This window comes from Streptantibioticus silvisoli (assembly GCF_027947535.2).
In the GTDB taxonomy this organism is placed as follows: Bacteria; Actinomycetota; Actinomycetes; order Streptomycetales; family Streptomycetaceae; genus Streptantibioticus_C; species Streptantibioticus_C silvisoli.
Map to the genome: position 1 here is coordinate 228,410 of NZ_JAAGKO020000003.1, position 54,876 is coordinate 283,285.

Annotated in this window: 51 protein-coding genes and 1 pseudogene (1 of these 52 running past the window's edge); 29 read left to right on the forward strand and 23 right to left on the reverse strand. The window is 72.1% G+C overall.

What is annotated here, in order from left to right; genetic code table 11:
• From POF43_RS03820 to POF43_RS03840, 5 genes are all read left to right on the forward strand, one after another.
• On the forward strand, positions 1-555 hold the 3' portion of the coding sequence (locus POF43_RS03820) for a hemolysin family protein (RefSeq protein ID WP_271324850.1). It extends 483 nt beyond the left edge of the window; 555 of the gene's 1,038 nt are visible here — the last part of the coding sequence; the start codon falls outside the window, past its left edge; the stop codon is at positions 553-555.
• 812 nt (positions 556-1,367) lie between these two features.
• Positions 1,368-2,147: an SGNH/GDSL hydrolase family protein gene (locus tag POF43_RS03825; RefSeq protein ID WP_271315167.1), complete on the forward strand. Its 780-nt coding sequence runs from the start codon at positions 1,368-1,370 to the stop codon at positions 2,145-2,147.
• A gap of 72 nt (positions 2,148-2,219) precedes the next feature.
• Positions 2,220-3,653 (forward strand): adenylosuccinate lyase, encoded by a 1,434-nt coding sequence (gene purB / locus POF43_RS03830; RefSeq protein WP_271315168.1) that lies wholly within the window; start codon positions 2,220-2,222, stop codon positions 3,651-3,653.
• A complete protein-coding gene (gene mug / locus POF43_RS03835; RefSeq protein WP_271315169.1) occupies positions 3,650-4,216 on the forward strand; it encodes a G/U mismatch-specific DNA glycosylase in 567 nt (188 codons plus the stop codon). Before purB ends, mug begins: the two co-directional genes overlap by 4 nt.
• 159 nt (positions 4,217-4,375) lie before the next feature.
• On the forward strand, positions 4,376-5,536 hold the full coding sequence (locus POF43_RS03840; protein ID WP_282704406.1) for an ROK family transcriptional regulator: 1,161 nt from the start codon (positions 4,376-4,378) through the stop codon (positions 5,534-5,536).
• Positions 5,537-6,052: 516 nt separating this feature from the next.
• Here the strand turns inward: POF43_RS03840 and POF43_RS03845 are convergent.
• Complete coding sequence (locus tag POF43_RS03845; protein ID WP_271323956.1) at positions 6,053-6,811, reverse strand: GntR family transcriptional regulator; 759 nt, start codon at positions 6,809-6,811, stop codon at positions 6,053-6,055.
• A gap of 257 nt (positions 6,812-7,068) precedes the next feature.
• Here POF43_RS03845 and POF43_RS03850 point away from each other — a divergent pair, with 257 nt between their 5' ends.
• From POF43_RS03850 to POF43_RS03880, 7 genes and pseudogenes are all read left to right on the forward strand, one after another.
• On the forward strand, positions 7,069-7,815 hold the full coding sequence (locus POF43_RS03850; protein ID WP_271315458.1) for an SDR family oxidoreductase: 747 nt from the start codon (positions 7,069-7,071) through the stop codon (positions 7,813-7,815).
• A 604-nt stretch (positions 7,816-8,419) separates the two neighbouring features.
• Positions 8,420-9,261, forward strand: a pseudogene (locus POF43_RS03855) (alpha/beta fold hydrolase).
• Between the two features lie 4 nt (positions 9,262-9,265).
• Complete coding sequence (locus POF43_RS03860; protein ID WP_271323957.1) at positions 9,266-9,817, forward strand: DUF1990 domain-containing protein; 552 nt, start codon at positions 9,266-9,268, stop codon at positions 9,815-9,817.
• 383 nt (positions 9,818-10,200) lie between these two features.
• Entirely contained in the window at positions 10,201-10,770 is a 570-nt protein-coding gene (locus POF43_RS03865; RefSeq protein ID WP_372515811.1) for a GNAT family N-acetyltransferase, read from the forward strand.
• Between the two features lie 36 nt (positions 10,771-10,806).
• A complete protein-coding gene (locus tag POF43_RS03870) occupies positions 10,807-12,501 on the forward strand; it encodes a DUF885 domain-containing protein (protein WP_271323958.1) in 1,695 nt (564 codons plus the stop codon).
• Positions 12,502-12,595: 94 nt separating this feature from the next.
• Positions 12,596-13,441 (forward strand): ATP-grasp domain-containing protein, encoded by an 846-nt coding sequence (locus tag POF43_RS03875; protein ID WP_271323959.1) that lies wholly within the window; start codon positions 12,596-12,598, stop codon positions 13,439-13,441.
• A 70-nt stretch (positions 13,442-13,511) separates the two neighbouring features.
• Positions 13,512-14,033 (forward strand): GNAT family N-acetyltransferase, encoded by a 522-nt coding sequence (locus tag POF43_RS03880; protein WP_271323960.1) that lies wholly within the window; start codon positions 13,512-13,514, stop codon positions 14,031-14,033.
• A gap of 213 nt (positions 14,034-14,246) precedes the next feature.
• On the opposite strand, the gene POF43_RS03885 is transcribed toward POF43_RS03880, so the two are convergent.
• The 3 genes from POF43_RS03885 to POF43_RS03895 form a co-directional block, all read right to left on the reverse strand.
• A complete protein-coding gene (locus POF43_RS03885; protein WP_282704399.1) occupies positions 14,247-17,291 on the reverse strand; it encodes an AAA family ATPase in 3,045 nt (1,014 codons plus the stop codon).
• Positions 17,288-18,448, reverse strand: a complete 1,161-nt coding sequence (locus POF43_RS03890) for an exonuclease SbcCD subunit D (protein ID WP_271325224.1) — start codon at positions 18,446-18,448, stop codon at positions 17,288-17,290. Before POF43_RS03890 ends, POF43_RS03885 begins: the two co-directional genes overlap by 4 nt.
• Positions 18,449-18,594: 146 nt before the next feature.
• Entirely contained in the window at positions 18,595-19,221 is a 627-nt protein-coding gene (locus tag POF43_RS03895; RefSeq protein ID WP_271325223.1) for a YigZ family protein, read from the reverse strand.
• Between the two features lie 205 nt (positions 19,222-19,426).
• On the opposite strand from POF43_RS03895, the gene POF43_RS03900 reads away from it, so the two are divergent.
• The gene (locus POF43_RS03900) at positions 19,427-19,834 is read left to right on the forward strand and encodes a CoA-binding protein (RefSeq protein WP_271317773.1); all 408 of its coding nucleotides are present in this window, start codon (positions 19,427-19,429) and stop codon (positions 19,832-19,834) included.
• A gap of 71 nt (positions 19,835-19,905) precedes the next feature.
• Positions 19,906-20,523 (forward strand): GNAT family N-acetyltransferase, encoded by a 618-nt coding sequence (locus POF43_RS03905; protein ID WP_282704400.1) that lies wholly within the window; start codon positions 19,906-19,908, stop codon positions 20,521-20,523.
• A gap of 144 nt (positions 20,524-20,667) precedes the next feature.
• On the opposite strand, the gene POF43_RS03910 is transcribed toward POF43_RS03905, so the two are convergent.
• The 3 genes from POF43_RS03910 to POF43_RS03920 all read right to left on the reverse strand — a co-directional run bounded on the left by POF43_RS03910 (position 20,668) and on the right by POF43_RS03920 (position 23,068).
• On the reverse strand, positions 20,668-21,219 hold the full coding sequence (locus tag POF43_RS03910; RefSeq protein WP_271318895.1) for a YbaK/EbsC family protein: 552 nt from the start codon (positions 21,217-21,219) through the stop codon (positions 20,668-20,670).
• A gap of 294 nt (positions 21,220-21,513) precedes the next feature.
• Positions 21,514-22,200 carry an acyltransferase gene (locus POF43_RS03915; protein WP_271317168.1) on the reverse strand — a complete coding sequence of 229 codons (687 nt, stop codon included), beginning with the start codon at positions 22,198-22,200 and terminating at the stop codon, positions 21,514-21,516.
• 310 nt (positions 22,201-22,510) lie between these two features.
• Entirely contained in the window at positions 22,511-23,068 is a 558-nt protein-coding gene (locus tag POF43_RS03920) for a YceI family protein (RefSeq protein ID WP_271317167.1), read from the reverse strand.
• A gap of 94 nt (positions 23,069-23,162) precedes the next feature.
• On the opposite strand from POF43_RS03920, the gene POF43_RS03925 reads away from it, so the two are divergent.
• Positions 23,163-23,624, forward strand: coding sequence for a MarR family winged helix-turn-helix transcriptional regulator (locus POF43_RS03925; RefSeq protein ID WP_271317166.1), 462 nt, complete (start codon positions 23,163-23,165; stop codon positions 23,622-23,624).
• A 211-nt stretch (positions 23,625-23,835) separates the two neighbouring features.
• Here POF43_RS03925 and POF43_RS03930 read toward each other — a convergent pair whose 3' ends face one another.
• Positions 23,836-24,429 carry a DUF1697 domain-containing protein gene (locus POF43_RS03930; RefSeq protein ID WP_271324982.1) on the reverse strand — a complete coding sequence of 198 codons (594 nt, stop codon included), beginning with the start codon at positions 24,427-24,429 and terminating at the stop codon, positions 23,836-23,838.
• 197 nt (positions 24,430-24,626) lie between these two features.
• Here POF43_RS03930 and POF43_RS03935 point away from each other — a divergent pair, with 197 nt between their 5' ends.
• Positions 24,627-25,238, forward strand: a complete 612-nt coding sequence (locus tag POF43_RS03935; RefSeq protein ID WP_271324981.1) for a YdeI/OmpD-associated family protein — start codon at positions 24,627-24,629, stop codon at positions 25,236-25,238.
• A gap of 184 nt (positions 25,239-25,422) precedes the next feature.
• Here the strand turns inward: POF43_RS03935 and POF43_RS03940 are convergent, their stop codons facing one another.
• Together POF43_RS03940 and POF43_RS03945 are read right to left on the reverse strand one after the other, a co-directional pair.
• A complete protein-coding gene (locus tag POF43_RS03940; RefSeq protein ID WP_271317163.1) occupies positions 25,423-26,088 on the reverse strand; it encodes a DedA family protein in 666 nt (221 codons plus the stop codon).
• 202 nt (positions 26,089-26,290) lie between these two features.
• A complete protein-coding gene (locus tag POF43_RS03945) occupies positions 26,291-26,743 on the reverse strand; it encodes a DUF4442 domain-containing protein (protein WP_271317162.1) in 453 nt (150 codons plus the stop codon).
• 274 nt (positions 26,744-27,017) lie between these two features.
• On the opposite strand from POF43_RS03945, the gene POF43_RS03950 reads away from it, so the two are divergent.
• From POF43_RS03950 to POF43_RS03965, 4 genes are all read left to right on the forward strand, one after another.
• The gene (locus POF43_RS03950; protein ID WP_282704401.1) at positions 27,018-28,046 is read left to right on the forward strand and encodes a DUF8017 domain-containing protein; all 1,029 of its coding nucleotides are present in this window, start codon (positions 27,018-27,020) and stop codon (positions 28,044-28,046) included.
• Positions 28,047-28,172: 126 nt separating this feature from the next.
• Positions 28,173-29,621, forward strand: a complete 1,449-nt coding sequence (locus POF43_RS03955) for a purine-cytosine permease family protein (protein WP_271317763.1) — start codon at positions 28,173-28,175, stop codon at positions 29,619-29,621.
• A gap of 107 nt (positions 29,622-29,728) precedes the next feature.
• A complete protein-coding gene (locus tag POF43_RS03960) occupies positions 29,729-30,412 on the forward strand; it encodes an ArsR/SmtB family transcription factor (RefSeq protein ID WP_271325296.1) in 684 nt (227 codons plus the stop codon).
• A gap of 1 nt (position 30,413) precedes the next feature.
• Entirely contained in the window at positions 30,414-31,196 is a 783-nt protein-coding gene (locus POF43_RS03965; protein WP_282704402.1) for an SRPBCC family protein, read from the forward strand.
• 155 nt (positions 31,197-31,351) lie between these two features.
• Here POF43_RS03965 and POF43_RS03970 read toward each other — a convergent pair whose 3' ends face one another.
• The 10 genes from POF43_RS03970 to POF43_RS04015 form a co-directional block, all read right to left on the reverse strand.
• Positions 31,352-32,146 (reverse strand): spermidine synthase, encoded by a 795-nt coding sequence (locus POF43_RS03970; RefSeq protein WP_271325575.1) that lies wholly within the window; start codon positions 32,144-32,146, stop codon positions 31,352-31,354.
• A gap of 367 nt (positions 32,147-32,513) precedes the next feature.
• A complete protein-coding gene (tuf, locus tag POF43_RS03975; protein WP_271325574.1) occupies positions 32,514-33,689 on the reverse strand; it encodes an elongation factor Tu in 1,176 nt (391 codons plus the stop codon).
• A gap of 643 nt (positions 33,690-34,332) precedes the next feature.
• A complete protein-coding gene (locus POF43_RS03980; protein ID WP_271322717.1) occupies positions 34,333-34,935 on the reverse strand; it encodes a flavin reductase family protein in 603 nt (200 codons plus the stop codon).
• A gap of 709 nt (positions 34,936-35,644) precedes the next feature.
• Entirely contained in the window at positions 35,645-36,100 is a 456-nt protein-coding gene (locus POF43_RS03985; protein WP_282704403.1) for a TIR domain-containing protein, read from the reverse strand.
• Positions 36,097-36,909: a Scr1 family TA system antitoxin-like transcriptional regulator gene (locus tag POF43_RS03990; protein WP_271322715.1), complete on the reverse strand. Its 813-nt coding sequence runs from the start codon at positions 36,907-36,909 to the stop codon at positions 36,097-36,099. The genes POF43_RS03985 and POF43_RS03990 overlap by 4 nt, the downstream gene beginning before the upstream one ends.
• Positions 36,910-36,964: 55 nt before the next feature.
• The gene (locus POF43_RS03995; protein ID WP_271322714.1) at positions 36,965-37,723 is read right to left on the reverse strand and encodes a hypothetical protein; all 759 of its coding nucleotides are present in this window, start codon (positions 37,721-37,723) and stop codon (positions 36,965-36,967) included.
• Positions 37,720-38,304, reverse strand: a complete 585-nt coding sequence (locus POF43_RS04000; protein WP_271322713.1) for a DUF6624 domain-containing protein — start codon at positions 38,302-38,304, stop codon at positions 37,720-37,722. Before POF43_RS04000 ends, POF43_RS03995 begins: the two co-directional genes overlap by 4 nt.
• A gap of 117 nt (positions 38,305-38,421) precedes the next feature.
• Positions 38,422-38,799, reverse strand: coding sequence for an ATP-binding protein (locus POF43_RS04005; RefSeq protein ID WP_271322712.1), 378 nt, complete (start codon positions 38,797-38,799; stop codon positions 38,422-38,424).
• Positions 38,800-38,888: 89 nt separating this feature from the next.
• Complete coding sequence (locus POF43_RS04010; protein WP_271313472.1) at positions 38,889-39,278, reverse strand: hypothetical protein; 390 nt, start codon at positions 39,276-39,278, stop codon at positions 38,889-38,891.
• A gap of 94 nt (positions 39,279-39,372) precedes the next feature.
• Positions 39,373-40,572 (reverse strand): helix-turn-helix domain-containing protein, encoded by a 1,200-nt coding sequence (locus POF43_RS04015; protein ID WP_271322711.1) that lies wholly within the window; start codon positions 40,570-40,572, stop codon positions 39,373-39,375.
• A 92-nt stretch (positions 40,573-40,664) separates the two neighbouring features.
• Here POF43_RS04015 and POF43_RS04020 point away from each other — a divergent pair, with 92 nt between their 5' ends.
• From POF43_RS04020 to POF43_RS34760, 7 genes are all read left to right on the forward strand, one after another.
• Positions 40,665-41,387: an HAD family hydrolase gene (locus tag POF43_RS04020; RefSeq protein WP_271322710.1), complete on the forward strand. Its 723-nt coding sequence runs from the start codon at positions 40,665-40,667 to the stop codon at positions 41,385-41,387.
• A gap of 269 nt (positions 41,388-41,656) precedes the next feature.
• Complete coding sequence (locus tag POF43_RS04025) at positions 41,657-41,962, forward strand: MazG nucleotide pyrophosphohydrolase domain-containing protein (protein WP_271322709.1); 306 nt, start codon at positions 41,657-41,659, stop codon at positions 41,960-41,962.
• A gap of 366 nt (positions 41,963-42,328) precedes the next feature.
• The gene (locus tag POF43_RS04030; protein WP_282704404.1) at positions 42,329-43,021 is read left to right on the forward strand and encodes a WXG100-like domain-containing protein; all 693 of its coding nucleotides are present in this window, start codon (positions 42,329-42,331) and stop codon (positions 43,019-43,021) included.
• Between the two features lie 7 nt (positions 43,022-43,028).
• A complete protein-coding gene (locus tag POF43_RS04035) occupies positions 43,029-43,922 on the forward strand; it encodes a DUF8616 domain-containing protein (protein WP_271322708.1) in 894 nt (297 codons plus the stop codon).
• A 67-nt stretch (positions 43,923-43,989) separates the two neighbouring features.
• Positions 43,990-44,373: a hypothetical protein gene (locus POF43_RS04040; RefSeq protein WP_271313478.1), complete on the forward strand. Its 384-nt coding sequence runs from the start codon at positions 43,990-43,992 to the stop codon at positions 44,371-44,373.
• A 1,217-nt stretch (positions 44,374-45,590) separates the two neighbouring features.
• Positions 45,591-46,514: an alpha/beta fold hydrolase gene (locus tag POF43_RS04045; RefSeq protein ID WP_282704405.1), complete on the forward strand. Its 924-nt coding sequence runs from the start codon at positions 45,591-45,593 to the stop codon at positions 46,512-46,514.
• Between the two features lie 455 nt (positions 46,515-46,969).
• Positions 46,970-47,200 carry a hypothetical protein gene (locus POF43_RS34760; protein WP_308217719.1) on the forward strand — a complete coding sequence of 77 codons (231 nt, stop codon included), beginning with the start codon at positions 46,970-46,972 and terminating at the stop codon, positions 47,198-47,200.
• Positions 47,201-47,459: 259 nt separating this feature from the next.
• Here POF43_RS34760 and POF43_RS04055 read toward each other — a convergent pair whose 3' ends face one another.
• The 3 genes from POF43_RS04055 to POF43_RS04065 form a co-directional block, all read right to left on the reverse strand.
• Positions 47,460-47,768 carry an SCO5918 family protein gene (locus POF43_RS04055; RefSeq protein WP_271313480.1) on the reverse strand — a complete coding sequence of 103 codons (309 nt, stop codon included), beginning with the start codon at positions 47,766-47,768 and terminating at the stop codon, positions 47,460-47,462.
• A gap of 67 nt (positions 47,769-47,835) precedes the next feature.
• A complete protein-coding gene (locus POF43_RS04060) occupies positions 47,836-49,359 on the reverse strand; it encodes a DEAD/DEAH box helicase (protein WP_271322706.1) in 1,524 nt (507 codons plus the stop codon).
• A 341-nt stretch (positions 49,360-49,700) separates the two neighbouring features.
• Positions 49,701-49,904, reverse strand: coding sequence for a cold-shock protein (locus tag POF43_RS04065; protein ID WP_069775160.1), 204 nt, complete (start codon positions 49,902-49,904; stop codon positions 49,701-49,703).
• Positions 49,905-50,759: 855 nt separating this feature from the next.
• Here POF43_RS04065 and POF43_RS04070 point away from each other — a divergent pair.
• Both POF43_RS04070 and glgX read left to right on the forward strand, forming a co-directional pair.
• Positions 50,760-51,587, forward strand: coding sequence for a lipase family protein (locus POF43_RS04070; protein ID WP_271313482.1), 828 nt, complete (start codon positions 50,760-50,762; stop codon positions 51,585-51,587).
• A 989-nt stretch (positions 51,588-52,576) separates the two neighbouring features.
• The gene (gene glgX, locus POF43_RS04075; RefSeq protein ID WP_271322705.1) at positions 52,577-54,691 is read left to right on the forward strand and encodes a glycogen debranching protein GlgX; all 2,115 of its coding nucleotides are present in this window, start codon (positions 52,577-52,579) and stop codon (positions 54,689-54,691) included.
• Positions 54,692-54,876: the final 185 nt, after the last annotated feature.

The window sequence follows — 54,876 nt, forward strand, 5'->3', positions numbered from 1 at the left end:
GCGGGTCTGCGGCTCCTGCGGGTGGAACTGCGCGACGAGGTCGCCTCCGCGTTCTCCGACGCGGAACTGGCCCGGATGGTGACCGATTCGCAACGGGCCGGCATGCTCGACGCCCGGGCCACGACCCGGGTCCGCGAAGCCCTGGAACTCGGCCGCCGACCGGTCGGCCAGGTGGCGATCCCCGCGGAACGGGTGGTCAGCGCCCGGCTCGGCATCACCCCCGACGGACTCGAACACCTCGCCGCCGACTCCGGCTTCTCCCGCTTCCCCGTGACCGACGACGCCGACCGCACCCTGGGCTACCTCCACGTCAAGGACGCGCTGGAGGCCGAGTCCGCCGACCGCCCCTACGACGTGGCCGCCCTGCGCCCGATCACCCGGGTCGGCGCCGGCCTTCCGCTGGACGACGCCCTCACCGCGATGCGCGCCCGCCGCGCCCACCTCGCCGAGGTCGTCGACTCCGCCGGCCGCCCGGTGGGGCTGGTGACCATGGAGGACGTCCTGCGGGAGCTGGTGGGCAGACCGACCGGCGAGTCTCCGGACCCGGTGGGCTGATCGACGGATGACCGGGTGATCCGATGATCCGTCCACCTGGAGGCACGGTGGTCCGGTGGTCCGGTGGTCCGGTGGTCCGGTGGTCCGGTGGTCCGGTGGTCCGGTGGTCCGGTGGTCCGGTGGTCCGGTGGTCCGGTGGTCCGGTGGTCCGGTGGTCCGGTGGTCCGGTGGTCCGGAAAGATGATCACGGACGGACGGACGGGCGCCAGCATCATCTCCGAACGGTCGGCTGCGGCGGCCAGCGGCCAAGCCTGAAAGCGATCCGCCGTCCCCGCGCCCATCGACATTCCATTTCATATTCATGCGCCTCCACCCGTCTCCACCCACGTTCTCCACCTGACGCCGAGTAATCTCCACCCGGCTCTCCACCCCTGGGTGGAGCCATTTGGGACGATTTGCTGCCATCGTCTTCACATGGCGTCACGGAGGTGGGCGTCAAGGAGAGCTGCACCGGGCGGAGCGGCGGACGAGGGGAGGGTGGTCATGGGATACGTGCTGGGCGTGGTGATCACGCTGACGTTGTGGGTACAGCTGGGGGCATGGGGAATCGCGGAGGCAGGTCCGCAGCTCCGGGGGTTCCTGCTCCGGAAGTCCCCGCTCCAGGAGCTCCTGCCAAGGGAGTTGCAGCTAAAGGAATTCCCACTACGGGAGTTGCGGCGGCGAAGGTTCCCGCTGGGGAAGACGACCGCACGCACCGAGACAGCCCGCGCAGCCCATGCAGCCCATGCAGCCCCCAGGACCCCCGCACCGCGGACCCGGCTCCCGATACCGCGGGCGCGGTGACACCCGCACCGGATAGGATCCCCAACGCCATGGGGACAAACACACCTTTCAGCGGGTTCACCAGCTTCGTCGCGGTGGGCGACTCGTTCACCGAGGGCATGTCGGACCGGACGCCGAGCGGCGACTACCGGGGATGGGCCGATCTGCTCGCCCTGCGGTTGGCGGCCCGATCCCCCGGATTCCGGTACGCCAATCTCGCGGTGCGGGGCAAGCTCATCACGCAGATCGTGGCCGAGCAGACCGCACCGGCGGCGGCGATGCGCGCGGACCTGGTGACGATCGTCGGCGGGCTGAACGACGTCCTGCGGCCCAAGTGCGACGTCGACGAGGTGTGCGCGCGGTTGGAGGAGGCCGTGACGCGGCTGGCGCCCACCTGCCGTCAACTGGTGCTGATGCGCAGTCCGGTGCGGCGCGGACCGGTGGCGGCGCGGGTCATGCCCCGCATGCTGCGGCTGTTCGACTTCCTGGACGAGCTGGCGGGACGGCACGGGGCGCTGGTGGTGGACCTGTTCGGCGCCGAGGTGCTGGGCGACGGGCGGATGTGGGCGGACGACCGGCTGCACCTGAACGCCGAGGGGCACCGCAGGGTCGCGGAGGGGATCTGGCAGGGGCTGGGGCTGCCGGCCGAGGAGGACTGGCGGGAGCCGTTGCCGCCGTTCGTCGCCCCGGCCTGGGTGGCGCGGCGGACGTCGGACCTGCGCTTCACGCGGGAGCACCTGGTGCCGTGGATAGGGCGGCGGCTGACCGGGCGGTCCTCCGGGGACGGACGCCCCCCGAAGCGGCCGGAGCTCGTACCGCTGGAGCCGTGATCCGGTGCGGCCCCGGTGCCAAGCCGCTGGCCTGGGCGGACGTGGAGCGCGGGGCCAGTAGACTTCGGTCACGTGACCTCCAAGCCGCGTATTCCGAACGTCCTGGCCGGGCGCTACGCCTCGGTCGAACTGGCCTCCATCTGGTCCCCGGAGCAGAAGGTGGTGCTCGAACGCCGTCTGTGGCTCGCCGTGCTGCGGGCGCAGAAGGACCTGGGCATCGAGGTGCCCGACCAGGCCCTCGCCGACTACGAGCGGGTGCTGGAGCAGGTCGACCTGGCCTCCATCGCCGAGCGCGAGAAGGTCACCCGGCACGACGTGAAGGCGCGCATCGAGGAGTTCAACGCGCTGGCCGGGCACGAGCAGGTCCACAAGGGCATGACGTCCCGGGACCTGACGGAGAACGTCGAGCAGCTGCAGATCCGGCTGTCGCTGGAGCTGGTGCGGGACCGCACGGTGGCGGTGCTGGTGCGGCTGGGCCGGCTGGCGGCGGAGCACGCGGAGCTGGTCATGGCGGGCCGCTCGCACAACGTGGCGGCGCAGTCCACCACGCTCGGCAAGCGGTTCGCGACGACGGCCGATGAGCTGCTGGTGGCGTTCGAGCGGGTGGAGGACCTGATCGGGCGCTATCCGCTGCGGGGCATCAAGGGCCCGGTGGGCACCGCGCAGGACATGCTGGACCTGCTGGGCGGCGACGCGGAGAAGCTGGCCGAGCTGGAGTCGCGGATCGCCGGGCACCTGGGCTTCGCGCGGGCGTTCACCTCCGTGGGCCAGGTCTACCCGCGGTCGCTGGACTACGACGTGGTGAGCTGCCTGGTGCAGCTGGCGGCGGCGCCGTCGTCGCTGGCGAAGACGGTGCGGCTGATGGCCGGGCTCGAGCTGGTGACCGAGGGGTTCAAGGCGGGGCAGGTCGGCTCGTCGGCGATGCCGCACAAGATGAACACCCGCTCGTGCGAACGGGTCAACGGACTGGCGGTCATCCTGCGCGGGTACGCGTCGATGACCGGGGAGCTGGCCGGGGACCAGTGGAACGAGGGCGACGTGTCGTGTTCCGTGGTGCGCCGGGTGGCGTTGCCGGACGCGTTCTTCGCGTTCGACGGGCTGCTGGAGACGTTCCTGACCGTGCTGGAGGAGTTCGGGGCGTTCCCGGCGGTGGTGGCGCGGGAGCTGGACCGTTACCTGCCGTTCCTGGCGACGACGAAGGTGCTGATGGCGGCGGTGCGCGCCGGGGTGGGCCGTGAGGTGGCGCACGAGGCGATCAAGGAGCACGCGGTGGCCTCGGCGCTGGCGATGCGGGAGAAGGGCGCCGAGCGCAACGAGCTGCTGGACCGGCTAGCGGAGGACGAGCGGATTCCGCTGGACCGGGCGGGGCTGGACGCGCTGATGGCGGACCGGTTGTCGTTCACCGGGGCGGCGGCCGCGCAGGTCGGCGCGGTCGTGGCGAAGGTGGACGAGGTGGCGGCCCGGTACCCGCGGGCGGCCGCGTACACGCCGGGGGCGATCCTCTGACACCGCAGGAGCTGGCCGCGGCCCGGGACAAGACGGTTCCCGACGTGATCGACAGCGGGTTGAAGGTGCTGTTCTGCGGCATTAATCCCGGGCTGCTGTCGGCGGCGACCGGCCACCACTTCGCCCGGCCGGGCAACCGGTTCTGGCCGGCGCTGCACGCCTCGGGGTTCACCCCGCGCAGGCTGACGCCGGCCGAGCAGGCGACGCTGCCGCGGTACGGGCTGGGGATCACCAATGTGGCGGCCCGGGCGTCGGCGCGGGCGGACGAGTTGTCGCAGGCCGAACTGCGGGACGGCGGCGAGGAGTTGAGGCAGCGCGTGCTGCGGTACGCGCCGCAGTGGCTGGCGGTGGCCGGGGTCACCGCATACCGGACCGCGTTCGGTGAGAAGGGGGCGCGGATCGGCCGGCAGGAGCGGATGATCGGCGACACGCGGATCTGGGTGCTGCCCAATCCGAGCGGGCTGAACGCGCACTGGACGCCGGTGACGATCGCGGAGGAGTTCGGGCGGCTGCGTACGGCGGCCGGGCTGCCGTCGCTGGAGGGGGCCGGCGAGGAGTCCTGAGGCGAGGTGGCGGGCGGCCCCGGCGGACGGCGGGGGTCATTCCGGTTCGGGCACGGAGCTGTTTCGTCCGTCACCACACTCGCAGCGCGGGTCGTCCGACGGGTACCATCCGGCGACGGGCGCGCGGTGACCAGGCGGCCCGGGTTGGGAGGCGTCACGTTGGTGCGGCTCACCGGTGGGGACCCCTCGCTGCTGCGCAGGATCAATTCGGCGGTCGTGCTGCACGCACTGCGCGGATCGGGACCACTCACGCTGACCGAACTGACCCGGTCGACCGGGTTGTCCCGGCCGACGGTCGAGGGCGTCGTCGAGGGGCTCATGGAGTCCGGCCTGGTGGTGGAGGCGGCCGCCGGGTCTGCGGACGCGCGCAAGCAGGGACGCCCGGCGCGGCGATTCCGCTTCCACGCGGAGTCGGGCCATCTGCTGGGGGTGGAGATCGGCGTTCACCAGGTACGGGTGCTGCTGGCGGACCTGGGCGGCCGGATGCTGGGTTCCTACTGTTATCCGGTCGACGAGCTGCTCGACGTCGACACCCGTCTGGAGCGGGTACGGGCGGGGGTCGCCGAATCGCTGCGCCGCGCCGAGGTGGCGCGCAGCACGCTGTGGGCGGTGGGCGTGGGCAGCCCGGGGATCGTGGAGGCGAACGGCCGGGTCGGCCTGAGCACCGCGATGCCGGGCTGGACCGGGCTGGCACTGGGGGAACGGCTGGGGCGGTCGTTCAAGTGCCCGGTCCTGGTGGAGAACGACGCGAACGCGGCGGCGCTGGGCGAGCACTGGCTGGGCGCGGCGCGCGGCAACGACGACGTGGTCTTCGTGATGGCGGGGCTGAGCCCGGGGGCCGGTTCGCTGATCGGCGGCCGGCTGCACCGGGGGTTCGGCGGCGCGGCGGGCGAGATCGGCGCGCTGCACCTGCTGGGCCGCGAGGCGACCCCGGAACGGCTGCTGTCCACCACGGACCGGCCGCTGGACCCGCTGGACGAGGTCGCGGTCACCAGGGTGTTCTCGCTGGCGCGGGAGGGTGACGCGAGGGCCACCGAGGCGGTACGCCGGTTCCTGCGCCGACTGGTGCACGACGTGGCGGCGCTGGCCCTGGCGCTCGATCCGGAGCTGGTGGTGCTGGGCGGCTGGGCCACCGGGCTGGACGACGTGGTGGAGCCGTTGCGGGACGCGCTGGCCCGGTACTGCCTGCGCCCTCCGCGGGTGGCGCTGTCGGCGCTCGGCGAGGAGGCGGTGGCCACCGGGGCGTTGCGGCTGGCACTGGACCACGTGGAGGAGCAGCTGTTCGCGGTGGACCGGACGGCGGCCGCGGTCCTGCGCTGACGGTGGCCGCGGTCCTGCGCTGACGGTGGCCGCGGCGCTGCGCTGCCGGTGACCGGCGAGGTGGCGGGCCGGTGGTCCTGTGGTTGCGGTGACCGGCGAGTCGGCGCTGAGACGGCCGGCGGGCCAGCGGTGACCGCGGCGCCGCGCCGCCGGTGACCGGCGGGGTGGCGGGCAGGGGCTGACGGGGTCGACGCTGGCGGGGCTGACGCTGGCGGTGACCGGGCCCGCGCGTCCCTCAGCGGCCGGCGGCGGACCCACCGCGGACGGCCCCACCGCGGACGGCGCCGTCGGCGAACGCGCCGCGGGCGAACGCGGCACCCGCGCATCCCGCCCCCCGGCCCCGGCCCCCAGGCAGCACGCCAGCGCGCCCCCTGCCCGGGCAACCCCGTTCGGGCAGCCCCACTCGGGCACCCCACCCCAGCGGCGCCGCGTGCCCGCATGACGACGGCGCCACCCCGGAGCGGGAGGGAACGCTCCGGGGCGGCGCCGGTGGACGGGTGGCCGGGACGGCGTGGGTCAGGACGCCTGGCGGGTCTGATCGGTGTCGATCTCGACCGCGCCGCTGTCGCCGAAGGTGAGGCGGCAGGTGTCGGCGCGGTAGGTGGCCGCGGAGACGGCGGTGACCCGGCCGGCCGAGACGTAGCGCGTGGTGACGATCAGCACGGGGGCGCCGGGGAGGCGTTCGAGCTGCTTGGCGTCCTCGGCGCGGGCCGAGCCCAGCTCGACGGTGCGGTCCTCGCCCTCCAGGTCCAGCCTGTGCAGCTCGGCGAGGACGGCGTGCGGGTGCTCGGCCGGGGACAGCGCGTCGGACAGGCCGGGCACCGAGGAGCGCGGTACGTAGAGGATGTCGGTGGCGACCGGCTGGCGCTCGGAGGTGCGCACCCGGTGGATGGTGTGGACCAGGTCGTCGCCGGCCTCGTCACCGAGCAGCCGGGCGACGGCGGCGGGCGCGGCGGCCTCGACGCAGCCGATCGCGCGCCAGTCGTCGGGGCCCTGACCCGGCCAGTGCCGTTCGGCGGGGCCCACGTGGATGCCGCGGCGCGGCGGCGCGACGGTGGTGCCGACCCCGCGGCGGCGCTGCAGGCGGCCTTCGAGTTCCAGTTGCTCCAGCGCCTGGCGGAGCGTGGCGCGGGCCACGCCGAAGCGGGCGGCCAGGTCGCGTTCGTTCGGCAGCACCTCGCCGACGGCGAACTCCGAGTCCAGCGCCTCCCCCAGCACGGTCTTCAGATGCCAGTACTTCGGCTCCTGCACGGCTTCAAGCTGCGTGGTCCCCACCCTGTCCTCCACGGTCGGCCCGTACCGGGTTTTTCACCCTTGTTTATTAAGGGTTGTTTCACTACCCCTGACGATAGGTCGCTCCGGTGGGTTGGTCAAGACCAATCCGGTGTCCGGTCCATACCAACGCCCGTTGCGGTCACGCGGTGTTCGTAGGATGGGTTGATCGTCGCTGGCCGCGACTGCCTGACGTGGGCGTCCGGGCGGCGGACGGCGTAACGGGCGGACAACGGACGGCGAACGGGCGGGAGACGCGCATGGGTGCGGTCACGGTGGTCACCGGCGGCAGTCGCGGGATCGGTGCGGCCGTCGCGGTACGGCTGGCGCGGGCGGGCCACAGCGTCGCCATCGGCTACGAGCGGGCCGCCGACGCCGCCGAGACGGTGGCCGGCGAGGTGCGGGCGCTGGGCGCGCAGTGCGTGACGGTGCGGTTGGACATCTGCGTCGAGGAGCAGGTCGACGCGCTGTTCACGACCGCGGCCGAGCGCCTGGGTCCGGTGACCGGACTGGTCAACAACGCCGGGATCACCGGGCCGTTGGGCCGTTTCACCGAGACGCCGACCGCGACGGTCCGCCGGGTCGTCGACGTCAACGTGACCGGGAGCCTGCTGTGCGCGCGGCGCGCGGTGCGGGCGATGTCGACCCGCGGCGGCGGTCCGGGCGGTGCGATCGTCAACATCTCCTCCGGCGCGGCGACCACCGGCAGCCCCGGCGAGTACGTGCACTACGCGGCGAGCAAGGCGGCGGTCGACGCGATGACGATCGGACTGAGCAAGGAACTGGCGGAGGAGGGCATCCGCGTCAACTCCGTCCAGCCCGGCTCGACCCTGACCGACATCCACGCCACCATGGGCGACGCGGACCGGCCCTGGCGGATCGTCGACCGCATCCCGATGCGCCGCCCCGGCCGGCCGGAGGAGGTCGCCGGGGCGGTGGCGTGGCTGCTGTCGCCGGAGGCGTCGTACACCACGGGCGCGATCCTGCGCGTCGCCGGCGGACTGTAGCTCCGCCGACCGCCGACCCGGCTCGACGCCGCCGGCCCCCGGGTTGCCGACAGTGGACGGAACGGTTCCCCACGGTGGACGCAGCCGGTCCCCCGCCGGACGGGAACGGCCCCCACGCTCGACGCGAACACCCTCCGCGGCGGGCGCAAAGCCGCGCTCGGCCCTGATCGCCGGCGCCGGCCCGTGCCCCGCAACCGGCGGTGGACATCGACCGATCGTGGAGCGCGCCGAGTCGCCGGCCGGCGGCGGGGCCCGGCGGGACGGCGGGATGCCGGGACGGCGGGGGCGCCGTTCTCCGCGCCAACGGCCACCGGCATGCGGCCGATCCGGTGGTTTTCGGTCACTTCGCGCGGAGCGCCACCCGCGGTGAGCGGCAAGGACGCGGGGACGACGCGTCGCGGATGACCACCCCCGGCCGCCCTACCGACGAGTAGCATGCGGTTCACCCGGGTACGAAACCCTCGCGCCATGAGTACGCCCCGGGGCGCCTCACCCGTCCCGGCGCGCGTTCGGCGCGTACTGCGGGCGGGCGCGACGCGTACCGGCCCGGCGAGCACGACCGTTCCTCGAGCGCCCACCGCCCGTCCCTGCCACGGAGTCGCGGATGACCAGTACCGGCACGGCGTCCTTCGCCAACCTCACCCCCGCGGGCCTGCCCGGCCTCACCCTCGCCTACGAACGGCACGGCGCGGGCGAGCCGCTGGTGCTGCTGCACGGCATCGGCCATCACCGGCAGGCGTGGGACCCGGTGGTCGCCGCGCTCGCCGAGCGGCGCGAGGTCGTCACGGTGGACCTGCCGGGCTTCGGCGAGTCCCCCGCCCAGCCGGCCGGGCTGCCGTACTCGCTGGACACCGCGGTCACGGTCTTCGGCGCCTTCTTCGACGCGCTCGGGCTGCGCGCACCGCACGTGGCGGGCAACTCCCTCGGCGGGCTCATCGCGCTGCGCCTGGCCCAGGCCGGCCGGGCGCGTTCGGTGACGGCGCTGTCCCCCGGGGGTTTCTGGAACGCGCCGGAGGCGGTGTACACCTTCACCCTGCTGAAGGCGATGCGGCGCGGGGCGCTCGCGCTGCCGCCCGGGGCGATCGAGCGGATGGCACGCCGGCCGCTGGGTCGCCGGGCGCTGACCGGTGCGATCTGCGCCGATCCGGTGCGCCGCGATCCGCGCACGGTGGTGGCGGAGACGATGGCGATGCGGGAGGCGACCGGGTTCGACGCCACCCTGGCCGTCGGCAGCGGCGGGGGGCGCTTTCGCGGCGGGGTCGACGAGCGGAACCGGTGACCATCGCGTGGGGCGACCGCGACCGCATGCTGCCCAGACGCCAGGGGGTGCGGGCCGGGCACGCGATCCCGCACGCCCGGCTGATACGGCTGCCGCGCTGCGGACACGTGCCGATGAACGACGATCCGGCCCTGGTGGCCCGGGTCCTGCTGGAGGGAAGTCGCTGACGCCGTGGGGTCGTTGACGTATCGCGAGGTGGGCGCCACCGGTGACGGGTCCCGACTGCCGCCGCCCGGTTACCACTTGCTGCGCGAGAGCATGCGGATCGGTTCGGGTGAACGGGAGTTCGCGGCGGCGGGCGAGGCGTTGATGCGGTGGCACATGCACCGGCGGATGGGCGTGCGGATGGACACCGAAGCGTCCGCGGCGGCGCCGGGCGTGCGGGTGGCGGTGGGGCTCGGCGTCGGGCCGCTGCGGCTGACGGCGCCGTGCGAGGTGGTGTGGACGGTCCGCGAGGCGCACCGCGTCGGCTGGGCCTACGGCAGCCTGCCCGGACATCCCGAGTGCGGCGAGGAGTCCTTCGTGGTGGAACGCGGCGCGGACGGCACGGTGCGGCTGACGGTGACCGCGTTCAGCCGGCCGGCCGTCTGGTACACCCGGGTCGGCGGGCCCGCGGTCCGGCTGTTCCAGCGGGCGTACGCGCGGCGCTGCGGTCGGGTGCTGCGCCGGCTGGCCGCGACACGAACCGGGCAGTCGGTACGGGATCGGACGAGCGGCGGTTAATCGTCTGGTTTTACCCGCTCGCCACGAACTGTTTGTGGCGACGCAACACCGCGCCCGGACAATGGATCCATGCGTACCACCAGCGCCACCCGAACCCACCGTCCTGCCGCCGCGGTGTCAACCGCCGCGGGCTGCGGTCGAGTTGACGTCCGGTTCGCCGGCCGCCGGAGCGACGGGGGCCGGCGATGAGCTGGCGCAGGTCCACGCGCAGGCCCGCGGCCGGGAGCACGGCACCGTCCGGAGCACCGGCGCACCGGCATCCGGCCGCCTTCCCCGCGGTGGAAACGTACCCGGCAGCCACGCACCCGACTGCCGCTCACCCGGCCACCCACCCGGCCGGCACCCCGGCGCGGGACCTCCCGGTGCCGGAGCAGCGGCGGACCGTGGGACCGCTGGGTCTGCGGCTGGTGGCCGCCGTGCCGCGCGACGCCCAGCCCACCCGGCTGCCGGACGGCGAACGGATCGTGATCCGCGCCGCGGGCCCCGGTGACCGGGCGGCGGGGCGGGCGCTGCACGAACGCTGCTCGCCGGACACCCTCAGCCTGCGCTACCACGGCCCGGTCGGCGACGCGGACCGCTACCTGACGCACCTGCTCGACCCCCGGCACGGCCGCACCCTCGCGGTGGAGGACGGCACGGGGCGGCTGATCGCGCTCGGCCACCTGCTGTGGGACGGCGAGGAGAGCGAGCTGGCGCTGCTCGTCGAGGACGCCTGGCAGCGCCGCGGGGTCGGCACGCTGCTGCTGCGCCGGCTGGTCGCGGTGGCCCGCGCCGAGCGCCGCGCGTCGGTCTACGCGGTCACCCGGCCGGCCAACACCGCCATGCACGCCGCCATGCGGGGCCTGGGCCTGCCGCTGGAACGGCACAGCGAGGACGGCGCGCTGGTACTGACCGCGTCCATGACGAATACCGGCAACGCTGGAGAAATACCGGTGGCGACCACGCGAAAGTGATCGACGCGGTCCGGGCCGCGTACCAGGATGGTCATCATGTCCGACAACACTGACGCCGCACGCCCCCGGGCGATCGCCGACCGCTACGTCGACACCGTCGCCGAACGGGAGCCGCTGGTCGCGCTCTCCCTCGGCCTTCACCCCGGTGACGACGCCCTGCCCGACTTCTCCCCCGCCGGCTGCGAGGCCATGGCGGACGTGGCCCGCGGCGCGCTGGCCGAGCTGGACGCCGCCGAGGCCGCGGGGCCCGGGTCGCCCGCGACGGCCGACGTGGCGGAACGGCGCTGCGGGCGCCTGCTGCGCGAACGGCTGACGTCGGAGCTGGCCAACTACGACGCGGGCGAGGACCTGCGCAATGTGAACAACCTCTTCTCACCGGTCACGACCGTGCGCAACGCGTTCCCGCAGATGCCCACCACAACCGACGAGGACTGGGCGGTGATCGCCGGCCGGCTGCGCAACGTCCCGGCGGCGCTGGACGGTTACCGCGCCTCGCTGGCGCTGGGCCGCGAACGGGGACTGCTGGCCGCGCCGTTGCAGGTCACCACCTTGGCCGGCCAGTTGGACGAGTGGCTGGTGGGCGACGGCTGGTTCGGGGACTTCGTCGCGGGCGGCCCCGACAGCCGGCGCGGTGAGCTGGACGGCGCGGCGGCGAAGGCCTCCGAGGCGGTCGCCACCCTGCGCGACTGGCTGCGTGACGTCTACGCGCCGGCGGCGCAGGGCACCCCGGACGCGGTGGGCCGGGAGCGGTACGCGCTGCGGGTGCGGCACTGGGCGGGCAGTTCGCTGGACCTGGACGAGGCGTACGCGTGGGCCTGGGAGGAGTTCCACCGGATCGACGCCGCGATGCGCGCCGAGGCCGGCAAGGTGCTGCCGGGCGCCGGTCCGCTGGAGGCCATGGCGCACCTGGAGGCGGCCGGCCCCGCGATCGACGGCGTCGAGGGGGTGCGCGCGTGGCTGCAGAACCTCATGGAGGAGGCCATCGACGCGCTCGACGGCACGCACTTCGACCTGGCGGAACCGGTGCGGCGGGTGGAGGCCATGATCGCCCCGGCGGGCAGCGCGGCGGCACCGTACTACACCCAGCCGACGCTGGACTTCAGCCGGCCGGGCCGCACCTGGCTGCCGACGCTGGGCCGCGACCGCTTCCCCACCTACGACCTGGTCAGCACCTGGTACCACGAGGGCGTTCCCGGCCATCACCTCCAGCTCGCGCAGTGGGTGCACGTCTCGGACCGCCTCTCGCGCTACCAGGCGACGCTGGGCAGGGTCAGCGCCAACCTGGAGGGCTGGGCGCTGTACGCGGAGCGGCTCATGGACGAACTGGGCTTCTTCACCACCCCGGGCACCCGGCTGGGCCACCTCGACGCGCAGATGATGCGCGCGGTACGGGTGATCGTCGACATCGGCATGCACCTGGAGCTGCCCATCCCGCGCGACTCCGGCTTCCGGGACAGCGGCGAGCGCTGGACGCCGGCGCTGGCCCGGGAGTTCTTCGGCCTCAACAGCGGTCGCCCGGCGGCGTTCCTGGACAGCGAACTCGTGCGCTACCTCGGCATTCCCGGCCAGGCGATCGGCTACAAGCTGGGCGAACGTGCCTGGCTGGCCGGGCGGGAGGCGGCCCGCAAGCGGCACGGTGCGGCGTTCGACGCCAAGGCGTGGCACATGGCGGCGCTGTCCCAGGGCTCCCTGGGCCTGGACGACCTGGTCGCCGAACTGTCCGCGCTGTGACGGCGGACCCGGGCGCGGTCCCACCCACGGTTGTCGCGGGCGCCGGCCCGGCGGCCGGTTGCCTCAACGCGCCTGGCGACGGTGGGAGTTGACGGTGTTCGTGCACTGCGCCGATCCGCTCGCGCCGCGCCGTGCCGATCCGCACTACGCGGGTGAGGTGGCGGCCGGCGGTGTGCTGATCGACCACGACGCGCTGCTGGCCGGCGACACGGCGGGCGCGGTCGCCCGGGTCAGGCGCGGCGCCGGTCCGGCCTGGTACCGCGGCTGGATGATGCCATCGGACCGCTACGCCGCCCTGTGGGAGGCGCTGGCGGAACGCGGTGTGACGCTGCTGACGTCGCCGGAGCACTACCGTCGCGCCCACGAACTCCCCGGCTGGTACGGGGTGTTCGGGGGCGCGACACCGGTCAGCGCGTGGCTTCCGCTGTCATCGGGGCGGGCTCCGGACGCCGGGTCGCTCGCAGCGGTGGCACGGCGGCTGGGCGGTGGTCCGGGGATCGTCAAGGACTACGTGAAGTCGCGCAAGCACGAGTGGCACGAGGCGTGTTACGTCCCGGACCTCGCCGACACCGATCAACTGACCCGGGTGGCAACCCGGTTCGTCGAGTTGCAGGAGGAGTACCTGACGGGCGGTCTGGTACTGCGCCGGTTCGAGGAGTTCGACGGGACCGGTGAGGCTCGGGTGTGGTGGGTGGACGGCGAGCCGGTGCTGACGACCCCTCACCCGGACGCTCCCGAGCAACGCCCCGTTCCCGAACTCGGCTTCGTGGCACCGCTGGTGGCGGCGCTCGGCTGCCGGTTCCTGACCACCGACCTGGCCCGCAGGACCGACGGGGTCTGGCGGGTGGTGGAGGCCGGCGACGGAGGCGTCAGCGACCTGCCGCGCTGCACCGCTGCCGACCCCCTGATGAGGGCGCTGGCGGCGGCTGCCACGACGTGACGGCCGCGCCGCCCGGGGGGAGTAAGGTGCTCCGCGTCCCGACGGCGGGACCGGTGGAAGGGCAGGGTGCATGGAGGTCTCGTACGACGGCGGCCGGGTCGTGCTGCGCGGTGACCGGGTCGAACTGCGCGAGCAGCTCCCGCCCGAGGCGGCCCGTATCGCCGACGGCGCCGCGACCGACCTGCGCTGGATCGACGGCACCCCCTGCGACGGCACGGTGGTGGCCGCCTCCATGGTGGTCAAGGCGTTCACCACGGGGCTCTACGTCCCGGGGTGGGGGGTCTTCACCATCGTGCGGGCCGCGGACGGGCTCGCGGTCGGCGGCATCGGCTTCCACGGCCCGCCGCGCGAGGAGGCCGTCGAGATCGGCTACGACCTGTCGGTGACCGCCCGCGGCGCCGGCCTGGCCACCGAGGCGGTGCGCCTGCTGTCCGCCTGGGCGCTCGGCCAGCCCGACGTGCGGACCGTGGTGGCCACCACCGAACCCGGCAACGCCCCCTCGCAGGCGGTGCTCAACCGGGCCGGTTTCACCCGGGTCAGTGACGTCGACGGCATGCGGGTCTTCACCCTCGCGGCACCCACGGACGTCTGACGCCCGACGGACACCGGCGCCAGCCGGCACGTCCGGGGTGACCCGGCACGTCCGGGGTGACCCGGCCACCCCGCTGCCGCACACCCACCGCACGCCCACCGCTCCTGCCGTACGGCCGCCGTCGCCCCGGAGCGGGTGGGACTCGGCGGGCCGGAACGGGGAGGGGCTCGGCGGGCGGATCAGCGGCCCGGGCCCGGTGAGCACCGGCGTCGGCTACGGCTGCCCGCCCACCCGGTGGCCGCCGGCTCCGGTCGCGGCGTGGCGGGCCGGTGCCGGGACGCGGTGGCGGACGAAGGAGCCGGTCCGGCCCTTGACGACCTCCAGCTGGGCGGGGATGCGGGCGCGCAGGTCGGCGACGTGGCTGACGATGCCGACGGCACGGTCGCGTTCGCGCAGCGAGTCCAGCACGTCGAGCACCTCGTCGAGGGTCTGGTCGTCCAGACTGCCGAAGCCCTCGTCGATGAAGAGGGTGTCGAGCCGCACCGCGCCCGCCTCGTCGGTCACCACGTCGGCGAGGCCGAGGGCGAGGGCCAGCGAGGCGGAGAAGGTCTCGCCGCCGGAGAGCGTGGCGGTGTCCCGCTCGGTGCCGGTCCACGCGTCGACCACCCGCAGCCCCAGGCCGGAGCGGGTACGGCCGGAGGCCCGGGCGTCGGTGTGCGCCAGGGTGTAGCGGCCGGAGGACATCCGGCGCAGCCGGACGCTCGCGGCGGCGGCGACCTGCTCCAGGCGGGCGGCCAGGACGTAGGACTCCAGGCGCATGCGCAGTTCGTTCTCCGCCGAGGTGCCGGACGCCAGGTGCGACAGCCGGCGCAGCCGGGCGTGCTCCTCGCGCAACGGTGCGAGGTCCTGGGTCTGCCGGGCCGCCTCGCGGGCCAGCCGGGCGAGCTGCGTATCGCGGTCGGTCCAGGTGTCGGCGGCGGCCGAGGCGGTACGCAGTGCGGTGGTCGCGGCCTCCATCGCACGGCGCGCGGCCTCGGGGTCGGCGGGCGGTGCGGCGGCCGCCTCCCGCACCTGATGATCCGTCAATTCCGCCTGTACGGCGGCGCGTTTGTCCCGGTGGGTCTCGACGCGGCGTTGGAGGTCGGCACGTTCGTCGGTGGTGAGCAGTGCCTCGGCGGCCTGCTGGGGGTGGTCGAACCCGGCGGAGCGTGCGGCGTCGGCGAGTTGGGCCTCCGCGTCGGTGAGGCGCATCTCGGCGTCGGCCAGGGTGCGGGCGGCTTCGGCGGCTTCGGCGAGCAGCCGGGCCCGCCGCTCCAGCCGGTCCGCACGCTCGGCGATGCCGCCGTCGCCGCCGCCCGCTTCGGCCAACTGGGCGCGCAGGCCGTCGAGTTCGGTGTCGAGTGCTTCGCGTTGCGAGGCGCGGGCGGCCTGCCGCTTCTGCGTCTCGCGCTGGGTGTCGAGGCGGCCGGTGTACTCGGCCTCGGCACGCCGCAGCTCCTCACGGGCCGGGTGGACGTCACCGGCGGTGCGCCGGGCGGTGGCCTCCTGCGTGGTCAACGCGTCCACGTCGGCGGCCAGTTGCACCGAGGTGCCGTCGCCGGCGTCGGCGCGGGCGGCGGCCAGGCGGTCGCGGAGGGTGAGCAGTGCGGTCTCGGCACGGCCGCGGTCGGTCTCGGCGCGGCGGTGCGCGGCGAGGGCGGCCTCCTCGGCGGCGCCGTCCACGTGGTCGTCGCCGGGGCGGGCCGGGCGGGGGTGGTCGGCGCTGCCGCAGACCGGGCAGTCGGTGCCGGTGGCGAGGGTGGCCGCGAGTTCGGCGGCGACGGAGCGCAGGCGGCGTTCCTTCAGGGCGAGCCAGTGTTCGTGGGCGCCGGCGGCCGCGGTGCGGGCGGCCAGCAGGGCTTCGGCGGCTTCGCGTTCCTGGGCGTCGAGGTTCTCGCAGCGCCGGGCGGCGTCCCGCCGTCGAAGGGCGGTCTCCAGGCGGGCGGCGAGCGCCTCGGCGGCGGTGGCGGCCTCCTGGGCGGTGTCGAGCCGGGCGCGGCAGGTGTCGCGGCGCTGGTCCCAGGTGGTGAGCCAGCCGCCGGTGTCGCGTTCGAGCTCGTCGTCGGCGGCGGCTTCGCGTTCCAGGCGGGCCCGGTCGGCGACGATGGCGGCGGCGCGCTGCTCGGCGCGGCGGGCGGCGTCGAGCCGGCCGAGGTCCTGCCGGATCTGCCGTTCGCGGCCGGTGAGGTCGTCGGCGCCGGCGCCGGTGAGGTCGGGGGGCAGCGGGGCGGTGGTCTCGGCGCGGCGCCGGGCGGCCCGGGCCTGGTCCTGGGCGGCGCGGTCGCGGGCGTGGAGTGCGGGGGCCACCCGGTCGGCGGCGGCGGCCCGTTCCAGACGTCGCACGTGCTGGTCGAACTCGCCCCGGGCGGCTTCGAGTTCCTCGTCCCGGGTGCGGGCGGCGGCGTGGCGCTGCTGGAGCGCGGCGGTCTGCCGGGAGGTCTCCAGCGCGTGGCCGGCGGCGCGGTGGGCGGCTTCCGCGGCGGTCAGCTCGACGGCGGCGACGTCGCGGCGTTCGGCGGCCTCGGCACGGGTGGCGTCGGCCCACAGGGTGACGGTGTCGGTCAACTCCGTCTCGCCGGCGGTGAGTTCGGGCATCGGGTGGCTGGCGGCGATGGGTCCGGCGGCCTGGGCCATGCGGTGGGCGACGGCGACCAGGGCCTCGTCCTGCGCGCGGATCGCGGCCTCGGCGGTACGGCGGCGACCGGCGAGCCACTGCTCGACGGCTTCGAAACGCCCGGTGTCGAAGAGCTTGCCGAGCAGGGCGGCGCGGTCGGCGGCGTCGGAACGCAGGAAGCGGGCGAACTCGCCCTGCGGGAGCATGACGACCTGGCAGAACTGCTCGCGGCTCATGCCGAGGGCGAGCTTGATCTCGTCGCCGATCTCGCGGTGCGAACGGCTCAGCGCCTTCCACTCGCCACCGGCGCGTTCACGCAGCAGGGTCAGCGCCTTGTCCGTGGTGCTGCCGGCCCGCCCCTTCTTGGGGCGCGGCTGCTCGGGACGCCGGGTGATTTCCAACCGCCGTCCGCCGACGGTGAGTTCGAGGACGACCTCGGTGGGTTCGTACGGGTCGGCGTGGTCGCTGCGCAGCCGCATGCCCTGCCGGGCGCCGGGCACGCCGCCGTACAGGGCGTAGCAGACCGCGTCCAGCACCGAGGTCTTGCCGGCGCCGGTCGCGCCGTGCAGCAGGAACAGGCCGGCGGAGGTGAGTTCGTCGAAGTCGATCCGCGTGCCGCCCGGGTAGGGGCCGAACGCGGTGACCGTCATGGAGTGCAGCCTCAACGGTCCTCCCCCGCCGCCGCGGTGACCCGCACGGCGGTGAACGCGTCGCGCAGTATGGCCTGTTCGGCCGGGTTTGCCGCGCTGCCGCGCACGTGGGCGACGAAGTCCTCGGCGATCTGCTGGTCGGTGCGGTCGCGCAGCCGCCGGGCGTATCCGGCGTCGGGCTCGGCGTCGGCGCCGGCCGGTTCGAAGGCGAGGACCAGCAGGTGCGGGAAGCGTTTGCTGAGCCGGGCCATCGGTTCCTCGGGGCGGAACGGATCGGTCAAGGTGGCCTCCACCCAGGCGTCCTCGGACGCCGCGAGCGCGGGGTCGGCGAGCAACTCCTCCAGCGTGCCGCGCAGCCGGGCGAGCCGGCGCGGTACCGGGCAGTCGGTCCGCTCGGCCGTCAGGCTCCCGCCGGGACCGAGGTCCACCAGCCACATGCTCTTGCGGTGGGCGGCCTCGGAGAAGGAGTACGCCAGCGGCGAACCGCTGTAGCGGACCCGTTCACCGATGGTCTGGCAGCCGTGCAGGTGGCCGAGCGCCGCGTAGTCGACGCCGTCGAACACCGCGGCGGGCACGGCCTGGACACCGCCGGCGGTGATGTCGCGCTCGCTGTCGCTGGGGGCGCCGCCGGTGACGAACGCGTGGGCCAGCACCACCGAACGGCTGCCCGCCGGACGGCGCGCGAGGTCGGCGCGCACCCGGTCCATCGCCGCGCCCAGCACCGCCGCGTGGTCGGCCCGCTCGACGCCGAACTCCTCACGTACCAGGGCGGGTTCGAGGTACGGCAGCCCGTAGACCAGCACCTCGCCGTCGGCGTCGGGCAGCGCGACCGGGTCCGCGCAGGCCGCCGGGGCGGTCCGCAGGTGGACGCCGGCGCCGCTCATCAGCCCGGACCCGACACCGAGCCGCCGGGCGGAGTCGTGGTTGCCGGAGATCATGACGGTGGGCACCCCGAGGTCGGCGAGCCGGTGCAGCGCGTCGTCGAACAACTCCACGGCCGCCAGCGGCGGTACCGCCCGGTCGTAGACGTCCCCCGCGACCAGCACCGCGTCCACCCGCTCGGCGCGCACCACCTCGACCAGGTGGTCGAGGAAACCGGCCTGCGCGGACAGCATGTTCACCCGGTGGAACGACCGGCCCAGATGCCAGTCGGAGGTGTGCAGCAACCTCAACGGACGGCACCCACCCGCACGTTCACCACTCCCCATCCTGTGCCGCGTCCGGGCACACCCGCGCCGCCGCGCGCTGGTCCGCACCGGCCGTCACTCACGTTAGCGTGCGCCACCGACATCGGGCCGACCGCCCGCGCGTCGCCGGATCAGGCGGTGGCGTACGTCTCTCCGCCGAGGACGAGGCTGGCGGTCCCGGCGGTGGTGTCGGCGAGCCAGGCGCGGAAGGCGTCGACCTCGGCGTCGGGGAGCGCCAGGTCGAGGGTGACGGCGGTGTCGTAGCGCACGTCGCGGACCACGCGGCCGGTGGCGAGCAGGTCGTTGTGCAGCCGGCCGGCTCGGTCGTGGTCGACGGTGACGGTGGCGAGCCGGTAGCGGTGCCGCAGCTCGGTGCCGAGGGCGTCGAGGGCCGCGCCGACCGCACCGCCGTAGGCCCGGATCAGGCCGCCGGCGCCGAGTTTGACCCCGCCGTAGTAGCGGGTGACGACGGCGACGACGTACCGCATGTCGCGGCGCAGCAGCATCTGGAGCATCGGCACACCGGCGGTGCCCCCGGGTTCGCCGTCGTCGCCGGCCCGCTGCACCGAGGCGTCGGCGCCTATCACCCAGGCGAAGCAGTGATGGCTCGCGGTGGGGTGCTCGGCCCGCACCTGACGCAGGAACTCCGCCGCCTCCGACTCGCTCGCGGCCGGCGCCAGGGCGCACAGGAAACGCGACCGGTTGATCTCGGTCTCGTGGACGCCCCGCTGGGAGAGCGTTCGGTAGGTCTCCGGCACCGCCCCAGCCTAGGGCGTGCCCTGTGGATCTTGACGGGGCTCGCACTCCGCGCCCTGCGACGTCGGCCGGACGAGGACGGTGGGCACCGGAGTCCGCGGCACCGCGGGGCCCGCGACCGGGCGGTTCCGTCCAGCCCCGGTCCGAATCATCACTTCGGGTGACGGGGAACGGGAATCCGTCGAGCCGTACAAACGTTCTCCAGACATGTACGGAAACGACGCGATGGTACGCGAGATCCTCACCGGCAGCGGGGACACCTGGGCGGTGGTCGGGCTGTCGTCCAACCGCGACCGCGCGGCGTACGGCGTGGCCGCGGTCCTCCAGCGGTTCGGCAAGCGCGTGGTCCCGGTGCACCCGAAGGCGGAGACGGTGCACGGGGAACCGGGGTACGCCTCGCTGGCCGACATCCCCTTCCCCGTCGACGTGGTCGACGTCTTCGTCAACTCCGACCTGGCCGGCGCAGTGGCCGACGAGGCGCTGGTGGTCGGCGCCAAGGCGGTGTGGTTCCAGCTCGGCGTCGTCGACGAGGCGGCGTACGACCGGGTGACGCGGGCCGGCCTCGCGATGGTGATGGACCGCTGCCCCGCCATCGAGATACCCCGGCTGCGCTGACCCCTCGCGCGGGCCGGCACGGCACTCACCCGGCGGGCGGTGGAAGCGGCCCGGCGGTTACCTTCGTCGCCATGACCGATGTACGTCCGGCGCGGCCGGAGGACGCCGCCGAACTGGTGCGGCTGCGGCGTGTGATGTTCCAGGCGATGACCGGCGAGGACCGCCCCGGCCCGTGGGAGGACGTCAGCGAACGGCTGCTGCGGGACGGGCTGTTCACCCCGGACGGCGCCGGCCGCTTCGGCGCGTTCGTGGTGGACGCGGAGGCGGGCGCAGAACCGGGCACGCACGCGGGCGCCGCCTGCGACGGCACCGGGGGCGGGGGTTCGGCCGGGGACGGGCGGTCGGCCGGGGGTGCGGTGCGGCTGGCGGCCTGCGCGGTGGCGACCGTCGAGCAGCGGCTGACGTCGCCGGGCGGCGCGGCGGGGCTGTTCGGCTTCGTCTTCAACGTGTGCACCGACCCGGACTACCGCGGTCGTGGCTACGCGCGAGCGGTGACCGCCGCACTGCTGGACTGGCTCACCGCACGCGGCGTCACCCGGGTCGACCTGCACGCCACCCCGCAGGCGGAGGGGCTGTACCGCTCGATGGGGTTCACCGAGCACCCGGTGGCGCTGTCACTGGAGTTGCCGGGAGCCGCAGGACCGGAGGACGGGATGTGGGGCGAATCGGGGCCCGGGTCGCCGGGGTGAGGAAAGCTGACGGCGCCGGGCGCGCGGGGCCGGTGGGACGCGGGCGGTGAGGAGCCGGCGGTGAGGTTCGGCGGTGCGGCGCGGGCGGTGGGGTGCGGGCGGGGCGGCGCCGTTCGCCGCACCCCGTGACGGCGGTGAACGCGGTCAGGCGCCGAGGCCGTCCAGGACGACCGCGTTCGGCAGGGCGGCGAGCGCGGCGCCGGGCACGAGGAGCTTGCCGCGGCGCAGTCCGCTGCCGATGACCACGTAGGGTGCGGCGGCGGCCGCGGCGTCGACCAACAGGGGCCAGCTGTCCGGGAGTCCGACCGGGGAGATGCCGCCGTACTCCATGCCGGACTCGCCGACGGCGGTGTCCATCGGCGCGAACGACGCCTTGCGCACGCCGAGTTGGCGGCGGACGAGGCCGTTGACGTCGGCACGGGTGTGGGCGAGTACGACGCAGGCGGCGAGGGTGACGTCCTGGCCGCGTTTGCCGGCCACGACCACGCAGTTCGCCGACCGCTCGGGGGGTACGCCGTAGACCTCGCCGAAGACGGCGGTGTCGGCGTTGTCGGGGTCGGTGTCCACGTACAGGAGCTGTTCGACCGGGACGTCGCTCTTCCAGGCCGTCAGCGCGGCGGCGACCGGCGGAGCGAGCAGGCCGAGGTGGTCGACGGCGGCGGGGGCTTCGGCGAAGTTTCCCAGAGGTACGGACATTCCCGCACGTTAGCAGCCTCGCGCAGGCGGATCGGCGGCGCTCCGGCTGTCCTCCAAGCGGCCCGACGGGCGGTTGGCGGAGCGACCTGCGGGGGCGCGGGGGGAGGGTCGGCGGGGTCGGGGAGTCGCCGCGCGGTGGCCTGTCGAGGCGGTCGGCGGCCGGCGGGGCAGCCGGCGGCCGGCGGGGCGGTCGGCGCGATCGGGGCAGCCGGAGCGCTCAGGGCGGCCGGGGCGACGGGGCGGCCGGAGCGGTCAGGCCCGGAGCGTGCGGGAGAAGTCCTCGGCGTCCGGCGGTCAGCGCGGCGGGATCGGAGCGGGGCTGCGCAGGGGTGGTTGCCAGCCGTCCTGCGGGGTCCAGCGGCGTACGACGCGGGCGGGGGCGCCGGCGACCAGGGTGTGGTCGGGCACGTCACCGCGGACGACGGCGCCGGCGGCCACGGCGACGTTGCGGCCGAGGCGGGTGCCGGGAAGCACGATCGCGCCGACGCCGAGCCAGCTGCCGGCGCCGATCTCCACCGGGGCGCAGCGCGGCCATTGGCGCCCTATGGGTTCGTCGGGGTCGTCGTAGGAGTGGTTGTCGCTGGTGATGTAGACGTTGGGGCCGCAGTAGACGTTGTCACCGATGGTCACCGGCCGGGAGGCCATGACGTGGCTGCCGCGGCCGAGTACGACGCCGTCGCCGAGGCGCATCAGCGGGACCGGGCCCATGTCGAGGCCGGGGAGCATGCCGACGGCGAGGGTGACCTGCTCGGCGATGATGCAGCAGGAGCCGATCTCGATCCAGGGCTCGCCGAAGATCGTGCCCTGGGGGTAGCCGAGCCGGGTGCCCTCGCCGATGCGGGCGAAGCGGTAGGGGCCGGGGCGTTCGGCACTGATCGCCGCGGTCTCGCGCACCCAGCGGTCGGCCCGGTGCACCAGCCGCGAGGCGGCGCGGCGGCGCCAGGCCGTCACGGCGGTGAGGACGTCGCTGCTCTTGGGCACCCGGTCACCGTACCGTCCGCCCTTGCGGCACGGGGGTGGTACGGGTGAGGGGATGATCACGCCGGTTCGGCCGGTCCCCGCCGACCGGCGCGGACCGCCGCGGGCAGCGCACGGCGGGGCCCCGGGCCGGTCGGCGGAACACCGGATATCCGGCACCCGGGCCTCAGGAACGTCCGGCGTCCGGCGCCGGGACCATGTCAGGCCCCGGGGCCGCGTCCCCGGGGCCGGGGTGGTGTCGGCGGGCGTCCGGCACCGGGTTCCGGGGCGCCGGTCGTCGGACGCCCGGAGCCGGTCCCGGGAAGGGCGGACGTCAGGCGGACTTGACGGCGGAGAGTTCGAATTCGAGGGTGATCTTGTCGCTGACCAGGACTCCGCCGGTCTCCAGGGCCGCGTTCCAGGTGATGCCGTAGTCCTTGCGGGAGATCGTGGTGGATCCCTCGAAGCCGATGCGGTCGTTGCCGAAGGGGTCCTTGGCGCTGCCCTCGAACTCGAAGGGGACGGTCACCGACCGGGTGACGCCCTTGATGGTGAGGTCGCCGGTGACGTCGTAGCCGTCCTCGCCGGTCGGGGTCATGGCCGTCGAGGTGAAGCTGATGGTGGGGTGCTCGTCGGCGGACAGGAAGTCGCCGCTGCGCAGGTGACCGTCGCGGTCGGCACTACGGGTGTCGATGCTGGCGGTCCGGATGGTGACGGTGGCGGTGGACTTCGCCGGGTCGGCGCCGTCGATGCCCAGGGTGCCGGTGAAGTCGTTGAACGAGCCGCGGACCTTGGTCACCATCGCGTGGCGGGCGACGAACCCGATGCGGCTGTGCGAGGGGTCCAGGGTGTATTCACCGGTCAGCTCGGGGTGGGTGGTCACATCACTCATGGTCTTCTCCCTCGATTCGGAACCAACGAAGTAGTTGATAGTTCACACATTACTCGGCCTAGGTGACGTGTCAACCACTGTCTAGGATGGTTCCATGACGGATCCCCGATGGCTCGCCGACGACCAGCAGCGCGCGTGGCGCGCCTACGTCGTCATGCAGGGCCGGCTCAACGCCCGGCTGAACCAGCAGCTCCAGACCGACTCCGAGCTGTCGCTGTCGGATTTCGAGGTCCTGGTCCACCTGACCGACACACCGGAGCAGCGGCTGCGGATACTCGAACTCGCCCGCGCGATGCAGTGGGAGAAGAGCCGGGTCTCGCACCACGTACGCCGCATGGAGGGGCGCGGCCTGGTCAGCCGGGCGGAGTGCCCGTCCGACGCACGCGGCGCCTTCATCGTGCTGACCGCGGCCGGCCGCACCGCGATCGAGCAGGCGGCGCCGCAGCACGTGGCAACGGTCCGGCGGCTGCTGATCGACGACCTCAGCCCCGAGGAGCTGAGCACCCTCACCACCGTCTTCCACCGCGTCCTCAGCCGCCTCGATGCCGGCGAATGACGTTCCGTACGCGGCCCGCCCGGCGTCCGCAGTCCCGCCGGTCCGCCCGCCAGGCGGTGAACCAGCTGTCGCACCATGTGAGTTGAGAACTTCGCGACAGCCGACGCCTCGGCGCGGAGCGCTCCGGAGGCCCGAAGTGCGTTCAGGCGCCGCGCGGTCCCGCCGCGCGGTCCGGGGGTGGGGCGGAAGGTCCGGAGGGCCCGAACTGCGTTCAGGCGCCCATGAGTTCGGCAAGCTTGACGACGGTGTTCCAGTTGCGGGTGGTCGCGGTGACGCCCTTCAGCAGTGCGGGGCGGGCGAGGGAGACGGCGAGCTTGGAGCGGCCGAGGCCGTTCGGCAGGCTGAGGTAGATCACCCGGTCGCCGACGCGGTAGTCCTCCGGCGCGAACTGCTCCGGCGGTACGGCGGACAGCCGTTCACCGTCGATCGCGCCGGACAGGAAGGTGGCGTGCACGAGCTTGCCGTCGGCGGCGGCCTGCTCGGCGTAGGGGTTGGCGTCGATCACGGAGCGCAGGTAGGCGGCGGACCGCGCCAGGCACTGCACCGGGAACCCGAAGTGCTGCTCGATGACGCCTTCCAGCTCGGCGCCGAGCGCGGCCTCGTCGGCGCCGGTGGCAGTGGCGGTGGTGGTGGCGGCGGTCAGGACGACGTTGCCGCTGTTGAGGTACGTACGCGGTTCGCCGTAGCCGAGGTCCGCCAGCAGCTCGCGCAGCCGCGGCATCGCGACCTTCGCCCGGCCACCGACGTTGACCCCGCGCAGCAGGACGGCGTACGGGGTCGGCGAGGAGTTCGAGGTCGTCGGCATGGGCGGCACGATACCGGCCGCCCGGACAGCGCGCCGCGGGACACGGCACGGCCCCGGTTGCCGTGCGGGACCGCTGCCCGTACGGGGTTCACGGGGTGGTCGCCGTCCTGCCGCGCGCCGCAGGCCCGAGTCACGTCGGACCGCTCCGGCGGACCGGGCCGGGGAGATTGTCAGTGCCCTGTGGTTCACTGCGAGGCATGGGTGATGGGACAGGGGCGGGGGCAGCGCAGGGGACCGGCGTCGACCGCGAGATCGTCGTCTTCGACTCCGCCGACGCGTTCGCGGACTGGCTCGCCGAGCACCACGCGACATCGGCCGGTGTCTGGCTCAAGCTGCGCAAGAAGACGGCGGGCCCGGTCCCGTTCGACTACGCGCAGGCCCTGGACGTCGCTCTGTGCTTCGGCTGGATCGACGGCCGCAAGGGCGCGCTCGACGACGCGTGGTGGCTCCAGCGGTTCACCCGGCGGGCCGCGCGCGGCGCGTGGTCGAAGATCAACCGCGACAAGGCGACCGCCCTCATCGACCAGGGCCGGATGCGTCCCGCCGGTCTGGCCGAGGTGGAACGCGCCAAGGCCGACGGCCGCTGGGACGCCGCCTACGACGGCTCCCGCACCGCCACCGTGCCCGACGACCTCGCCGCCGCGCTGTCCGCCGACCCCGCGGCCGCCGCGTTCTTCGAGACCCTCGACCGGACCAACCGTTACGCGGTCCTCTACCGGGTCCAGGAGGCCAAAAGGCCGGAGACCCGGGCCCGCCGCATCGAGAAATACGTGCGCATGCTCGCCGAGGGCCGCAAGATCCACCCGTAACCGACCGCGAGCGCGCCGCCGGGCCGACTCACCGGCTTCATGTTCCGCGTCCGGGATTCCGGGTTCCGCCTCCGGGCTGACCTGACCGGATTCCGGGTTCCGGGTTCCGGGTTCCGCCAGGACGGAAGCCGTCGCGGGAGTCGCTCCGCCCACGATTCGCCCGTTACCGCCGCGCGGCCGCTTCCTACTGCCCGCGCGTACGGACCCGTTTGCCGTTGTCGCCCGCCGAACCGGAGTCGCCGTCGCGGGCGGCGCGGGACTTGGCGCGGTGGCGGACGACGAGGACGACCGCGGCGATCACCACGACGACGGCGGCCAGGCCCGCGTAGGAGAAGTCCTTGAGCCAGGTCTCGGCGACGATGCCGAGGTAGTAGACCGCGGCGGTGGTGCCACCGGCCCAGGCGATGCCGCCGAGGAGGTTGGCGATGAGGAACTTCCAGTACGGCATGCGCAGGACGCCGGACAACGGGCCGGCGAAGATGCGCAGGAAGGCGATGAACCGGCCGAAGAAGACCGCCCACATGCCCCAGCGCTGGAAGAGCCGCTCGGCGCGCTGGATCTGCTCGTCGCCGAAGTGCCGGGGGAAGCGGCGGCCGAGCCGGACGAACATCGCCTCGCCGTAGCGGTGGCCGATCGCATAGCCGATCGAGTCGCCGACCACCGCGCCGATCACCGCGCTGACGCCGACCGCCACCGGGGAGACGGTGCCGTGCACCGCCAGCAGTGAGGCGCTGACCAGGATGATCTCGCCGGGCAGCGGAATGCCCAGGCTCTCGATCCCGATCACCACCGCGACCGTCAGGTACGCGACGATCGGCGGAATGTGCTGGAGCCATTCCTGAACGTGCAAGGCCGCTTCCTTCCCCGGGCACCCCGGCATGCCGCTGGTCCCGGCAGCCTATGCGGCCGGAAGCACCGAACGGAAACGCCGCCACGGGCGGTGTCCGGCGGGCCGGGTGCCGTCGGCTCCGCCGGTGGGAACGCCCCGGCCGGCGAGGTGGCCCCGGTCGGCGGCCGGCCCCGTCAGCGGTCGCCCGGCACGCGGCTTCGGGTCAGGAGTTGGGGCGCAGGGTCCAGATGATCGTCATCTCGCCGGTCACGTCGCCGTCCTCGCGGGTGATCGCGACCTTGACGGGGAACTCGGGGCGCTGTCCGGCGTCGAGTTCGGCGAGGATGTCGGCGACCGGGCGGCCGAGGGTGGCGGTGGCGGTGACCTGGCCCTTGGCGAGCTTCTTGTAGCCGATCTCGGCGCGCACCGCGAGCGGCACGGCACGGGAGAGCTGGTCACCGAAGGCGGCGAGCACGATCGCGCCGCTGGCGGACTCGGCCAGGGTGAACATCGCACCGGCGTGCGGGCCGCCGACGTGGTTGTGGAAGTCGGGCTGGTCCGGCAGGCGCAGCACCGCGCGTTCCGCGGTGGCGTCGAGGAACTCCAGGTTGAGGGTGCGGACCATCGGCACGGTGGCCGCGAGCATCTCGCCGATCGACGGCAGCGTCTCAGACATGCCCGGAGGTTACCAGCCGGTAGCTTCCTTGTCCCCTGCCCCTCCCCCGGTCCCGACACCCCCTGGCCCCGGCCCCGGCCCTCGCTCCGATCCGCTCCCGGCCCCGCACTCTCCTCCCGATCCCTTCCCGTTCCACCCCCCCCGCCTTTACCACCCCACCCGGTCCCATACCCCCCCCCCCGCCCCCCGCCACCCAAGGCCCCCCGCCCCCCTACCCACAAAACCCCCCACCCCCCAACCCGCCCCCCCCCCCCCCGGCGTAGGGTGTCGCGCCATGTGGCCTGGAGATCAGCAGTCCGGTGGGGAGCGCGACGAGCGCGACTTCCCGCAGCAGCAGCCGAGTTCGCCCCCGCCCTCGCAACCCTCCGGACCGGCCGGGCCACAGGGCCCGTACCAGCCGCCCTCCCCCTACGGCCCCGTCCCGCCGCAACCCCAACCGTGGAACGCCCCCGGGCAGCCGCCCGTCCAGGGCTTCGCGTCCCCCGCCGCGCCCCCGCCCCAATACTCCGGCGGTATCCGGCCGCAGGACCCGGTGAGCGCCGGGAGGTCCGGGCGCCGCAACGCCGCGATAGCCATCTCGGTCGCCGCCGCCGTTGTGCTCGTCGCGGCCGGGGTGTCCGTGGCGGTGTTCAGCGGCGGGGGCCACCGCCTGCCGTGGGCCGGGCCGGCCGCGTCGCACTCGCCCAGCACGTCGGCCTCCCCCACGCCGGACCCCGCGCAGACCGACACGCTGCACTCCGGCGCGGCCAAGCCGGTGGTGCCGGGCTGGAAGACGATGGTGGACGGGCAGCGGCAGGTGGCCTTCGACGTGCCGCCGGAGTGGAAACTCCAGACGCCGTCGTTCGCCGAGTACATCCAGGACCCGGACGGCGCGGTGAAGATCGGGGTGAACGCGGTCGCCCTGCTGGGCGGTCCCACCTGCGGCGGCTCCAACGGGCTGGCGGGGGCCGGCACCCGTAACGACACGAAGGCCGCCGACTCCCGTTCGGCGGCCGAGAACGCGGCGCGTACGTGGGCGTCGAACGGATTCGGCGGCGCGAAACACTCCAAGGGGAAGCTGAAGCTCGATTCGGCCCCGTTCTCCAACGCGCACGGCATCAAGGGGACGCTGGCCACCGCCACGGAGACGTTCTCCCAGTCGGGCGGCACCTGCCCGAAAAACGGCGAAGTGCAGGCGATCGCGTGGCGCGGTTATCACCACATGATGTCGGAATGGGTGTTCTGGACCGGGACCGGGGCACCGGCGACCCCGCAGCAGGACGTCATCAAGCTGATCGAGGGAAGCATCCGCCCGACCTCGTGAGGCAGCCGAGGGATCGGATTTCATTCCGGTTCCGGTTTCGCATCGATGCCGGAATTACTTGACCCGCGCCGTCTCCTCGGGGTGAATGTGGCTCCGCACTGGCTGATTTCCGTCCGAGGAGGCGGCATGACAACGACAGAACCCCGGGTTTCCGGACTAGAGACACGATCCATCGACTACGTTCCGCTGAATGAGCGCCACGGCAAACTGTGGCATCTCGGTCCACTGTGGTTCATGTCCAACGCGCAGATCGCGACGCTGGCCGTCGGCCTGGTGAGCATCACGACCGGCGGCAACCTGATCTGGTCGCTGATAGCCATCGTGTCCGGCACCGTGCTGGGCACCTTCTTCATGGCATTCCACTCGGCGCAGGGCCCGCAGCTCGGGCTGCCGCAGATGATCCAGTCCCGCCCTCAATTCGGTTACATCGGCGCGCTTCTGGTATGGCTTTTCGCATACGTCCAATACGCCGGTTTCAATGTCTTCAACACCATTCTGGCCGGCCAGTCGGTGAGCCACACCGCGCACGGCAGCGTTAAATGGTGGGTGGTCGCCGTCACGATCGTGGCCCTGGTCATCGCGCTCATCGGCTACGACATCATTCACCGCGCCGAACAGTTCCTGACGTATGCCGTGCTGCTGGTCTTCGGCATCTTCAGCGTGGGCGTGCTGCTGACCCTGCACTACCCGGCGGGCTCGTTCGACCTCGGCGGCTTCAAGTGGACGCCGTTCCTCGCGCAGTTCGGCGTGGTGGCCGGTTACCAGATCAGCTGGGCCATCTACGTCTCGGACTACTCGCGTTACCTGCCGCCGAAGGTGACCGTGCGCAAGACGTTCCTGTGGACGTACTTCGGCTCGGCGATCGGCGGGGCGTGGATGATGGTGCTGGGCTGCCTGCTGGCGGCCTGGGCGGGCAAGGACTTCGACACGATCGGCTCCATCGACAAGGCCGGCGACAAGGTCTTCCACGGATTCGGCGCGATCGTGCTGGTCGTGGCGGCGCTGGGCCTGGTGTCGGTGACGGCGCTGAACATGTACGGCGGTTCGCTGACGCTGATCAGCGCGACCGACTCGATACGCCGCATCAAGCCCACCCTGCGCGCCCGGCTCACCACGCTGGTCGTGACGGCCGCGCTGTCCCTGGGCGGCGCACTGGTGGCCACCTCCGACTTCCTCACCAACTTCCAGAACTTCCTGCTGGTGGTCCTCTACCTGTTCATCCCGTGGACCGCGGTGAACCTCATGGACTACTACGTGGTGCGCCGCGGCCACTACGTCATCGCCGAGATCTTCAACCCCCGCGGCATCTACGGCCGTTGGGGCTGGCGCGGCATCACCGCGTACCTGATCGGCTTCGGCGCGATGGTGCCGTTCTTCTCGGTCGGCACGCTCTTCGTCGGTTCGGCCGCCAAGGCGCTGGGCGGCGCGGACATCTCGCTGTTCGTCGGCCTGCCGGTGTCCGGCCTGCTCTACTGGTGGTTCGCCCGGTCCATCGACGTGCAGGCCGAGATCCGGCTCGCCGAGGCCGAGGCCGCCGAGCTGGAGGCCCCCGCCGACCAGATCGCCACCGTCTGAGCCGTACGACGCCACCTCCCGGCCGCTGACCCGCGGTCGGCACCCACCCTCGTACCGACAACTTTGTCTTTCTTGACAAATAATGTTGTCGGTACGAGGGTGGACTCATGTTCGACATAGCGGTGATCGAGGACCCGGCGGCGGCCGAGGTCTCCCTTGACCCGGTACGGGCCCAGTTGCTGGCGGCGCTGGCACAGCCGGGATCGGCGACGGCGCTGGCCGCCCGGGTGGGGCTGCCCCGGCAGAAGGTGAACTACCACCTGCGGGCGCTGGAACGGCACGGCCTGGTCGAACTCGTCGAGGAACGCCGCAAGGGGAACGTCACCGAGCGGATACTGCGGGCGACCGCCGCCTCGTACGTCATCTCGCCGGCCGCGCTCGGCGCCGTGCAACCCGACCCGGACCGCGCGCCGGACCGGCTCTCGGCCCGCTGGCTGCTGGCGCTCGCCGCCCGGCTGGTCCGGGACGTCGGCGACCTGCTCTCCGGCTCGGCCCGGGCCGGCAAACCGGTGGCGACCTTCGCCCTGGACGGCACGGTCCGTTTCGCCACCGCCGCCGACCGCGCCGCGTTCGCCGAGGAGTTGACCCGCGCGGTGACCGGGCTGGTCGCCAAATACCACGACGACGGCGCCGCGCACGGCCGCGACCACCACGTCGTCGTCGCCCTGCACCCGAGCATCACCGGCCGGCCCACCCCCGGGGCGCCGGCCACCGACCCGGCGACCACGCCGACGACCGCCCCGGCGACCGATGTGTCCGAACACCCCCGTGACGAAAGGCTGGAGAGCTGAGATGACGCACGAATTCGAAGTCGACGAGGAGATCACCCTCGACGCGACACCCGAGCAGGTCTGGCAGGCCATCGCCACCGGCCCCGGCATCGACTCGTGGTTCATGGGCCGCAACGAGATCGAACCGCGCGAGGGCGGGCGCAGCAGCCTCAGCCTGCTCGGCCACACCTCGGAGTCCACCGTCACCGCCTGGGAGCCGGGCCGCCGGCTGGCCTACCGCGGCGACACCGGGCCGGACGGCACCTTCATGGCGTTCGAGTACCTCATCGAGGCGCGCGACGGCGGCGGCACGGTGCTGCGGCTGGTCCACAACGGCCTGCTCGGCGACGACTGGGAGGACCAGTACCGCGCGCTGAGCGTGGGCGACGGGATGTACCTGCGCAAACTCGCCGTCCACCTACGGCACTTCACCGGCCGCACCTCGGCGTGGAACCTCTTCCTGCCCGGCCCCGCGATGCCCGACCCGGCCCCTGTCTGGGCCGCGTTCACCGAGGTGTTCGGCCTCACCGGCCCGGCCGTCGCCGGCTCCACCGGCCGCATCGGCCTCGACCGCGCCGAACCGGCCGACGCCGTCGTCGAGTTCGCCCACGAGCCCGACTTCCTCGGCGTACGCACCGCCGACTCCCTCTACATGCTGGTGCACGGCTACCGGGACACGGTGGTCGTGGAACGGCACGCGTTCGCCACGTCGGCGGAGGGAACGGAGTCCGGCGCCAAAGCGGAGGCCGTGGCCACGGAGGCGTGGACGGGGTGGCTGAACGGGCTGGCGGGGCAAGGAAGTTGACGGAGGGGGCGGGGCGGGGGCCGGAGCGGGGTGCCGTCCCGCTGCGGGAGTTGACGGAGGGGTGCGGGGCGAGCGGGAGCAGGATGCCGTCGCGCCGCGCGAGTTGACGGAGCGTCAGTACGCCGGCCGGGCCCGGAAGGCGGGCGCGATCCGGGTCAGCCCACGCTGAAGGCTCCGGCGGGCGGGGCCGGGGACCGCACGGCGTCGGGGTCGTGGACCGGGCGGGCCGCACCGGTGAACTTCCGCAGGGACTCGCCGTGTTCGACGCGGGCGGGGAAGGCGTCGGAGGCGGCGCGGCGGGCCATCGCGGCCACCGGAGGCTCACGGTGACCGGCGACGACGACCGCGTTGCCGAACCGCCGTCCGCGCAGCACCCCCGGTTCGGCCAGCAGGCAGACGTGCTCGAAAACCGCTGCCAGCGTCGCCAGTTGGGGCTTGAGGAAGGCGAACGGCGCGCCGTCGGCCAGGTTCGCGAGGTAGAGCCCGTCGGGACGCAGGACCCGTTCCGCCGACCGCAGGTACTCCACCGACGTCAGGTGCGCCGGCACCCGCGAGCCGCCGAAGACGTCGGCCACCACGAGGTCGTACGCCCCGGCCGGTTCCCGTTCGACCAGGTCGCGGGCGTCGCCGGTGCGGATCGTGACGCCGTGGTCCGGGGCGAGCGGCAGGTGTTCCGCCACGAGGGCGGCCAGGGCGCGGTCCGCCTCGACGACCTCCTGCCGCGACCCCGGCCGGGTGGCGGCCACGTAACGCGGCAGGGTCATCGCCCCGCCGCCCAGGTGCAGCACGTCCAGCGCCCGGCCGGCCGGCGCCGCCGCGTCGACGGCGAAGGCCAGCCGGCGGACGTACTCGAACTCCAGGTACTCCGGATCGCCGAGGTCGACATAGGACTGCGGCGCCCCGTCCACCGTCAACAGCCACCCCGCGGGCCGGTCCACGTCCGGCAGCAGCCGGGCGGCACCGAAATCGGCGTCCCACCCGACCGGGGTCCGCGGGTCGTCCGGGCCGCCGCCGGGTTCCTCACCGGGCTGCTCCCCGAGTTCCGCACCAGGTTTTCCCCCGGGTTCCGGGCCGGGCTTCTCCCCGGACGTTCCGCCGGGCCGGCCGGGCTCGTCGTCGTGCGTGTCGTTCACCGGGCCATTGTCCCCGGTCCGCCGCGAGGGTCGACCCCGCGGCGGACCGTGAACGAACCGGGTGCGGCCGACGACGTCACGACGGCCGTAACGCGGTCACCGCTGCGCCGACCGGGCGTGCGCCGGTACGCCGCCGGGCGTGCCGTCACCGGTACGACGGTCCGATCAGCCAGCCACCATCCGGTCAGCCGACCGACGTCACCGTGCCGGCGGCGACCGTGCGGCCGCCCTCCCGGACGGCGAACCCGAGGCCGGGCTCCAACGGCACCGCGCGTCCCAGCTCCACCGTCATCTCCACGGTGTCGCCCGGCCGCGCCACCAGGGTCCCGCCGAGGTCGATGTCGCCGACCACGTCCGCGGTGCGGATGTAGAACTGCGGCCGGTACCCGGTGGACACCGGGGTGCGGCGCCCGCCCTGCTCGGTCGGCAGCACGAACACCCGGGCGGTGAACCGGCTGCTCGGCAGCACGCTCCCGGGCGCCGCGACCACGTGACCGCGCCGCACCGTCTCGCGTTGCACACCGCGCAGCAGCAACGCCACGTTGTCGCCCGCCTCCGCGCACTCCATCGGCTTGCCGAACGTCTCGACGCCGGTGACCACCGACTCCAGCTCCGCACCCAGCACCTCGACGCGGTCGCCGACCCGCACCCTGCCGCGCTCCACCGCGCCGGTCACCACGGTGCCGCGGCCGGTGATGGTCAGCACGTTCTCCACGCTGAGCAGGAAGGGCGCGTCGGTGTAGCGGGCCGGCACCGGGACGAACGTGTCCACCGCGTCGAGCAGCGCCTCGACGGCGCCGGTCCACCGCGGGTCGCCGTCCAGCGCGCGCAGCCCGGAGACCCGCACGACCGGCAGCGTCTCGCCCGGGTAGCCGTGCCGGACGAGCAGTTCGCGCACCTCCAGCTCCACCAGGTCGGTCAGCTCCGGGTCGCCGGCGTCCGCCTTGTTCAGCGCCACCACGATGTACTCAACGCTCAACTGCCGCGCCAACAGCACGTGTTCAGCGGTCTGCGGCATGATCCCGTCGAGCGCGGACACCACCAGGATCGCGCCGTCCAGCTGCGCGGCACCGGTGATCATGTTCTTCACGAAGTCGGCGTGGCCGGGCATGTCGACGTGCGCGTAGTGCCGGGTGGCGGTCTCGTACTCGACGTGCGCGATGTTGATCGTGATACCGCGCGCCGACTCCTCCGGCGCCCGGTCGATCCGGTCGAACGGGACGAAGGTGCCGCCGCCGGTGCCGTTCTCGCTGAGCACCTTGGTGATGGCGGCGGTCAGGGTGGTCTTGCCGTGGTCGACGTGACCCATCGTGCCGATGTTCAGGTGCGGCTTGGTCCGCACGTAAGCCTGCTTGGACATGCTGCTGTCCCCTCGGACCGCTTCACGTGAATCGCGCCCACACGTCGATCGCGTCAAGCCACGTCGCGTCGTACCGCGTGACATCGACCGACATCACGTGTCAGCGACGACTACGCGGATCGCGTTGAGCGCGCGCGAACCCCTCGACCCCGCCGACCCTCCCCCTGCGGGGTCCGCGGAACTCTCCGGGAAGGGTCACCTTCGGGCGCCGCCGAGAAACGCGCCCGCGCCGGCCGATGCTTCGGCGCCCCGCTCGACGGCAGCCCCCGGCGCGCCCGCGACCGCGGGCACCGCGCTGATGAAGGGATACCGGAACATGCGCCCATGATGGCCGGTCAACGGCGCGGCGGGCGAATGGTTTTCCCATCGGGGAAGTTCTTCTGGGCGGGTTCTTCCGCGGGGGTTCTTCCGGAGGCAGCGGGGTCGGGGGAGGTCAGATCATCGGGGCGCGGGCGGGGACGGCGGGGCCGAGGCTTGCGGAGTCGGAGTCGGAGTCGGAGCCGGAGCCGAAGTCGAAGTCGAAGTCGGAGTCGGAGCCGGAGCCGGGGCCGGAGTCGGAGCCGGGGCAGCGGGGACGGGGATCGAGGGCGGCGTCAGGTCGTCCGGGGCGGGGCCAGGGCCGGCGGCGGGGTCGGCGCCGGGGTCAGCTCTGCAACTGGTCGTAGGGGATGCGGGCGATGTCCTTGAACTCGCCGACGGTCGCCCACTCGTTCTTGCCGAGCCGGCTCAGCGGCCGCATCAGCCTGGCCTCCGGGTGCCCGTCGACCAGGACCTCCTCGGCGACCGCGGCGTGCACGACGCGCCCGAAGACGACGGTGGAGTCGCCCAGGTTCACGGTGCTGTGCAGCACGCACTCCAACGCGACCGGTGAGGCCGCCACCCGCGGCGGCTTCACGCGAAGACTCGGCTCCGTCGCGAGCCCGACCGCCTCGAACTCACTCACCCCGCGCGGAAAGTCCGTCGCCGTCCCGTTGATCTCCCGCGCCAACTCCTCCGGCGCCAGACAGACCACGAACTCCCCGGTAGCCTCCACGTTCACCAACGTGTCCTTCCGCCCCACCGACGTGAACTGCACCATCGGAGGACTGACGCAGGCCACGGAGAAGAACGAGTGCGGGGCCAGATTGGACGTTCCGTCCGCGCCGATCGAAGACACCCAGGCGATCGGCCGGGGCACCACGACAGCGGTGAGGAGCTTGTAGAACGGGTTGCGTCCCACGGTCTCGGGATCGAAGTCGATACGCATGGGTCCGAGTATCCCCGGTCGGGTTCACGCACGGCGAAGGCCCCTCGCCCGACGCCGCCTACCCCGTGCATCTCCTCCGGCCGCTTCGGCCTGGACGCCGGAGTCACCGCCAGCAGGAGGACGCCGACGACGCCCACAACCGCCTGCGCCGGCCGGAGTTCGCCCAGGTCCATAAGGAGAACGACACCTCCGCGTTCAAAAAGAAGAAGGTCGTCAAGGACGACGGCACCATCGACTGGGTCGTGGTCCGCCCCCGGTTCAGCCAACGGCTGGCGGACCTCGCCAGCGGCGCCATCGACGGCGTGATCTTCTACGACCTCGACCGACTCGTCCGGCGCCCCGGGACCTCGAAGACCTCCCGACATCATCGAGTACGTCAAACGCCCGGTGCTGGGCGCCACCGGCGGCCATATGAGCCGTACGGTCCGGCCTGGACGCCGCCAAGGCGGACGGAGAACTCGTCGCCTCCGCCGAACCGGCCCGCGTTGCACGCCTCCTCGTCGGCCCCTACACCGGCGTCCCACTCGTTTCCGACGTCCCCACCGGCCGCCAAGAGCTCATCGACGGCTCACCGACCTGTGGCGCTACGTCCTGCCCAGCCTGGCCCTCCCCAGCCTGATCCCCCACCTGAACGTGCCGGACCCGCCGTTTTTCGATGGGACAACCGAGCCGACTCCAGCACTCGCAAGATCGTCATCGCGTCATCGCGTCATCGCGTCATCGCGTCATCGACCGGCGTCAGGGGGTTGCTGTCGGCCGGGGGCAGGCGCAGGTGTTGGCGTAGGCGAGTGAGTAGGGCGGGAGTGGTGCGGGCGTGTCCGTCGAGCATGTCGGTGTGCAGTGCTTCGAGGGGTTCGCCGTGGGTCTGGAGGGCGTAGCAGTCGGTGCCACTGGCGTAGGCGATTCCGATGTCGACCAGGACGTCGGGGTGGGTACCGTCGAGGACCGCGACGAGCAGATCGCAGGCGGCGATCGTGGCAACGCGGGCGTCCAGTGCCTCGCACAGCGCGTCGACGGGGTCGGCTCCCCGTGCTGTGGCGGCGCGCGCGAGGTCGGTGCTGCTCTTGGCCAAGACGGTTTTGACGCCCAGGGACCCTAAAGAGCCGGTGAGTTGGTGGGTGTCGTGTTCGGGCGGGGCGGTGATGAAGGCGAGCACGGCGGTCATCGGCCGGTCCGGTCGGCCGCGTCGAGGACGAGGGCTCGTGAGGTGCGGGGCGGCAGGGCGGTCGGGCGCAGGGTGGCGAAGCGCTGTTCGACGTCGCGGACCGCGTCCGGCCTGAGCCAGTGAACGCCGGTGTCGACGTGGACGAAGCCGCTCGCCCGGTCACCGTGGCGTAGCAGGGTGACCGGGCAGGTCAGGGCCGGGGGTTCTCCGCTGTCGAGGGGGAGGACCTGGACGGTGATGCGGGGGTGGTCCGCGAGATCGGCGAGGTGTCGGTGGTGTGCTGATCGGTCGCCGAGCGTGCGGAGCAGGACGCCCTCGTCCAGGACGAGGCAGATCGGACTTCCCGCGTCGAGAATCCGCCGTCGGCCAGCCGCCCCGTCCCCGCCCCCGTCCTCGTCCGCGACGGCCAGCGGCTCGGCCTTGTCGCGGGCCTCGGCTTCGGAGTCGGTGAGGAACAGGTCGGGCAGCACGGTCGGTGCGAAGAACGACAAGGCCGTACCGGGGCCGTGCCGGTGGTCAGTCTCCGGGCGGGTTCGAGGGCGTTGGCGGATGTGGGGGTCCATCGCGGTGATCGCGCCCTGTGCGTCGCAGATGTCGTCGGCCGCCGTCAGGTAGGACGTGGTGGGGGCTCGGCGTCCGATCTCCACCGAGGAGACCAGCTCCGCGCTGTAGCCGCTGCGCCGGCCGAAGTCCTCACGGCTGAGTCCGCTGCGCCGCCGCCAGGCCCCGAGGACGGCCCCGGCCAGCCTGGCCACGGCGTCCGGTTCTTCCCGGACCGGGCCGACTCCCGTCAGGGCTTGCGTGTTCACGTCCCCTCCTTGGTGGTGCCTGTCGTATCCGGCGGCGCGATGCCTTGGCCGGGATCTACAGTCCTGCTGCGGCAAGTTCGGCCCGGATGTCGACCACGGTGCAGCGGCTCAGCTTGGCCAGCGGTTGAAGGGCGACCATCCACGGCAGCAGCTTCAGGTCGTCGTAGACGCAGCGGTCGATCTCGCGGACCAGTTCGAGTGATCCGTCGGTGCCGGGGCGGAAGCAGATGCCGAAGATGCCCCAGGGGCGGGGGTTGCGGACGCGCAGAGCCGGAGCCTTCTGGGCGAAGGAGCATTCGAGCAGCGCTTCGCGGGCGCAGGGCAGGCATACCGGTGGGTGGTGGGTGTATTCCACGTCGGGCCAGTTGAGGTTGCGACGGGTTTCGTCCGGTTTGACGAAGAACAGGGTTCCCTGACGGGTGCGGTCGAGGTCGCCGTTGCAACCCTGACAGCGCATGTCGAGCATGGCCTCGCCGGTACGACGCGGGAGGACGTGCCGGTAGAGGGGGATCGGGCGTCCCGCGGACGGTGGCGCAGTACGAATCCACAGCGCGCCCCGCCGGTCACGGTCGACGGGGGTCTCGTCCCGGAACATCACCCCCAAGCCGTTATCCCGCGGGACAATGAGCTCGTGCCCGGTGGGTAGTTGGCCCTTGAGCGGGGTGATGTACGGGATGAAGCGGCTGGTCTCGCGAACCGCTGGACACCTCGGGTCTCCCGACGCCAGCTTGACGCCCTCCGGCGCCGAACCGGGACTCATCGGGCACTGGGAATGGGACTCGGCGTCATCAATGCGCAGGGCAGCCGTCGTCATGCCGCCTCCCTCCCGTACCGCTGCCGCAACTCGGCCGTCTTCTCCGGATGAGGTCTGAGTCCGTACTCCGCCCGGCGGGCGTCCCGTTTCTCCGGATCATCGACCGGATACATTTCGATGCTGTCGGGCCCGTTGCGGAACTGCGTACCGAACCACTGCTTGACCCCGGTGAGGGCACAGCACCGGTCGTAGATGCGCGCCCACCAGGCAGATTCGGCTTCGTCGGCGGCCACGGCGTCCGCAAGGAGCGGCAGGACACCGTTTTGGAACTCCGCGTCGTCGCACCGGAGGGCGATCAGCCACGCGGCGTGCCCCGCGTCGAGCCCAACAAGGGTGACGCTCGGCCAACCGTGATCGGCGACGATGCGGCGCAGTGCCTCCGTGTTCGTACGGTTCGTCCGGCGCAGCTCGGCGCGTTGTTCTTCGGTGCGCTCGCTGTCCGGGATGGACCGGACGGTCTGCGCCAGTTTTGCGCAGCGCAGCAGGTCATTGGCGATGTCGAGTCGCGCGGGCGGCGTGCCGTCCAGAGGCGAAACGGCCGACACATCACCGCTGTTCTTCGTGGACGGTGGAATGCTCACAGTCTGTTCTCCGGTAGATGGGAGTTGGTCGGGCCGATGTCGATGGTCGGGCCGCCGGGTTCGGTTGTGTGGTGCGAGCGCTGAGTGCGGGGCAAGCCCTGCAGATGTTCTGAAGCGTCATTTGCCTGCCGAAGCGACGTCCGCCCAGGTGATGCGCCCGTCGGCGGACGTTCCCCACGCCTGGGCCACGGCCTCCACCATCAACAGGCCGCGTCCCTGCTCCGCGGTTTCGTCGGGCAGCGCCCCGACGAGGGCGAAGCGGCCCTGGGTGCGGTCGTCGACCTCGATCCGCACCCCGTTGCCCGACCTCCTGACACGGACATCGAACGCCTCATGCTGCCCGTAGCGGACGGCGTTCGTCGCCAGCTCGCTCATCACGAGCCGCACCGCATCCCCGAGCCGCCGAAGTCCCGCTCCCACGACCACGGCGAGGGCCTGGTCCCGCAGATGGGCGACGGAGATCTCGGTGCGAGGCGACGACATGTGCAGGAGCACCGGATCGGAGGTATCAGCGGAGCGAGGACCGTCTCCGACAACCGCAGGGACCGATTGCGCGACGCCTGGCTGCGTACCGTGAGAGTCGGTCATGAGGATTCCTCGGTGGAATGCATCGATGTGAGGACGGCCCGCAGGGCGAGGTGAAGGGGGCGGGCCAGCGTGAGGACCAGGCAGGTGGAGGCCGCAAGCCAGTAGGCGCCGGGGGGACGGTCGCGTCCTCCGGGCGGCAGTTCCACCAGATGCCCCTTACCGAGAGCGACGGTGAGAGGCAGGCACCAGTTCTGTGCCGTGCCCGGACGGACGAAGAAGAACAGCGCCCGGCCGACCGGATCGACCAGAACCGCTCCCTCCGGAGCGGAGAGCCTTCGCAATGCGGCGAGGCCCATCGGTCGCGGCGTGCGGATGGCGTCCCACTCCACGCCGGCGGGAACGGATGCTCCCTCTGGCGGGATCGTCGGATCAGCTGCGGCCCGCATGTGTCACTCCCTCAAGTGGTGGGGTGACGAAAAAGCTGGAAGCGGTCAGCGCGCGGTACCCGGACTCACAGTCCGGGTGGACCATCCGTCCGGGTCAGGCGATGCCGACGCGTTCGGCAAGGGCGGAGATCTGCCGACGGTAGGTGCGGGTGCTCCGGTTGCGAAGGTCGGTGATGATCTCGCGTGCGAGCGGGCTCCGCGTCAGGTCCTCGGGGGCCATCTGCTCGATGTCCAGCAGGGTGACGAACGCTCCGGCGTCGTCCCGGTCGAGGTCGTAGCACCGGGCGACTTCCAGCAGGAAGGTGAACCGCCGTTCGATCGGCAGGTGGCCGGTCTCGATGGTGTCGGCCACGTGAAGGGCGGCGGATGCGTTGCCGGCCTCCATCTCGATGCTCAGCGCGTGCAACTGCACGTTCGTGGGCCCGAAGACGGTTCCGAGGACGTTCGACTCACCGACCCGTTCGGCAGCTGGAAACGCTTGCGCCGACAATCGCTCCCTGGCACGCCACCACTGCCGCTGTCTGGCGGCGGCGACCACGGCCACCAGTTCCAGCGCTCCGATCAGGGCCGCCACCTCGCGGGACGCCGGGAGCCGCGACAAGCTCTCGATGGTGTGCACCACGGTCTCCTCGGCGCCGTCCGACTGATCGTTGTTGAGCAGCATGTGGCCGAGGTTCCAGGTCGCCGCCGCCATGCGCACGGGATCGTCGGCGTCCTCCGCCGCTCGCATCGCACGATCCGCCACCAGCAGTCCGAGGTCACGGCTCCCCGTGCGCCGGCAATAGCTGCGCAGGAGTCCGTAGAGGTCGGCGGCGCAACGGTGGGTCTCCCGGCGTTCGACCGGTTCCGTTCCGCCGCGCCTGCGCGCCGACTCGACGTCCGCGATCAGCGCGGGGAGCAGAGCGGCAGCGTCGGTGAACCGGGTGCTGGACGTCTGCCAGAGCTGCCACACCTCATCGACGCGCTCGCGCAGCACCTGGGAGGTCACAACGCAAGCCTCGCCCGTGGCCCCGGCACGGAGCAGGCAGGCCGCCACGTCGGCATCGATGGAACCGTCCGGGGCGGGCGGGATCTGCTCGGAGTCAGCCGCGTCGAGCAACGCCGAGGGCTCGACGCCCAGTTCACGCGCCAGCAGGAGGAGTACCGGGATGGTCGGCAGACGTCGCCCCCGCTCGATGCGCGAGAGGTAATCCTCGGTGATGCCGACCAGGCCGGCGATCACCGCCTGGCTGCGCCCCTGTTTGAGGCGCCAGGTTCTGATCCGCTGGCCGATGCGTGCGGCCTCGCCGGTCATGAAGGCCCCCTTCGCCGTACCGCGTGCGATGTCAGAGTAACCATGCAATCGGCTGAGAGTGACCCTTGTGTGCGGGCATGCGTACTCTTCCGATGCACGACAGAAAGGGCGTTACTGTGCGGCTCATCCTGTGGGACATCGACCACACCTTGATCGACACGCGTGGTATCGGTGAAGAACTGTCCGGTGAAGCCTTCGAAAGGACTACCGGTCAACCCATGCTCCGGCAGGCACGAGTCGACGGCATCACGGAGGCGGTGATCTTCCGGGAGACCGCCAAACTCCACGGCCTGAACCCGAGCCGAGCCGACTTCGAACGGTTCGCCCGTGAACTGGCCGAGCGGCACATCGCCCGGCTCGCAGATCTGCAACGTACCGGACACGCGCTTCCCGGTGCGGGGGCGGCCTTGAAATCCCTCGCCGCGATGGACGACGTCGCGCAGACGGCGGTGACGGGGAACGTGCGGCCGGTGGCGGAGATCAAGCTGCGGGCCTTCGGCCTCGACCACCACATCGACTGGCCCGCGGGCGGTTACGGCGAGGACGCCGACGAACGGGCGGACCTGGTACGTCTCGCCATGCGGCGTGCCTCCACCCGCTACGGAACGGACATCCGACAGCAGGACACCGTCATCGTGGGCGACACCCCCGCCGACGTCGCCGCCGCGCTCGACGCCGGCGTCCCGGTCATCGCGGTGGCATCGGGCAAGTTCAACCAGGACGAACTCCGGGATGCCGGCGCGGAATGCACCCTGCCGGACCTGGCCGATACGGAGGCGTTCATCAGGTGCGTCGATGAGTTGCGGGGACGCTGAAGGCTCCCTCACGGGATTCGAGCGTGAGGGCGGCGGAGTCAGCAGGTTGAGTCCCCAGGCGGGGCGATGAGGACTCTGCGGTCTGTCGCCCCGCCGCCCCGGGCATCCCGGTTGAGACCCCCCGTGGGGACGATGAGGACTCCCGCAGGCTGACCCCGGCCCGCACGTCCTTCAGACTCGACGGGGTGAAAACTGGGGCCCTTCCTCGGGTACGGTCGCGGCCCCGGCTAGGCTGCGACCGCACCCGCCACCCCACCGCCGGAGGAGCCGTGGACATCCAACTCGCCCAGAAACTCGCGTGGGAGAACAAGACCGCCAAGGGCTTCAACACCACGGACGTACCACTGGAGTTCGGCCTACTCACGGCCGAGATCGGCGAGGCGTTCACCGCCTGGCGCAAGGGCCTACCTGACTTCGGTGAGGAGCTGGCCGACGTATTCCTCTACCTGGCGGCCCTCGCCGAGATGAACGGCGTCGACCTCGGCGACGAGGTCGCCCGCAAGATCGAGAAGAACAGCCGCCGCACCTACGAGCGCAACGAGAACGGCGTGCCGATCCGGGTCAGCGAGGGCTGAGCCCATCGGCTACCGCTTGATGTACGAAATGCCCTTCGCATCGAGCAGCGCGGCAACTCGACTGACGTGCTCCCGATGAATTGCGCACACCAGTAGCTCCTGTGCCCGTGAGCCGGCCACGTAGAGAACACGTCGGGCCTCGGTGTCGTGGTTGCCCTCCCAGTCGTCCAGGACCGTGCGCTTGGTTTTCTGGTTCGGCCGCAGCCTGTCTGGCAGGACAAGTACGACTCCAGGAAACTCCATGCGCCCGGTGCGGCTGGAACCCGAAGGCCGTCAGAGTGATCATAGGATGATGCCTCGGGCATGCACATGGCTGACCGGGGGACTTTCTGTGTGGCTATCAACTTGCCGCATCATCTTGCCGAGGTGGTCAATCTTTTGGGCTTCAACTGGCCTGAGATCGACGAGGACCAGCTGAAGGACGCGGCGCGGGAGGTGCGGCGTTACGCGTACGAGTGCCAGTCGTCTCGCGATGTGACGCACAGGATGGTGACTGGGGATCTCCCGCAGGTGTACCAGGCGCAGTCCTACTCCTCGCTGGCGGAGATGTGGGCGGACCAGACGCAGGGCCACATGGGGACGCTCATCGAGGTCTGCCACGGTCTCGCGGACGCCCTGGTCGTCATCGCGGACGCGGTCACGACGATGAAGTACGCGTGCATCACCCAACTGGGCATCGCGGCTGCTGAGCTGATCGGAGACGCGGTCGGATCGGTGGCGACGCTGGGACTGTCGGACGCAGCCGCGCTGGTGCAGGTCCGCATCCAGCAGGGCGCGATGAACGACATCATCAGCAACTTCATCTCCACCGCCGAGTCCGCCCTCGTCAACAAGATCACCGGGCCGTTCAAGGAACAGCTCGACCACGCCGTGGAGAAGCTGCTGTTCGCTGAAATTGCCCACGTGGCGGTTGGCGGGCCCGGCCCCAGCCTCAAGGTCGACACCGCCGCCATGCGCGCCCACGGCGACACCGCCCTGCACCAGGCCGAGAACAACCTCGCCGTCGGCCACGCCTTCCGTAACCGTGTCACCTCCATGACCTTCACCAGCGGCGGCTGACGACACAGTGAGCGACATCATCGGCAAGGTCATCAAACCGACCACCGAATTCCTCGAAGACCTCGCCCGCAAACTCCCTGAAGCCCTCGGCAAGGGCCATTACCGCGTCGGCCAGCACATCCACACCGCCGCCGACGAATTCGACAAGGCCGAGGACGACCTCACCAACGCCGCCAAACACCACCCGCACGCCGACGGCCGGGGGCACCACGAGCTCGCCGACGTCGCCGGTACCGGTGCCACGGCGGCGGGCGGAGCACGAGCCGTGGGTGACGCCCACCGCCAGGCCCGTACCGGTGCGGAGGCCGACACCGACCATCACGACCTCTCGGGCGAACCAAACCCTGCCGACATGGGAACGCGTCGCGCCCAGCGGGCCAGGACGGCCGACGACTCCCATGTCGCCGCCCCGCCCGCGCACGCACCAGACGGCGAACTCTCCTCCAGGGACCCGGTCTACTACCGCGACGGCTCCACGGCCATCGGCTACGACAACGCCACCCGGATCAACTTCGACAGCGTCCGCAGTGAACCTGGCTACCACGATGTCGTGGTACATGGGAACAACCGCGGCTACTTCGAACCCGGCCGGGTCAACGCTGCCGGCCACGGGTTCCCCGCCGGTGACACCCACCCCACACACATCGCGGAGGCCGTGCGGAACAACCCCTCCTACGACGGCGGCCCGGTCCGGCTTGTCTCCTGTCATACCGGGACGTCCACCCCGGACAGCGGCGAGGTCCCGGCTGCGCAGAGCGTCGCCAACCACCTCGGAGTACCGGTCAAAGCACCGACCAATAAGGTGGGTGTGAGTCGGCTGGGCGGGCCAGGACAGACACCGGAGATCTTCGGTGGCGGGTACTGGCGGACGTTCCTGCCGATCCACGGAGGGGGTCACTGATGGGAACGACCGCACCGCGGCACGCCCGTCGACGCGGGATTGCTGTGGCGAGCGAGGGGAATGGCGCATGAGGATTCTTGGTGTGTGCGCGGAGTTGTGGCCGGGAGTAACGGCGGAGCCGCTGCCTGGCCTGGTCACCCTGGTCGGTCACGAACCTCCGGACGACGAGGAACGGGTCGTCGGATACCTGCGGGCCGGGGAAGAGATCTTCAGTGCCATGGGTGTCGTCGCTGACCTGCTCGGTTCTTCCGAGCGTGTCCTCGGCGGAGACTCGATCTTCACCGATGGCGCCTGGGTCTGGCGTGGCGATCTCTGGTTCTACGTCTCGCGCCACCACTTGCGGCTCCCGGGCGAGTTCTTGGACTCCGTCCGCGCGAGTGGCTACCGCCCCCCGGCGGTCGGGCACGAGGACCTCGTGGCGATCTGGGAAGACGTCAAGCCACTGCTGTGACGCGCGAAAGCGGCCCCCTGTTTGGCCGCCATCTTCCAGACATCACCGTTCCCGTATGACCGAGTCTCCACTCCGCATGCCTGCGGCCGTCCCAGGGACGCCCCGGGACGAGGCATTAATTCAGGCAGGGTCAAGGCTTGACCCACTTACCTACGCCATCACCAGCGTCGCCGACCGTCCCAACGTGTGGGCGTAGTGTTCGAGTCCGACCTCGGACACCACCCCCCACAGCGGCGCACCCACCTGTGCCCAGGGCCGTTGCCGAATCCCACTCTCCCGACTACCGTCCCCGCAGCGGCACCGCTTTCCGCCGAATCACGGAGGGGCCAGATTGGACGTTCCGTCCGCGCCGATCGAAGACACCCCGGCGATCGGCCGGGGCACCACGACAGCGGTGAGGAGCTTGTAGAACGGGTTTGCGTCCCACGGTCTCGGCATCGAAGTCGATACGCAGGGGCCCGAGTATCCCCGGTCAGGTTCACACACGGCGAAGGCCCCTCGCCCGACGGCGCCAACCAGGTCAGGGCGCTGAAGAAGGAAGCGCCGAGCTCAGACGGTTGAACGAGATCCTCAACGCGGCCTCCTTGGATTCAACCGGTCGGAGCAACAGTGCTGGTGCTGAGCGACAAGGCAGGACTGATCGGTCGTCATCACCCGGCTCCACCGACGATCCAGACGAAACGCTTCGGGCATCCGGTGCACGCAGCCGGCCGTGACTGCCGGGCACGGACTTCGAGTGGGATCGATGTGGTGGCGGACGATCGGGGGACGACTGGCCTGTGTGTGAGGGGCCGGCAGGAGCGGCTCGGCCGCGAGTAGGGCTTTGACTTCGCGCTCCGCTGTCCCGCCGGGCCGCCGCGCGGTCCCGGCATCGGTATCCATCGTCGGGCCTTCGCCACGGCCGCCGCACTACGTCACGCACCTGGTCAGGCCGCACAGCCACGAGGCGGTGGACAACGTCGACTGTGCACGCTGCCGAAGTCGCGGCGTATGGGGCGGGGCAAGTGGGAGAGGGAGGACTGCGAGGGTCTCCCGTTTGCGGGACGGAGTAGTGGCGGCAGACGAAACCCCGGGCCCGCGCCCACGGGGGGGTATCCCCACCACGCTCACTGGCCTCAGCGTCAGCGTCAACCGACATGCCAGCAGGGTCGTGTGGGCAACCGGGACTGCGAATGATGGTGCAGGCGCCAACACTCGCAGCCGTCGAAGGATCACTGATGTCCCGTACTCCCCGCAAGCACCGGTCCGCGTATCGTGTTCTGTCGTCCCTCGCCTTGCTGGCCCTGGCTGGCGGTGCCGTCACGGCGTGCGGTGGCAGTGGTTCCTCCTCCAGCCGCTCCGCCCCGCCGTCCGCCTCTGCGGGGACCGGTAAGGCGGCCGGAGCGCAGCTGCGTATGGTCGACAACAACGGTCACCGTCTGGCCTTCTTCGTCACGCGGGGCAACGGTTCCACCATCGTCCTGGACTCGGGCGGCGGCGAGGACTCCTCGCAGTGGAAGGACATCGTCCCCGAACTTCACGCGGCCACCGGCGCCACTGTCATCACCTACGACCGGGCCGGCCTCGGCAGGAGCGACGTCGTGCCCGGCCCGTGGAAGGTCGAGAGCGCCGTCAGCGACCTCGAGGCGGGGCTCAAGCAGTTGGGCGTCAGCACTGACATGACGTTGGTGGCCCACTCCCAGGCCGGCGAGATCGCGAACTACTTCGCAAGGGACAATCCGAAGATGCTCTCCGGTGCGGTCCTGGTCGACGCCAACCTCCCCCAGTTCTTCACGGACACGGAGATTCCCCGTCTCGTAGCGGCGACCCAGCCGGAGGTCGACGCGGCGAGAAAGGACCCCGACAAGCCGGCGAACCGTCAGCTCATCTCCACTGCGGAGGGCTTCGCCGCGGCGCATCGGGCATTCCATGAGGTGACGTGGCCGGACTCGGTCCCGGTGACGGTCATGGTGTCGGGGAAGACCCCGTTCGACGGGTCTCCCGAGGACGCCCAGCGCTGGCGTGACGCCGCGGCCTCGTTCGTCAAGCAGGCACCCAACCGAACGCTCGTCACCGCCAAGGGCACCTCCCACGAGCTGCCGACGGAACGTCCCGACCTCGTACTCAAGGCGATCGAAGACATGTACGCCGCACAGCACTGACCCAGGGGCGCGACACGACCTTCCCACCGAGCACAGGTTCCCCGCCGCAACCGCACCGGGAGCCAGGAAACACAAGGGCACAGGCGGCTCCGCTGTCCAGCAGCCGAAGCCGGATACCGGCCGCAGTTGAACCCCGGGAACTGACGGCCTCCCCTCGCCAAACAGCGCTGTGGAGGACTCCTGCAAGGAACAGCCCCCATGGCCGTGAAAACGGGCTGGAGCTTCGCCTGCGGACACAGCGCAGCCCGCGACCTGTCCGACCGGCCGACCGCCGCGCGGGCTTCGCCGCGCGGCTCGCCACGCAGGGGGGTACCGACTACTGGCGAACCGCACGCGACGGCGACGAACGGGACAAGGCCGCCTGGCTGGAGGCCAAGCGCGCCCAGGAGCAAGCGGAGTCCGAAGCCTGGTCGGCCCGGTACCGGATGCCGCAGCTGGAAGGTACCGAGCGTGCCGTGGCCTGGGGTACCCGCTGCCGGCACCAGGTCCTGGCCACCGCCTGCACCACGCTCGTCGTCGAGGGCGACACCGCCGAGACCGAATGGGAGGCCATGGAGAACAAGGCCCGCACCGTCACCCGTGCGGGCTGGTGGATCGACCCGCACTCCTTCGAACCCGGCGACCCGACCGAACTGCTCGCCGCAGCCACCGACACCGACCGGCCCGTCGAGAACCCACACTTCTGACCGCGATCCCCCTGCCCTGGAGACCGGAGGTGCTGTGCCGTACCAGGCAGAAGGGGCCTACGGGCACCTGATCGAGCGGGCGGGCCGGCACCTCGCCTGCGCCCGCAGCGGCGGCACCCAAGGCCGCATCGGCTACGGCTGGATACGCAAGGGCGAGCACAGCGTCCCCAGCTGTGCCGGCCGGAGTACGCGGGTACTCGCCCGGGTGTTCGGGGCGTGCGGAGGGCGCAGGGTCTCGGGGTGGGTGTGCCTGAGCTGGTTATGCGGGTGTCGGGGTTCCCAGCAGTGCTGCCGCCGTCTGGAGCCTGGTGAGGACTCGTACGGGGGTGTGCCCGGGGGTGGGGCGGCAGGTGAAGCCGAGGCGGCTCATCGCCCGGGTGACCTCGCCGGCGGAGAAGTCGCGGCGGTCCTGTCGGGTGAGTACTTCGCCGACCTGTTTGACGGGGTAGGTGCGGCGGCCGATGATCACGGACTCACCGGTCACGGGTTCGGGTTTGATGCCCTTCATCGATTCCAGCACTTCGCTCTTGACGAAGTTGAAGGAGAAGCGGGCGATGACACAGCGCATGATGCCTCACAAGTTGATGGAGAGCTTGACCACGGGCGGTCGAGTCGGGAGGGCTGTGGCCTGCTCCTCAGGCGGCTGCGCCGGCCAGGGCCCGACCGGAGACGCCCGGAGTCCGCGGGGTGGTGGCGGAGCGTCGGGCCTGGGCGGTGCCGCTGCGTCGGCCGCGGGACGGGGCCGACCGGCGCTTGGCGCGTTCGGCGACCGGCGCGGCGATGGTGACGGGCACGCCCGACGGGGCCTGGGCACCGGTGATGCGGCTCAGTTCGGCCTCGCCGGAGCGGATCTGCGTGGTGAGCGGGGTGATGCCCGCGTCGGCCATCAGAAAGGTCATGTCGCGTCGCTGGTTGGGCATCACCAGGGTGACGACGCTGCCGGACTCGCCGGCGCGGGCGGTGCGGCCGCCGCGGTGCAGGTAGTCCTTGTGGTCGGTCGGCGGGTCGACGTTGACGACCAGGTCGAGGTTGTCGACGTGGATGCCGCGGGCGGCGACGTTGGTGGCCACCAGCACCGTGACGTGCCCGGACTTGAACTGCTCCAGGGTGCGGGTGCGCTGCGGCTGGGACTTGCCGCCGTGCAGCGCCGCGGCACGTACGCCGCTTTGCAAGAGGTCCTTGGTGAGGCGGTCGACCGCGTGCTTGGTGTCGAGGAACATGATCACACTGCCGTCGCGTGCGCCGATCTCGATGATGGTGGCGTGCTTGTCGGCGACCTGGACGTGCAGCACGTGGTGTTCCATCGTGGTGACCGCGCCCGCGGAGGGGTCGACGGAGTGGACGACCGGGTCGGTGAGGTAGCGGCGTACCAGCAGGTCGACGTTGCGGTCGAGGGTGGCGGAGAACAGCATGCGCTGGCCGCCGGGAAGGACCTGGTCGAGGAGTTCGGTGACCTGGGGCATGAAGCCCATGTCGGCCATCTGGTCGGCCTCGTCCAGCACGGTGATGGCGACCTGGTCGAGCTGGCAGTCGCCGCGTTCGATGAGGTCCTTCAGCCGTCCGGGGGTCGCGACGACGACCTCCGCGCCGGAGCGCAGGGCGCCGGCCTGGCGGCCGATCGACATACCGCCGACGACGGTGGCCATCCGCAGGCGCATCGGCCGGGCGTAGGGGGTGAGGGCGTCGGTGACCTGCTGGGCCAGCTCCCGCGTGGGAACCAGCACCAGCGCCAGCGGCTTGCGGGCCTCGGCACGCCGACCGGCGGTGCGGGCCAGCAGCGCCAGGCCGAAGGCCAGCGTCTTGCCCGACCCGGTGCGACCGCGGCCCAGCACGTCCCGACCGGCCAACGTGTTCGGCAGGGTCGCCGCCTGGATCGGGAACGGCACGGCCACGCCCTCGGCACCGAGCGCCGCCAGCAGCGGAGCAGGCATGTCGAGGTCGGCGAACGCCTCGACGGCGGGCAGCGCGGGAGTGGTGGTCACCGGCAGGGCGAACTCACCCTGCGGCCCGGGGCGACGCGCGTGGCCACCACCGGAGCCGCCGGAACGGCGCGTGCCCGAGGGACGCGAGGACTGCGAACGGACACTGCCGCCCCGTGAGGAGCCGGCAGAGCCGCCGGTGCGGGAGTAGCGGTCGTTCGTGCGAGTGGTGCGGTTCATGCGGAACCTTCCTCGATGCGGCACGTATCGAGGAATTCCCGGCAGCCATGAGCCGCATGGAGAATCGCAAGTACGAGCCGAAGAAAAGAAAACGAAGCCGGGAAGATACGCCTTCCCATTGCGCCGACAGGTGCGGGGACCCGCCGAAAGAAATTCTGAATACCGGACCGAAAGACCAGAGCGGTCTTTGTCCTGTCATGATTCGCCGGGGCGATACGTCACCCGACGGTTCTACCGCTGCCCGTGAGGCCATTGCCGTGCACGGGGAATTCTGTGAAGCAAACGAGCTGGGGCCCGCACCCCTTCAGGTGCGGGCCCCAGCTACGTCGTACGCGTCAGCGTCAGGCGGGAACGATGTTCTCGGCCTGCGGGCCCTTCTGGCCCTGGGTGACGTCGAAGTTCACCTTCTGGCCCTCCTGGAGCTCGCGGAAGCCCTGGGCGGCGATGTTCGAGTAGTGGGCGAACACGTCAGCGCCGCCACCGTCCTGCTCGATGAAGCCGAAACCCTTTTCCGCGTTGAACCACTTCACGGTGCCAGTAGCCATGTCATATCTCCTTCGGGGCGGTGCCCTGTGCTCGCACTGTGCAAGTACAGCGTCGCCGTGATGATTGCCCCACCCGGAAAAAGCACCGGAAACAAAAATGCTCTCACCGAGCCTTTGGTTCAGTGAGTTCATTTGAAGCTTTTGGGAACCACTACTGCAACTGATCACTACGGTAGCACAGGGCGGGTCGCCATGTGCGGTGGCGACTCGAATTTCGCGGCGCTTCCACGAATTGCATGCCCGGGAGGCGGCTGTTTCTCCTGTCGCGACACCAGATATTCACGCCGGTGCGGAGATGATGTGCGTCGGTCCTGGCGACCGATTCTCCGCGGAAATGCGACCAGGCGCCGATCCGGGTGGTGGATGGACAGGCCGGGAGGACAACCGAGAACTTCCGGGGAGCGGGCTCACGGAAGTCTTAGTAGGACGTCGGCACGGTGGTCAGGGCATCCGGCGGCGGGGCATCCCGTCCACCAGCTCCCTGCCGAGGTCAGGCCGTCCTCGCACCCCTCAAGGGTGTGTCCGTCCGATAGCACGGCCTTGCGTTCCGGCGGTCAGCCGACCCGACGACGCATGCCGTCCGCAGAGGTGTTCTGAGTGGCTGACCACCGGGAGCCGGGACGTTTGGCGCCTCCCCCGGCGGTGCCTGGGTGGCGCGGTCTGCTGCGGGTGTCAGCCGCCCTGGTCGAGGGCCCTGGTCGAATCGCGGTGGGCCGCCCGCGCGTCGTCCAGAGCATGGAGGACCGCCCCGCCTGCGTCCGTTCGGGTGAGGGAGGGCGCGGTCGGTTCCCTCGCGTTCAGGCGCGGGGCTAGGTTGCTGGGCGACCCACCGCCGGCTATTCGCGAAGGACGCCGATGACCATCCCCGCGCTGGACCACTCGATGACCGGCTACTCCCTGCCGCACGCGTACTGGATGGCCCGCGCGGCCGGACTGGCGTCGCTGGACCGGGACGGCATCGAGGCCCAGGCCCACGCGTGGGGATTCGGGCAGGTGCGGTACTTCGAGTCGACGCACAAGATGCCGTTCCCGATCGAGGACACCCAGGCGTACGTCATGGCCAGCGACCGCATGATCGTCACCGGGTTCCGGGGCACGGAGGTCGCGAAGATCCGCGACTGGCTCACCGACGTCGACACCCCGCCCGTTCCCGGACCCGCGGGCCGCGGCTTCGTCCACTACGGCTTCCACCAGGCCCTGCAGTCCGTCTATCCGCAGGTCCGCGAGACCATCCTGGAGCTGCGCACCGAGGGGCAGAGCGTCTGGTTCACCGGCCACAGCCTCGGCGCGGCGCTGGCGATGCTGGCCGGCGCCCGCCTGTACTTCGAGGAACCCGGGCTGCTGGCCGACGGCGTCTACACCTTCGGCCAGCCCCGCACGTGCGAACGGCTGCTGGCCGGCGCGCACAACAAGGCGTTCGCCGACCGCTGCTACCGCTTCGTCAACAACAACGACATCGTCCCGCAGTTGCCGCCCGAGCCCGTCTACACGCACGTCGACGCGCTGCGGTACTTCGATGCCGACGGCAGGCTCCACGAGGCCATGCCGCTGATGGCCAAACTGCGGGACCGGGCCAAGGGGCTGGGCGCCGACCTGTTCGCCCCCGAGACCGATGCCGTCAAGGACCACCACCTGCCCAACTACCTGGCCGCCCTGGAGAAGAACCTCACCAAGGCCGGCTGAACACCCCGGGGCACCCGGGTGTGCCCTCCCCCGCGAGAGGCGGCGTGGGGGGTGGCCGGACCGTACCGGACGAAGGGCACCGTGGGCGGCCCGGGAAGGCAACCTGCGCGCGGAGGGCTTCGACGTGCGGGAGGAACTCGACCGGGCGGGGTGGCGGGCGCCGCGTCCGCGGAGAGGCCGACAGTCGGCCGGCGAGTGCGGCACTGGTCGGCGGAATCCGAAGATCTGATCGTCGGCCCGGTAGGACTGATTAGTTGGCCGCGGTCGCTGACTTCTGGTCCGTGGGAGCGCGCCGGCTGCCATCAAGACGGACCGTTCCCGCAACCCCGTCACCCGTCTGAGGGACCTTGCCGCCTTGCACGATTCCTGGGGCCGGCACGGAGCCCCCGCCCGGCAGGTCCGGCGGTCCGACAAGCGGACCAGAGCCGGGCTCGGGCTGCGACCGGGGCCGGGTCCGTCGGTACTCGAGGGCTGCATTGCCGGGAGCAGAGGCTCTGGCGGCGGCCCGGTCTGCGGGCGAGGAGCCGCTCGCGTGTCAGATCGAGGTCGGACAGCAGTAGCCGGCGGATCGGCGGGCCGCCACCGCGCGGACACGTCGTGCTCCGGGGCGGGCCCGGCCGCGGGCAGCAGCTGCGCCGCCGGCGTCATCACCCGCGTGGTGATGGCCGGCGCGAGCCCGGGCAGCCGCACCGCCGCCTTGGCCGCCGGCGTCAGCACCACCTCCGGCCGGCGCCGCCACGCCGCCCGTACCACCGCCCGGGCCGCCCGTTCCGCGTCCATCGCCCCCGCAGTGGCCGTGGGCCCGCCTCGAACCCGACCCGGCACGGGTCCGCAGAGGATCGGTGGCGCGCCGGCGGCTGAACGCGCACGGCTCTCCCCGTGGCGACATACTCCGCAAGCCGGAGCGCCTCGGCCATCGGGCTGAGCTGAACACACGCCAGCGGCGTGGTCCCTGGCGTGGAGCACGGTCTTCGGGGCAGACCCGGGGCATGGATCTTCACAGCGGTCGCGCCTACCCCCTGGGTGCCGAGTACGACGGTGCCGGCACCAACTTCGCCCTGTTCTCGGAGGTGGCACAGAACGTGGAACTGTGCCTGATCGACGACGACGGCGGGGAGGAGAGAGTGGCGCTTCCCGAGGTGGACGGATCCATCTGGCACGGCTACCTGCCGGGTGTCGGTCCCGGGCAGCGCTACGGCTACCGCGTCCACGGACCGTACGCCCCGGCGAACGGACAGCGCTGCAACCCGGCCAAGTTGCTCCTGGACCCGTACGCGAAGGCTGTCGACGGACAGATCGACGGGCATCCCTCGCTGAGCGGCCACCGGGCGGGCGAGCCGGACCTGCCCGACGACAGCGACTCGCTCGGGCACGGCATGCTGGGTGTCGTCACCGACGCCCGCTCCTTCGACTGGGGCGACGACCGGCCGCCGCGCCACCCCTACCACGAGTCCGTGATCTACGAGGCCCACGTCAAGGGCATGACCCAGCGGCACCCCCAGGTGCCGGACCAACTGCGCGGCACGTATGCCGGGATGGCCCACCCCGCCGTGATCGCCCACCTGGTCGAGCTGGGGGTCACCACCGTCGAACTCATGCCCGTGCACCAGTTCACCCAGGACGGGTTCCTGACCGACCGGGGAGTGTCGAACTACTGGGGCTACAACACCATCGGCTACTTCGCCCCGCACAACGCCTACGCCGCCGGCGGCAGCCGCGGCCAGCAGGTCGACGAGTTCAAATCCATGGTCAAGGCAATGCACGCCGCCGGCCTGGAAGTGATCCTCGACGTCGTCTACAACCACACCGCCGAAGGCAACGACCAGGGGCCGACGCTGTCCTTCCGCGGTATCGACAACCAGGCGTACTACCGGCTCGTCGACGACGACCCGCGCCATTACTTCGACACCACCGGCACCGGCAACAGCCTGCTCATGCGGCACCCGAACGTCCTCCAAATGATCATGGACTCGCTGCGCTACTGGGTTACCGAGATGCACGTCGACGGCTTCCGCTTCGATCTGGCCGCGACCCTGCTGCGCCAGTTCCACGAGGTCGACCGGCTCTCGGCGTTCCTCGACATCGTGCAGCAGGACCCGGTGATCGGCCGCGTCAAGCTCATCGCCGAGCCGTGGGACATCGGCGAGGACGGCTACCAGGTCGGCAACTTCCCCGCCCTGTGGAGCGAGTGGAACGGCCGCTACCGCGACACCGTGCGTGCCTTCTGGCGCGGCGACGAGGCAACACTCGGTGAACTGGCCTCCCGCATCGCCGGCTCCCCGGACCTCTACCAGCACGACAGCCGCCGCCCGCGCGCCAGCATCAACTTCGTCACCGCACACGACGGCTTCACCCTCCGCGACCTGGTCTCCTACGCGGAACGCCACAACGAGGCCAACGGCGAGAACGGCGAGGACGGCGAAAGCGACAACCGCTCCTTCAACTGCGGCGCCGAAGGCCCCACCGACGACCCGGACGTCAACACACTGCGCCTGCGCCAGCAACGCAACATCCTCGCCACCCTGCTGCTCTCCCAGGGCGTCCCCATGATCGCCCACGGCGACGAGACCGGACGCACCCAGGGCGGCAACAACAACGTCTACTGCCAGGACAACGAAACCGCCTGGATGGACTGGGACCTCGACGACGACCAGCGCCACCTCAACGACTTCGCCGCGGGCCTGTTGCGCCTGCGCCGTGCACACCCCGTCCTGCGCCGCCGCCGCTTCCTGCTGGGCCCCAGCGACACCCTCCCCGTCGAACGCGCCGACATCGCCTGGCTGCGCCCGGACGCACAGCTCATGCAGGACGAGGACTGGCAGCGCAACGATGCCCACGCCCTCACCGTCCACCTCGGCGGCGACAGCGACACCGAACGCGCGGAACGTGAGCCCGCACCCGACGACTCCTTCCTGCTGCTGTTCAACGCCCACCACGAGCCCGTGGAGTTCCGCCTCCCCTCCGCCGCCCTCGGCCGGGAATGGAACACCGTCCTGGACACCGCCGAACCCACGGCACCGGCCCCGGCCGCCCTCCCCGCCGAGTCGACACTCACCCTCACCGCCCACAGCCTCCAGGTCCTGACGGCGCCCCGCGCATCCTGAGGAAGGCGTCCTGGACGGGGAGGCCGGTCTTCGTGATCGGCCGCCGGCGCTGCTGGTGGGCGGCGATCAGCAGGAGGTGAATGCCGCCGTCCGGCACTACTCCCGGTCCCCGTCCGGCCCACCGGCCATCCCGCACCACCCCCGCCCCCCCCCCAACCCCCCCAACCCCCCCCCCCCCCCCCCCC

What these genes read in the sequence shown, in the direction of transcription:
- POF43_RS03825 (WP_271315167.1), top strand. Translation starts at nt 1,368, where the DNA reads ATGGGGACAAACACACCTTTCAGCGGGTTCACCAGCTTCGTCGCGGTG.
- POF43_RS03850 (WP_271315458.1), top strand. Translation starts at nt 7,069, where the DNA reads ATGGGTGCGGTCACGGTGGTCACCGGCGGCAGTCGCGGGATCGGTGCG.
- POF43_RS03870 (WP_271323958.1), top strand. Translation starts at nt 10,807, where the DNA reads ATGTCCGACAACACTGACGCCGCACGCCCCCGGGCGATCGCCGACCGC.
- POF43_RS03880 (WP_271323960.1), top strand. Translation starts at nt 13,512, where the DNA reads ATGGAGGTCTCGTACGACGGCGGCCGGGTCGTGCTGCGCGGTGACCGG.
- POF43_RS03900 (WP_271317773.1), top strand. Translation starts at nt 19,427, where the DNA reads ATGTACGGAAACGACGCGATGGTACGCGAGATCCTCACCGGCAGCGGG.
- POF43_RS03905 (WP_282704400.1), top strand. Translation starts at nt 19,906, where the DNA reads ATGACCGATGTACGTCCGGCGCGGCCGGAGGACGCCGCCGAACTGGTG.
- POF43_RS03910 (WP_271318895.1), bottom strand. Translation starts at nt 21,219, where the DNA reads ATGTCCGTACCTCTGGGAAACTTCGCCGAAGCCCCCGCCGCCGTCGAC.
- POF43_RS03920 (WP_271317167.1), bottom strand. Translation starts at nt 23,068, where the DNA reads ATGAGTGATGTGACCACCCACCCCGAGCTGACCGGTGAATACACCCTG.
- POF43_RS03925 (WP_271317166.1), top strand. Translation starts at nt 23,163, where the DNA reads ATGACGGATCCCCGATGGCTCGCCGACGACCAGCAGCGCGCGTGGCGC.
- POF43_RS03930 (WP_271324982.1), bottom strand. Translation starts at nt 24,429, where the DNA reads ATGCCGACGACCTCGAACTCCTCGCCGACCCCGTACGCCGTCCTGCTG.
- POF43_RS03935 (WP_271324981.1), top strand. Translation starts at nt 24,627, where the DNA reads ATGGGTGATGGGACAGGGGCGGGGGCAGCGCAGGGGACCGGCGTCGAC.
- POF43_RS03945 (WP_271317162.1), bottom strand. Translation starts at nt 26,743, where the DNA reads ATGTCTGAGACGCTGCCGTCGATCGGCGAGATGCTCGCGGCCACCGTG.
- POF43_RS03950 (WP_282704401.1), top strand. Translation starts at nt 27,018, where the DNA reads ATGTGGCCTGGAGATCAGCAGTCCGGTGGGGAGCGCGACGAGCGCGAC.
- POF43_RS03955 (WP_271317763.1), top strand. Translation starts at nt 28,173, where the DNA reads ATGACAACGACAGAACCCCGGGTTTCCGGACTAGAGACACGATCCATC.
- POF43_RS03960 (WP_271325296.1), top strand. Translation starts at nt 29,729, where the DNA reads ATGTTCGACATAGCGGTGATCGAGGACCCGGCGGCGGCCGAGGTCTCC.
- POF43_RS03965 (WP_282704402.1), top strand. Translation starts at nt 30,414, where the DNA reads ATGACGCACGAATTCGAAGTCGACGAGGAGATCACCCTCGACGCGACA.
- tuf (WP_271325574.1), bottom strand. Translation starts at nt 33,689, where the DNA reads ATGTCCAAGCAGGCTTACGTGCGGACCAAGCCGCACCTGAACATCGGC.
- POF43_RS03980 (WP_271322717.1), bottom strand. Translation starts at nt 34,935, where the DNA reads ATGCGTATCGACTTCGATCCCGAGACCGTGGGACGCAACCCGTTCTAC.
- POF43_RS03985 (WP_282704403.1), bottom strand. Translation starts at nt 36,100, where the DNA reads ATGACCGCCGTGCTCGCCTTCATCACCGCCCCGCCCGAACACGACACC.
- POF43_RS03995 (WP_271322714.1), bottom strand. Translation starts at nt 37,723, where the DNA reads ATGACGACGGCTGCCCTGCGCATTGATGACGCCGAGTCCCATTCCCAG.
- POF43_RS04010 (WP_271313472.1), bottom strand. Translation starts at nt 39,278, where the DNA reads ATGCGGGCCGCAGCTGATCCGACGATCCCGCCAGAGGGAGCATCCGTT.
- POF43_RS04015 (WP_271322711.1), bottom strand. Translation starts at nt 40,572, where the DNA reads ATGACCGGCGAGGCCGCACGCATCGGCCAGCGGATCAGAACCTGGCGC.
- POF43_RS04020 (WP_271322710.1), top strand. Translation starts at nt 40,665, where the DNA reads ATGCACGACAGAAAGGGCGTTACTGTGCGGCTCATCCTGTGGGACATC.
- POF43_RS04040 (WP_271313478.1), top strand. Translation starts at nt 43,990, where the DNA reads ATGAGGATTCTTGGTGTGTGCGCGGAGTTGTGGCCGGGAGTAACGGCG.
- POF43_RS04045 (WP_282704405.1), top strand. Translation starts at nt 45,591, where the DNA reads ATGTCCCGTACTCCCCGCAAGCACCGGTCCGCGTATCGTGTTCTGTCG.
- POF43_RS04055 (WP_271313480.1), bottom strand. Translation starts at nt 47,768, where the DNA reads ATGCGCTGTGTCATCGCCCGCTTCTCCTTCAACTTCGTCAAGAGCGAA.
- POF43_RS04060 (WP_271322706.1), bottom strand. Translation starts at nt 49,359, where the DNA reads ATGAACCGCACCACTCGCACGAACGACCGCTACTCCCGCACCGGCGGC.
- POF43_RS04065 (WP_069775160.1), bottom strand. Translation starts at nt 49,904, where the DNA reads ATGGCTACTGGCACCGTGAAGTGGTTCAACGCGGAAAAGGGTTTCGGC.
- POF43_RS04070 (WP_271313482.1), top strand. Translation starts at nt 50,760, where the DNA reads ATGACCATCCCCGCGCTGGACCACTCGATGACCGGCTACTCCCTGCCG.
- glgX (WP_271322705.1), top strand. Translation starts at nt 52,577, where the DNA reads ATGGATCTTCACAGCGGTCGCGCCTACCCCCTGGGTGCCGAGTACGAC.